The following is a 55,913-nucleotide window of genomic DNA, read 5'->3' on the forward strand; positions in this document are numbered from 1 at the left end:
ATCCTGGCGGGGTTCATGAGGTTGCCGGCCAGCGGCCGGCACTACCCAACCCCGTCGGTCAGCGCTCCTTGTCGCCGTCGCTTTCCGCGTCCGAGCCGCGCGTGCCGGGCGTCTCTTCGATGGCCAGGTTCCTGCGCGACAACGGCTGAAGGTCGCACTCCATAGGGTGGGTGCCGACCGTTGGTCGGCAGGATGCCTTCAGTAGATCCACGCCATGCGTGGATGATCGCCGCGCACGGAAACAAAAACATCCACGCATGGCGTGGATCTACTTGTCGTCGCTTTCCGCGTCCGCTTCGAACAGGTGCATCAGGTCGTTGCGGGCATCGCGCGAGGTCTGGATCACGGCGGCCTCGTCGTCGTAGACCAGGTACTGGTCGCGCAGCAGCTTCTCGTCGTGCTCGCGGAACTGCTGCACGTGGCGCTCGGCCACGTTTGGTGCCACGCCCAGCGCGGTCAGCACGCGCCCGCTCATTTCCAGGCTGGTACCGAATACTTCGCGGAACGGTTCGGCCGACATGTCCATCAACCGCCAGGCATGCTGGCGGTTGCGCGCACGCGCCAGCACCGTCGCGTCCGGGTACAGGCGGCGCACCATGCGCACCGCCCGCAGGTTGGTTTCCGGGTCGTCCACGGTGATCACGAACACGTCGATGTGCTCGCCACCGGCGGCGCGCAGCATCTCCGGCCGGGTCGGATCGCCGTAGTACAGCTGGTTGCCGAAGCGGCGCAGGTCGGCCACCGTGTCCGGGTTCGCCTCCAGTGCCACGAACGGCACCTTCTGCGCGGTGAGCAGGCGCGCGATCACCTGGCCGAAGCGGCCCATGCCGGCAATCAGCACCTTCGGGCGATTGTCCGGCGCCACCTTGTCGGCCTCCGCCGCCTGGCGGGGCGCGACCTTCTCCTCGCCGAGCAGGCGTATCAGGGCGATCATCAGCAACGGGGTGATCGCCATCGACAGGCCGACGATCGCCACCAGCCGGTCATGGTTGGCATTGCCCAGCAGATGCGCACGCTGTGCTTCGTTGAACACCACGAAGGCGAATTCGCCGCCCAGCCACAACACGCTGCCCAGCAGCAACGACTGCCGCGAGCTGAGTCTGGCGATACGGCCGATGGCGTACAGCAGGCTGAACTTCACCACCAGCAGGATCGCCACGCCCGCAGCGATCATCCACGGTTCGGCGGCGATGCGGTCCAGGTCGATGCCCATGCCCACGGCAATGAAGAACAGGCCCAGCAGCAGGCCCTTGAACGGCTCGATCTGCGATTCCAGCTCGTGCCGGAATTCCGAATCGGACAGCAGCACGCCGGCCAGGAACGCCCCCAGGCTGGGGCTCAGGCCGGCTTCCTGCATGAACCAGGCGGTGCCCAGCACCACCAGCAGCGCGGTGGCGGTGAATACTTCCGGGCTGCGGGTGCGGGCGATGATGCCGAACACCCGGCGCAGCACCGGCCGCCCGCACAGGATCACCACCGCCAGCGCGCCCAGCGCGACGGCCGCATCTTCCCAGCGCAGCGTCTCGTTCTTGACCCCGCCCAGCAGCGGAATCGCGGCCAGCAGCGGAATGGCGATCAGGTCCTGGAACAGCAGGATGGCAAACCCCAGCCGGCCATGGTCGCTGTTGATCGCCTTGTGCTCGGACAGCAGCTGCAGGCCGACCGCGGTCGACGACAGCGCCAGCGCCACGCCCACCACCAGCGCGCTCTTCCACTGGAAGTGATCGAGCAGCAGCAGGCCGCCCAGCACCAGCCCGGACAGCGCCACCTGCGCCGCGCCCGCACCGAACACCGAGCGCCGCATCACCTTCAGCCGGGCCGGGGACAGCTCCAGCCCGATCACGAACAGCAGCATGACCACGCCGATCTCGGCCGCGCCGAGGATGCGGTCGGCGTCCTGTACGAAGCCCAGACCGTCCGGCCCCAGCACCACGCCGGCCGCCAGGTAGCCCAGCACCGCGCCGAAGCCGAACTTCTTGAACACCGGCACCGCGATCACCGCGGCCAGCAGCAGCACCAGTGCCAGTTCCAGACCACCGCTATGCATGGGAATACCTGGTCATCGGAAGGCCGGCTGTGCGTCCGTTCGGCGGGGAGGGGAAGCGCGGCGGGTGCCACCTGGGCATTATGCGCGCGCCGCTGTGTACGCACGAGAACGGCAGCGGGCCCATTGTCCGGTCAGCGTGGCGGGTTGACCTGCACCGACCGCAGGTCCAGACTGCCCGCCGCTGCCGGCGTGTCCGGCAGTACACCCCTCCGGAGTCCCCAACCCATGTCCAGCGACAGTAGAAGTCGACCTCGGTCGACGCCAGCGATGGCCACCGCCTGACACCGGGACGGTTTGCCTGCGTTGGCGTTGCGCGAGGTCGCACCCCATGAAGGCGAATCACCATGAACCAGAAGCAATTGCTGCGTCCGGTGGCCGATGCCGCAGCATTGTCGGCACCGCTGGCGAACTACAACACCGCCGACGCGGTCGAATTCCTCAACACGCTCGAACTGCAGCGCGCTGCCGAGACGCTGGCCGCGCTGTCGCTGCCGCGTGCAGTGAAAATGCTCGAGGCGCCGGAGCTGCACCGCAGTGGCGAGCTGGTTGCCGCACTGCCGCCGGCACGCGCCGCCGCGCTGCTGGGATTGATGGCCGACGACCGTGCCACCGATATCGTCCACGAGCTGGATGAAGAAGAACGCGCGCGGCTGATTCCGCTGTTGGGCAACGAAGCCCGGCAGACCATCCAGAAGCTGCTGAGCTACCCGCCGAACACCGCCGGTGCGCTGATGACCACCGAGTTCGTCGCCGTGCCCGCCACCTGGACCGTGGCCCAGACCCTGCAGCACATCCGCCAGGTCGAACGCACGCGCGAGACCGTGTATGCGATCTACGTGCTCGACCCGGCCAACCAGCAGCTGCAGCAGGTGGTGACCATGCGCCGGCTGATCACCGGGCTGCCGGAGGAATCGATCCTGGACGTGGCCCAGGTCAATCCGCCGGTGATGGTGGATGCGCAGATGGACCAGGAAGACGTGGCGCGGCTGATCCGCCGCCACGATCTGCTGGCCATTCCAGTGGTGGACGCGCAGCAGCACATGCTCGGCATCGTCACCGTCGATGACATCCTCGATGCGCTGATCGAAGAGTCCACCGAAGACGCGCACAAGTTCGGCGGCATGGAGGCGCTGGACAAGCCGTACATGCAGATCGGCTTCTTGGAGATGCTGCGCAAGCGCGCCGGCTGGCTGAGCGTGCTGTTCGTCGGCGAGATGCTGACCGCCAGCGCGATGCAGCACTACGAGGACGAACTGGCGCGCGCGGTGGTGCTGACCCTGTTCATTCCGTTGATCATGAGCTCGGGTGGCAACTCCGGTTCGCAGGCGACCTCGCTGCTGATCCGCAGCCTGGCGCTGCGCGAACTGCGCCTGCGCGACTGGTGGAAGGTGGCCCTGCGCGAAGTGCCCACCGGCATGGTGCTCGGCGCCATCCTCGGTTGCCTGGCCATCGTACGCATCGTGATCTGGCAGCTCGGTGGCTTCCATGACTACGGCGAGCACTGGATCCTGCTGGCGATCACCATCGGCGCCGCGCTGGTGGGTATCGTCACGTTCGGCTCGCTGTCCGGGTCGATGCTGCCCTTCATCCTCAAGCGGCTGGGCTTCGACCCGGCCAGCGCCTCGGCCCCGTTCGTGGCCACCCTGGTGGATGTGACCGGCCTGGTCATCTACTTCAGCATCGCCGCGATGATCCTGCACGGGACGCTGCTGTAACGGGGGCGTCATCCACGCATGGCGTGGATCTACTGGTTCTGGCCGGCGTAGTAGATCCACGCCCTGCGTGGATGCGATGCCAGGTTCCTGCGCACGATCATGCCGCCGCAGCGCCGGTCCGTGTAACGTAGGCACATGAGTACCTACCACCTGCAGTCCGTGTTCCGTCCGCAGTCGGTCGCGGTGATCGGCGGCAGCCCGCGTGAGCGCTCGGCGGGCCGCGCAGTGATGCGCAACCTGCGCGGCACCGGCTTCCCCGGCAAAGTGGCATGGATCAACCCGCGCCATGCGGAGATCGATGGCATCCGCACGGTGAAGCGGCTGAAGGACCTGGACTGGGTGCCGGAACTGGTGGTGATCACCGCACCGGCCGCCATCGTGCCGCAGGTGGTACGCACCGCTGCCGAACGTGGCGTGCAGGCAGCGATCATCCTCACCGCGCATCTGGGTGAGGGCCCAGGCTCGCCGTGGGCACAGGTGGAGGCCGCCGCGCGTGCGCATGGCCTGCGCATCCTCGGCCCGCACTGCCTGGGCGTGATCGCACCGCATGCACGGCTCAATGCCAGCATCGCCGCGCATTTCCCGCAGGCCGGCGACCTCGCGTTGATCTCCGAATCCTCGGCGATCGCCGCCGCCCTGGTGGAGTGGGGCGTGGCGCGCTCGGTGGGGTTCTCCGCCGTGGTTTCGCTGGGCGACACCATGGACGTGGACTTCGGCGACCTGCTGGACTATTTCGCCACCGACTACCGCACGCGCGCCATCCTGCTCTACGTCGAGCAGATCAAGGACGCCCGCAAGTTCATGTCGGCCGCACGTGCCGCGGCGCGTGCCAAACCGGTGGTGGTGGTGAAGTCCGGGCGCGCCGAACGGGTGCAGCCGGGCAGCGCCGATACCCACGTGCAGGCCCTGGCGCGCGCCGATGATGTGTACGGCGCGGCATTCAACCGTGCCGGCCTGCTGCGGGTGAGCGCGCTGGACGAACTGTTCACCGCAGCCGAGTCGCTGGGCCGGCTTGGCACCTTCCCCGGTCGTCGCTTGGCCATCCTCAGCAACGGCGGTGGCGTCGGCCACCTTGCGGTGGACCAGCTGATCGCGCTGCAGGGCACGCTGGCGCAACTGTCCGACAGCACCGTGCAGAAGCTGGATGCGGTACTGCCGCAGGGCTGGTCGCGCAGCAACCCGGTCGACATCGTGGTCGATGCCGATGGTGATCGCTATGCCACCGCCATCGAAGCGTTGCTGGCCGACAGCGAGAACGATGCAGTGCTGGTGGTCAACGTGCCTACCGCGTTCACCTCGTCGGCCGATGCGGCGCAGGCGCTGACCCGCACGCTCGGCCTGCGCCCGCGCCATCACCGCGACAAGCCGGTATTCGCGGTGTGGCTGGGCAATGACGACCAGGCCACCGCCACCCTCAATGCGGCACGCGTGCCGACCTATCCCACCGAAGCGGAGGCCGTGCGCGGCTTCCAGCATCTGGTGCGTTACCGGGAGGCACAGAGTGCGTTGATGGAAACGCCGCCGAGCCTGCCGCAGGATTTCAGCGTGGATACCGCGCGTGCGCGCGCGCTGGTCGAAGGCGCGCTAGCCAATGGCCAGGGCTGGCTGGATCCGCTGGCCACCCATGAGCTGCTGAAGGCCTACGGCATTCCCTCTGCGCCGGTGTTGCATGCGCGCGATGCGCACGAGGCGATGGACCTGGCGCAACCGCTGCTGGAGCGTGGCGCGACCGTCGCGCTGAAGATCCTGTCGCCGGATATTCCGCACAAATCCGAAGTGGATGGCGTGCGCCTGAACCTGGCGACGTTGCCGGCGGTGCAGAGCGCGGCCAAGGCGATCCTTGCCCGTGCGCGACAGCTGCGACCGGACGCGCGCATCGACGGCTTGCTGGTGCAGCCGACCATCGTCCGCCCGAAGGCGCGCGAGCTCATCGTCGGCATCGCCGACGACGCCACGTTCGGCCCGGTGATCGTGGTCGGGCGTGGTGGCACGGCGGTGGAAGTGATCAACGACAAGGCGCTGGCGCTGCCTCCGCTGGACCTGCGCCTGGCCCACGAGCTGATCGGCCAGACCCGGGCTTCGCGCATTCTCAAAGCCTATGGCGACGTGCCCGCCGCCGACGAGCGCGCACTGGCACTGGCGCTGGTCAAACTGGCGCAGCTGGCGGCGGACATTCCCGAAGTGCGCACGCTGGACATCAATCCCCTGCTGGTGGACAGCAAGGGCATCCTCGCGCTGGACGCGCGCGTGGCGGTCGCGCCGTCGCGCATCCTGCACAAGGGCCGTGGCCATCCACGCTTCGCGGTGTTCCCGTATCCGAAGGAGTGGGAGCGCACCATCGAGCTGTCCGACGGCGGTCGCGCGTTCGTGCGCCCGGTGCGGCCGGAAGATGACGCATTGTTCCGCGCGTTCTTCGCGCGTGTCAGCGACGAAGATCTGCGGTTGCGCTTCTTCCAGTCGGTGAAGCATTTCAGCCACGAGTTCATCGCCCGCCTGACCCAGCTGGACTACGCGCGCTCGATCGCATTGGTGGCGCTCGAACCGCGCAGCGGCGAGATGCTCGGCGCGGTGCGACTGCATGCCGATGCGGATTACCACCGTGGCGAGTACGGCATCCTGATCCGTTCGGATCTGAAGGGCCACGGCATCGGCTGGCGCCTGATGGCGATCATGATCGAGTACGCCAAGTGGTTGGGCCTGGACGTGGTGGAAGGCCAGGTGCTGCGCGAGAACAGCACCATGCTGGCGATGTGCCAGAGCCTGGGCTTCAAGACCAAACTGGACCCGGACGACCCGACGGTGATGATGGTGACGTTGCCGGTGCAGCAGGTGGAAGTGCCCGACGTTCCCGTGTGATCGGCACCTCGTTCATTTCACCTTGGCGCTTCTACTGGAACCAGAACTCCTCGATAACCTTGCTGCACGACTGATCCAGCTCCAGATGGAACGATCTGCGTTCCTGCATGGACAGCGGATCTGCAAGATCTTCCTGATGCAGCACGGCAAAACCGCGGCCGCCGGATACGGGGGGCGATGTGGCTACGAGATACGTTGTCGTATTCCAAGCCCTGGTACGCCGGACGTAGGCCTCCACGACACGTACGCATTCGGGCTGCTTCTGCGCAGCCAGTATGTTGGCTCTTACCGCCGCAGGCAGCGTGGCCAGACCATCCCTGGCGGAGGCATCACCTGAGGAGGGAGGGCAAGCCAAGCAAAGGAACAGCACAATCGTCGGCACTCTGGACATCACTGGCCTCGCAGGGACGGTAGATCCTCACATCCATCATGGCAGGGTTTCGCAGGTTACCGCAGCGGCTCGACCACCACCGCCGTGCCATAGCACAGCACTTCGGTCAGGCCGGTCATCACATCGGTGGCGTCATAGCGCATGCCGATGACCGCGTTGGCACCCAGCTGCCTCGCATGCTTGACCATGTCGCGATAGGTTTCCTCGCGCGCCTGCTCGCACAGCTCGGTGTAGATGGTGATGTTGCCGCCGAAGATCGTCTGGATGCCGCCAAGGAAGTTGCCCACGATCGAGCGCGAGCGCACGGTGATGCCGCGTACCACGCCCAGGTTGCGCGAGATGCGGTAGCCGGGCAGCTCGAAGGCGGTGGTCACCATCGAATCATCGAAGCGCGCTGCGGAGGTGGTGGGAGTGCCACTGTTGTAGGGGTCGGCCATGGGTGTCTGGTCTGCTGTAGAAGAGGAGAAGGAACTGCCCGGTTGGATGGAGCGCTGCAAGAAGATTGAGCAAGTGCTATTCCTGATATACGACCTGCACCCTGCCGCCCTCGGCAAGCCGCATCACATCGGCAAGTTGCTCCACCTCAAATACAGAATAGGTCACTTCGATTCCAGATCCAGGAAGCGTCAGAGGCGCAGCGTCATCCTGCGCGACCTCAATCAGCTTGCGGATGCCGGCGAAGCAATAATCGGCGCGCACGCCGCTGATCTCCAGCCGACTGTCATCGCCTCGCTGCTCATACTCACGGGCGAGCGACGCAGACTTCTGCATCGCCGTGGCTGGGTCAGGTGCATTGATCAGATACAGATTCTCGTGGACCGGGAATGATGCTTGACCCTCGTACAGGTAATAGAAGATGGCGTGCGCGCAGTACAGCATTGTTGTCCTCCCGGCGGAGCAAGTACTTGGTCGCGCAACACACAGGGTCAGCTCGTGGCTGGCCGCGGTCACCGCGCAGCGCCACAATACCGCCATGACCGACCGCATTCCTCTGCTGCTCCTCCCCGGCCTGCTCAACGACGCCGAACTCTGGCGCGCGCAGCTGGCCGACCTGGCCGATATCGCCGACTGCACCGTGGGAGACCAGACCCGAGGCGAGACCCTGCAGGCGGTGGCCGAGGACGTGCTTGCGCAGGCGCCCTCGCGTTTCGCGCTGGCTGGGTTCTCACTGGGAGGCTTCGTCGCCCAGCAGATCCTGCGCATCGCGCCGGAGCGTGTGATGCAGCTGGCCCTGATCGATACCTCTATCCATGCCGATTCCCCGGAACGCGCCGAACAGCGCCGCAGCCAGCGTGCCAGCGTGCGCCTGCCCGGTAAATTCCACGGCTTTGGTGACGCGCTGATGCGCAGCTATATCGACGCCTCACGGCTGGACGACTACGTGCTGGTGCAGCGCGTGCGTGACATGACCGCCCGGTTGGGTGCGGAGGTATTCCTGCGGCAGAGCGCGCTGGAGCGCCGTGATGGTCACGACGTACTGGCCGGCTACCGCGATCCGCTGCTGATCGTCTGTGGTGCGAACGATCGCATCACGCCGTTGGCGGTGAGCGAGGAAATGCACGCGCTGGTGCCGCACTCTCAGCTGGTGGTGGTGCCCGATTGCGGGCATCTGGCGCCGATGGAAAAGCCGGAAGAGGTGAGTGCGGCGATGCGTGGGTGGCTGTTGCAGGAAGAGGATTGAACCCACGCTTCTGGCAGGTGCCGGCCTTGGTCGGCATGGTGTTTCATCGATCGACCAGAGGTAAGCGCCGACCAAGGTCGGCACCTACCGGTAGCGCCGGGCCATGTCCGGCGGCTTTTGCTCAATCCCAGGCCGGCGCAATGCCTTCCGGATTGGCCAGGCGATGGCCACGGTCCAGCTTGGCGATCTGCGCCATGTCGTCCTCGGTCAGGCGGATCGCTGCGGCTTCCAGGTTGCTGGCCAGGTTCTCGCGCTTGGTCGACGAAGGGATGACCGCGTAATCCTGCTGCAGCGCCCATGCCAGTGCGATCTGCGCCGGGCTGGCCTGATGGCGGCCGGCGATGGCCTGGATCACCGGGTCCTTGATCACCTCGCCATAAGCCAGGCTCATGTACGCGGTGACGCGGATGCCGTTGTCCTGCAGGAACTTCACCAGCAGGCGGTTCTGCAGGTACGGATGGATCTCGACCTGGTTGGTGGCGATCGCATCGGCACCGAGGATCTCAATCGCCTTGCGGGTCTGGGCGATGGTGAAGTTGGAGATGCCAATCTCCTTCGTCAGTTCCTGTGCCTTGGCTTCAGCAAGCGCGGCCAGGTACTCCTCCATCGGCGTGTCGACCTTGTCGTTCGGCGACGGCCAGTGGATCAACGCCAGGTCGACATGGTCGGTGCGCAGCTTTTCCAGGCTGGAGCGCAGGCTTGCCAGCAGTGCATCGCGCTTGAACTCGGTGATCCACACCTTGGTGGTCAGGTAGATCTCGTCACGCGGCACGCCGGACTCGGCGATGGCCTGGCCGACCTCGGCTTCGTTGCCGTAGATCTGCGCGGTGTCGATGGCGCGGTAGCCGACGTCCAGTGCGTTGCGCACCGAGTCGATCACGGTCTGGTCTTTCAGGCGGAAGGTGCCAAGGCCGAAAGCGGGGACAGTCATGGGGAACTCCAAAGCGGGGGAAGGAGGTGATCACAAAGGGTAGGGCAGGGGCTGTGTGCATGCGGGCAACGGTGTATTGCGCTCATCAATGTGCCGCCACCGTGATGCCGTCGGCGCGATCATCGATGCCGTCGCGACGGTCCAGACGGCCGCTCAGCACAGTCAGGCCATACGCGCCGACCACCACCAGTGCACCCAGCCACGGTGTGTGCATCAGGCCGATGTGTTCGACCACGAGGCCGCCCAGCGATGCACCCAGCGCGATGCCGATGTTGAAGGCGGCGATGTTCAGGCCCGAGGCCACATCGGTGGCCTGCGGTGCGTAGCGCTGAGCCTGCTTGACCACATACACCTGCAGGCCGGGCACGTTGCCGAATGCCACTGCGCCCAGTGCCAGTACGGTCAGCAGCATCAACCAGGTGTTGTGGGCGGTGAAGGTCATGACCAGCAGGACCACGGCCAGCAGCGCGAAGATGCGCTTCAGTGCGGGCACCGGACCCATGCGGTCGGCCATGCGGCCGCCCCACAGGTTGCCGATCGCCACCGACACGCCATACACCAGCAGCACCAGGCTGACCGCGTTGGCCGAGAAGCCGGTGACGTCCTGCAGGATCGGCGTCAGGTAAGTGAAGGACAGGAAGGTGCCGCCGTAGCCGAGTGCGGTGATGGCGTAGACCATCAGCAGGTGCGGCTGCGCAAGCACGTCCAGCTGCTGGCGGAAGGTGGCCGGCGCGCTCTGCGCCAGGCCGCGCGGCACGAACAGCAACGCGCCCAGCAGCGCGATCACGCCCAGCCCGGCGACGGCCAGGAACGTGGCGCGCCAACCCAGGTGCTGGCCGATGAAGGTGCCCAGCGGCACGCCGGTCACCAGTGCCACGGTCAGGCCGGTGAACATGATGGCGATGGCACTGGCAGCCTTCTCTTTCGGCACCACCGCGGTGGCGATGATCGAGCCGATGGAGAAGAACACGCCGTGGGCCAGGCCGGTGAGGATGCGGGCGACGATCAGCGAGGTGTAGCCCGGTGCCATCCACGCGATGACGTTGCCGAGGGTGAACAGCACCATCAGCGCGACCAGCAGGGTCTTGCGCGGCACACGGCCGGTGAGTGCGGTGAGCACGGGTGCGCCGACGGCCACGCCGAGCGCATACAAGGACACCAGCAGGCCGGCCGACGGCAGGCTGACCTGCAGGTCGGCGGCGATGGTCGGGATCAGGCCGACGATGACGAACTCGGTGGTGCCGATGGCGAAGGCGCCGAGGGTCAGCGCCAGCAGGGCGAGCGGAATGCCACGGATCATGACAGTGTCCAGACGGAAGGAAGGGGGGCAGTGTGCGCGGCCGACCTTTGCCGAAAAACCGGTCTTCACGCCAATCACTCTTGCCTGGTGGTCAATAATGGCGTCATGAAAACCACCCTCGACGAGATGCAGGCCTTCCTGGCGGTGATCGACAGCGGTTCGATCAGCGCGGCTGCCGAGCAGCTGGGGCAGACGCCTTCAGGCGTGAGCCGCGCGCTGGGTCGGCTGGAGGACAAGCTGGGCACGACCCTGCTGACCCGTACCACCCGCCGCCTGCACCTGACCGCCGAGGGCGAGGCCTACCTGCGTCATGCGCGGGCGATCATCGATGCAGTGGAATCGGCCGAAGAACAGATGGCTGCGCGCCGCGAGCGCCCGGCTGGCCGGCTGCGGGTGGATGCGGCGATGCCGTTCGTGCTGCACGTGATCGCGCCATTGGTGGCCGGCTACCGCGCACGCTACCCGGAAGTGCAGCTGGAGTTGAACAGTTCCGAGCGCTACATCGACCTGCTGGAACGGCGTACCGACCTGGCGATCCGCATCGGGCCACTGGCCGATTCCACCCTGCATGCGCGGCCGCTGGGGCGCTGCCGGCTGCAGGTGCTGGCCAGCCCGGGCTATCTGGCCGCGCACGGGGAACCGGCCAGCGTGGCGGCGCTGGGCCAGCACACGCTGCTCAGCTTCAACGAACCGGAATCGCTGAACCGCTGGCCGCTGCCGGGCGATGCCGACGGGCAGTTGCTGGTGCGCCCGGATATCGCGGTATCCAGCGGCGAGACGCTGCGCGCGCTGGCGGTGGAAGGCGTGGGCATCACCTGCCTGTCCGACTTCGTGACCGAACGCGATCGTGCGGCCGGCACGCTGGTGCCGGTGCTGGCCGCACAGACGCTGGATGTGTACCAGCCGATCCACGCGGTGTACTACCGCAACACGGCCGTATCGGCGCGGATCAGCTCGTTCCTGGATTACCTGGGTGAAGCGATGGCCGCATCGGATTACCTGCGCTGATGGAGTGTCCGGGTTGCCGGCCAGCGGCCGGCACTACCGGGAATCGCACGCATGGGTAGTGCCGGCCGCTGGCCGGCAACCCCCACACTGCCCGGCGGTTCCGTCACGCCGCGCGCGCCAAGGCACCCGTTGCTGTCGCCGTGGTGGACAGATCAAACACATCCACCGCTTCGATCAGGCGATCCGCCTGCTGTTCCAGGCTGCGTGCCGCCGCGCTCGCTTCTTCCACCAGCGCAGCATTCTGCTGGGTGGTGCCGTCCATCTGGATGATGGTCTGGCTGACCTGCTCGATGCCGGCCGACTGCTCCTGCGAGGCAGCGGAGATCTCGGCCATGATGTCGGTCACGCGCTGCACCGAAGCGACGATCTCGGCCATGGTGTCGCCGGCCTGGCGCACACGCTGCGCACCGTGGCCAACCTGTTCCACCGACGCCTCGATCAGCGATTTGATTTCCTTGGCCGCTGCCGCCGACCGCTGCGCCAGCGTACGCACTTCACTGGCGACCACCGCAAAGCCGCGGCCCTGCTCGCCGGCACGCGCCGCTTCCACCGCGGCATTCAGCGCCAGGATGTTGGTCTGGAACGCGATGCCGTCGATGACGCTGATGATGTCGGCGATCTGCCGCGACGAGCCTTCGATCGCATCCATCGTCGCCACGACCTGGCCGACCACTTCACCGCCGTGCGAGGCCACGCTGCGCGCACCGATCGCCAGCTGGTTAGCCTGCCGCGCGTGCTCGGCGTTCTGACGCACGGTGGAGGTCAGTTCCTCCATCGACGCGGCGGTTTCTTCCAAGTTCGCCGCCTGCTGTTCGGTGCGGCGCGACAGGTCGTTGTTGCCGGCGGAAATTTCCGCAGCGGCGGTGTGGATGCTGCCGGAGGCGTGCTTGATGTCGCTGACGATCGTCGCCAGCTGTGCAGCGGTGGCGTTGGCATCCCCCGCAATGCGGGCGAACACGCCCTGGAAGTCGCCGTCCATACGCGCGCCCAGGCGACCCTCGGCAATGGCACGCAGCATGGCCGAGACCTCCCCCAGGTTCTGTTCGGTGGTCTGCATCAAGCGGTTCAGGCCATCGACCATCGCGCGGAAATCATGCTCGAAGCGCGCACTGTCGCCGCGCTGGCTGAAGTCGCCCGCCGCCGCAGCTTCGGCCAGGCGGCGGATCTCGCCGTTGATCGCGCCCAGGTTGGATTTCACCGCATCCAGCGCCTCGGTGATCACGGCCTTCTCGCCGGGCAGGCGCTCCATGTCCAGGCTGAGATCGCCCACTGCATAGCGGCCCATGATCGTGATCGCGCGCATCTTCACCTGGATGTGCGCATCGACCAGGGTGTTGGTGTCGGCCACCATCGTGCCGTAGGCGCCGGGGAAGGCGCTGCTGTCCATGCGGTGGCTGATCGTGCCGGCGTCGTGTGCCCTTGCCATCGCGGTCTGCGCATCAAGCACGCCACGCAGGGTGCTCTGCACGGCCTGCATCGCCTGTGCCAGGCGACCGATCTCGTCGCGGCTGCGCACCTGCACCACGTGGTCGAGGTCACCGGCGGCAACCGCACGCGCGGCAGCTTCCACCGCCAGCACCGGCTGCACCACGGCGCGCCGCAGCCACCAGCCAAGGGCGATCAGCAGCAGCACGGCGGCGCCGATGGTCAGCGCGGCGCACACCACCAGCACCTGTCGGGAATCCTGCGAACGCGCGGTCACTGCAGCCTCGGCTACCTCGGTGGCACGCACGCTCAGGGCATCCAGCGCACTGGCCACCGGACGGTCCTTGCCGCGCACCAGGGAATCGCCAACCGCCGGGTCGTAGCTGGCGTCAGCGAAGGCCTGCAGTGCGGCGTGGTAGTCCTGCTGCAACTGTGCGTGCAGGCCGGAAAACGCCTGCGCCAGTTCGCGCGTGCGCGCATCGGGGCTGGCGGCCAGGCCCGTGGCCAGTTCGGCAACGACGCGGCCTTCGTTGTCGAAGGCCTGCAGGTGATGCTGGCGCAGCGCGTCATCGTGGCCGCGCAGCAGCACGTTCTTCCACTCCTGTACCTGCCCGCGGAATTCGCGTTGCAGGCGCTCGGCGTCGCGGCTGTGGGCAACCTCCGGGGGGACTTCGGTGGACAGCTTCAACCAGGCCGACGCCAAGCCCGCCAGGGCGCATACCAGGACAACAGCCAGACCAACAGAAACGGCACCGAGCAGCTTCGACTGCAGCCGCGGCGCATGGGAAGAGGCTTTCATGGGACGAGATCTCGGAAGGGGTGCGATGCGGTATCGACCGTCCTTTAGCGCTCTGAAGTGCGATGCGTGTCACATTGCCGTTCTGTTTAGTGATGTGAAGAATGTGTTTCATTGGACAAATGTGTCCATATGGAACGAAAGAAGACCCTCGACAGGTGGTTTAAATGTAACTATTGTTGTTGCATGAAATCCGCGAATCCGCTTTCCGACGCCCTGCACGTGATGGCCCATCTGGTCGGCCAGCACGGGCCGCGAACCTCCGAACAGCTGGCGACCTGCCTGCCGACCCATCCGGTGGTGATCCGCCGCCTGCTGGCGCAGATGCACAAGGCCGGCCTGGTACGCAGCACGCGCGGCCACGGTGGCGGCAGCCAGCTCGCCCGCGATGCGGCGACGATCACCCTGCACGACGTCTACCAGGCCATCGGCGCGCCGCCGATGGTCCAGGTCGGTACCCGTGAAGGCAGGGGCGGCTGCCCGATCCAGCAGCTGGTCAACCAGGCCCTGCTGGAGAGTGCCCGCGAAGCGCAGCGCCTGCTCGAGCAGCGGCTGCAGGCAACCACCCTCGACCAGCTTGGCGCCGACTTCGCCCGCCATCTTGCCCATCACCGTTCCCTGGAAGGTCACCATGAATCCTGATGTCCTCATCGTCGGCGGCAGCTACGCCGGCATCGCCGCCGCACTGATCCTGGCGCGTGCGCGCCGGCCGGTCACGATCATCGATGCGGGTTCGCCGCGAAACCGTTTCGCCAGCCATTCGCACGGCGTGCTGGGCCTGGACGGCGTCAGTGGCGCCGAGTTGTTGAAGAACGCGCGCCAGCAACTGCTGGACTACCCGACCGTGCGTTGGCTGAATGCCGAAGCGGTGCAGGCCACGCTCCGCACCGAAGGTGTGGAGGTGCGTACGGCAGACGGCCAGGTACTGACCGCACGCAAGCTGCTGCTGGCCACCGGTATCGCCGACCAGCTGCCCGATCTGCCCGGCCTGGCCGAGCGCTGGGGCAGCACCGTGCTGCACTGCCCGTACTGCCATGGTTATGAAGTGGGTGGCGGTTCGATCGGCCTGCTCGGCGGCCATCCGATGTCGGCCGGCAAGGCGCCGCTGTTCGCCGACTGGGGCAACGTCACCTTCTTCAGCCAGGGCTTGCCGATCAGCGACGAGGAGCTGGCCGCCATGCAGCAACGCGGCGTGCAGGTGGAAACCACGCCGGTGGTAGGTGTGCACGGCGAGCAGCCGACGTGGCTGGAAGTGGAACTTGCCGACGGTCGCCGTGTTGCCCAGCGTGCGCTGTTCGTGCCGGCCATGCAGCAGATGGCCACGCCGCTGGTGCAGCAGCTGGGTTGCGCGCTGGTGGAGAGTCCGCTGGGCGTGCTGGCCGAGGTGGACATGATGAAACAGACCTCGGTGCCGAACGTGTACGCCGCCGGTGATGCGACCACGGTCGGCAACATCACCCTGGCCATGGCAGAAGGCGTGCGCGCGGGCATCGGCATGCACCATGCGCTGGTGGCCGAGGACAGCCTGCCGCGCTGAGGCAAAGCATCCACGCATGGCGCGGATCCGTTGAAGGGTGCCGACGTTGGCCGGCACCCTCCGCCTTCAACCTTCCACGCTGGCCGCGTCCAGCTGCGCCACATCCTGCACGCTCAACGCCACGTTCGCCGCCGCCAGCAGGTCGTGCAGCTGCTCCACGCTGGTGGCACTGACGATCGGTGCGGTGATCGACGGCCGTGCGATCTGCCATGCCAGTGCGATCTGCGCGGCAGTAGCGTTGTGCTTGCTGGCCACGTCATCCAGTGCTTGCAGAATGCGCAGGCCGCGCGGGTTCAGGTAACGCTTGACCACGGTGGCGCCGCGCGCGGAACTCTTGCCGGCATCGTCCGGCGTGCGGTACTTGCCACTGAGGAAGCCGCTGGCCAGTGCGTAGTAGTTGATCACGCCGATCTGCTCGCGCTGCACCAGCGGTTCCAGTTCCTTCTCGTAGCCGGCGCGGTCGTACAGGTTGTACTCCGGCTGCAGGGTTTCATAGCGCGGCAGCCCGTAGTCGGTGGAGACCTTCAAGGCATCGGCCAGACGCGTGGCGCTGTAGTTGGACGCGCCGATCGCGCGCACCTTGCCCGCCTCGATCAGGCGACCGAACGCGGCCAGGGTCGCTTCCAGCGGCGTGGATTCATCGTCCTCGTGAGCCTGGTACAGATCGATCACCTCGGTCTGCAGGCGACGCAGCGAATCCTCCACCGCCGCATTAATGTTGTCCGGGGTGAGGCCGGGGCGCTCGGCCCATTTGGCCACCTTGGTCGCCAGCACCACCTTGTCGCGCTTGCCGCTGCGCGCGAACCACTTGCCCAGCAGCGTCTCCGACTCGCCACCCTGGTTGCCCGGCACCCACGCCGAGTACACGTCGGCGGTGTCGACCAGGTTGAAGCCGGCATCGACGAAGGCATCCAGCAGGGCGAAGCTGGCCTTCTCATCAGCGCTCCAGCCGAACACGTTGCCACCGAAGGCGAGCGGAGCTACATGCAGGCCTGAACGGCCCAGTTCGCGGTTTGCCGTCATGGGCACGGACTCCTTGGGGGAAGTCCTTCAGGATAGAACGCGATGTGTGACCGCGCTGCGGCGCTGACCACAAAACTGTGTTCCGCACCGCGCACGCGGCTAACGTTTTGTGAACACCTGCGGCGCGGCGGCTGCTAGTCTCGCCGCATCTTCCGCTGGAGTCGCCCCGATGATTGCTGCCTCATCCCTGCGTGGTTGCCGCCTGCTGCTTGCTTCGGCGCTGCTGGTTGCCGTTCCCGCATTCGCCGCGCCGGCCACGGTCGCACCGGCAAAGATCCAGGTGTCGCCCGCGATCGATGCCGCGGTGAAGGCCTCGACCCGCGACCCCGCCAACGTCAAGCGCGACGGTTTCCGTCATCCTGCGCAGACCTTGGGCTTCTTTGGCGTCGCGCCGGAAAAGACCGTCATCGAGATCACCCCGGGCAATGGCTGGTACTCGGAGATCCTGGCGCCGCTGCTGCGCGACAAGGGTCATTACATCGCTGCGGTGGTCGATCCGCAGGCCGTGGCTGAAGGTCGCGGCCGCGACTACCAGCAGCGCAGCCGCGACAGCCTGGAAAAGAAGTACGCCGCCGCACCGGCACAGTTCGACAAAACCGCAGTGGTTGCCTACGACCCGGCCAAGCCGGTGTTCGGTGCAGCCAACTCGGCCGATGTGGTGCTGACCTTCCGCAACGTGCACAACTGGCGCAAGGCCGGCCAGGCGCAGGGCATGTTCCAGGGCTTCTTCAACGTGCTCAAGCCGGGTGGCGTGCTCGGCGTGGTCGAGCACCGCGCCAAGGCCGACGTGGCCGACGCTGACGACACCGGTTATGTGGGCCAGCAGCAGGTGATCGCGATGGCCGAGGCCGCCGGTTTCAAGCTCGACGCGCGCACCGAGGTCAATGCCAACCCGCGCGATACCAAGGATCATCCGAATGGCGTGTGGACCCTGCCGCCGACCAACCAGCATGACAAGGCGGATGACGCCAAGTACCAGGCCATCGGTGAAAGTGACCGCATGACCCTGCGTTTCGTGAAGCCGTAACGCATCGCAGCGGTGGCGTCGGCGGATGCCCGGCGCCACCCGACCGCACTTCCATGGAGCGGAATCGTGAAAAAGCTGTTGCTGGTCATTGTCGCGGTGCTGGTGGCGATCCGCCTGATCGACTACATCTTCTACGGCGGCAATGCCTATGACCTGGCGGGTGCTGCAGGTTTCGGACTGCTGGCGCTGGGCATCGTGCTGGAGCAGCGCGCCGCCAGGCAGGCCCTGCCCGCGCAGGCCGCTGGACGGCGCCGGGCGAACATCGTCAGTGCCTGCGGCATCGCCCTGGTGCTGGTGTCCTTCCTGTTGAAATGGCAGGTGTTCGGCTGACACGCCGAATGGGACAATGCGTCACCACTGCCTGTCGTCCCCGCGATGCTGATTGCCTTCAACAAGCCGTTCAACGTGCTTTGCCAGTTCACCGACCGCAGCGTGCCGCCGCGGCCGACATTGGCCGGCTTCGGTTTGCCGCCGCGCGTCTACGCTGCCGGCCGCCTCGACCATGACAGCGAAGGCCTGCTGCTGCTGACCGACAACGGTACGCTGGCGCACAAATTGACCGACCCGAAACACAAGGCGGATAAGCTCTACTGGGTGCAGGTGGAAGGCACGCCCAGCGACGGGCAGCTGCAGCAGCTGCGCGATGGCGTGGTGCTCAATGACGGGCCGACGCTGCCGGCGAAAATCGAGCGCCTCGATCCTGCGCCTGAACTGTGGCCGCGCGATCCGCCGGTGCGCTTCCGCAAGACGGTGCCCGACAGCTGGCTGGCGATCACGATCCGCGAAGGGCGCAACCGCCAGGTGCGGCGGATGACCGCTGCGGTGAACCTGCCGACGCTGCGGCTGGTACGCGCTGCAATGGGGCCGTACCGGCTGGATGACCTGCAGCCCGGGCAGTGGCGGCAGATCGGCTGAAAAAAAGGCCGGAGGCCTTGCGGCGTCCGACCCTCGTGCAGCGACATGGGGTCAGAGCCCTTCCTGCGGAAGGGATCCGACCCCGGTCAATCAGGCGTCGCTGCCGATATCGCTGTGCTCGTCGACCACGGTGTCGTTGCGGCGATCGCGCGCGTTGATGCGCTGGGCCTGGCCGTTGACCACATGGCCATTGGCCGCCTTCTTCTTCTGCTGCTTGCGGTACAGCGCATAGCCCAGCAGGCCTACACCCACGGCAGCTGCCGCGATGGTCACCGCCGGATTGCGGCGGGCGAACTTGGTGGCGACCTTGCCGCCGGTCTTCACCGCGCCAAGGGCGGCGCCGGTCTTGATCCAGTCGCTGGGCTGCGGGCCGAGGTGACGCAGGCTGCCGCCCGCGCTCTTCAGGCCATCGCCTGCGGTATGGGCCAGGTCGAGGGCGCGCTCCAGGGCGCGGTCGGTGATTACGGTCAGCTTGCTCATGCGGGGGTGTCCTTGCCTCGGGTCGAAGTCCAGTGTCGCCTGTTGCCCGTAAACGGTATGTCAGTCAGGCGGGCGCGTGGTGTGACTCTACCGCAGCCATTCAGGAACGGGCGGGGTGTCGGCGCGCATTACGTCCCGCGCGGCTTGGCCCGGTGCGTTGCCGTAGCCGTCCATGGGTCGTCCGGCCACGGGTGGCGCGGGTAACGGCCCTTCATCTCCTTCTTCACCTCGGCGTAGGTGTTCTCCCAGAAATTGCGCAGATCCTGGGTCACCTGCAATGGCCGGCCGCCCGGTGACAGCAGGTGCAGGGTCAGCGGCACCCGGCCATCGGCGATACGCGGCGTGTCGGCCAGCCCGAACAACTCCTGCAGCTTCACCGCCAGCACCGGCGGCAGCGGCTCGCCGCTTTCGCCATCCAGCGCATAGGTGATCGGCCGTTCCAGCCCTGACGGTACGGTGATCCGGGTGGGCGCGTGGCGCTCGACCAGCTGCCGCTGCGACCACTCCAGTGGCGACTTCAGCGCTTCGCCGAAACTGGTCTCGTCCAGCGCATCCAGACGTGTCCTGCCAGCGAATGCCGGCTGCAGCCATTGCGCACGGTTGGCCAGCAATGCGGCGTCACTGCAGTCGGGCAGGCCCAGCTCGGGCATCCAGCGCCGCAGCGATTCAACCCGCGCCTGCCACTGGCGCAGACCCTCGGTCCATGGCAACACCTGCAGGCCGAGCTCGGCAACGGCGTCGGTCAGCGCCTGCGCCGCCAGCTGCGGATCAACCCGGCCAGCCGAACGGCTGTCCATCACGATGCGGTCGAAGCGTGTTTCGCGCAGCGCGACCAGGGCGCGGCGTGTGTCATCCCAGCGCACCGCGTCTTCGGTCACGAAGCGGTCGGGCCAGTTCCTGCGCAGATAGGTTTCATCCACCGGTGCGGCGCGTAGCAGCAGCGCGTCGCGCGCTTCGAAGCGCAGCTCGCTGGCCACCAGCCACGGTTCGCCCCGCAGGTCGCTCAGTTCATGCAGGCGGGCGCTGCGGCCGTTGGCCAGCAGGTAACGCAGCGGGTCGTTCGGATGCTGGAAGGCAATGCGGTCGGGGAAGGCATGGGCCAGCAGGTCGCCCAGTTCGTGGGCCTCGATGCTGGCGGGCGGTGTAGCGTCACAACGCAGGCGACGGCGCCACTGTTTGGCAGCGGCATCGATTGCGGCCAGGCCACTGCGATTGGCATCGGCCGGCGCACGGCCGTTGCGGAAGGCCGCCAGTGCGCGCCAGCGTGCGGCCAGTGCATCACCGCCCTGGCGCAATGGGTCACGAGCTTCCAGCAATGCCGCCAGATCGGCGGCCAACGCCTGCGCGCGGGCATCAGCTGCGGCCAGCAGCATCGCGGCCATCCGCGGATGGGTGCCCAGCGCCAGTACGCGGCGGCCGAGTGCAGTGATCGCGCCGCTGCTGGACAACGCGCCCAGGCGCTGCAGCAGTTCGCGTGCGGCGGCCATCGGCCCAGTCGGTGGCGGGTCAAGGAAACGCAGGTCACTGCTGCCCCAGGCGGCCAGTTCCAGCGCAAGGCCGGCCAGTTCAACCTGGTCGATCTCGGCGCGACGCTGCGGTTCCAGCCGCTGCGACTGCGGCCACAGCCGCCAGGCCACGCCCTCGGCCACGCGCCCGGCACGGCCGGCACGCTGGTCGGCCGAGGCCTGCGCAATGGCGACCACGTCCAAGCGGGTGAATCCACTGTTGGGGTCGTAGCGGGGCTCGCGCGCCTGGCCGCTGTCGATCACCACGCGCACGCCGGGCAGGGTCACCGAGGATTCGGCGACGTTGGTGGCCAGCACCACACGGCGGCGGCCGTCGCTGGCGGCCTGCAGCACGCGCGCCTGCTGTTCCACCGGCAGTTCACCGTGCAGGGCCAGTACGTCCACCGCAGCGCCAGCAAGGCTGTCCTGCAGGCCTGCCTGCACGCGTGCGATCTCACGTTGGCCGGGCAGGAACACCAGCAGGTCACCGGGGTGCTCGGCCAGCGCCTGCTGTACCGCGCGCCGCACCTGCAGTTCCAGCGCCTCGTCACGCCGGGCAGGGAAGTGGCTGATCGCCACCGGATAGCTGCGGCCTTCGCTGCTCACTCGTGGTGCATCGAGGAAGCGTGCCAGGCGTTCACCATCGAGCGTCGCCGACATCACCAGCAACCGCAGGTCATCGCGCAGCTGCGACTGCACGTCCAGCGCCAGCGCCAGGCCCAGGTCGCCACTGAGGTGGCGCTCGTGGAATTCATCGAACAGGATCGCGCCAACGGTTTCCAGCATTGGATCGTCCTGCAGCATCCGGGTCAGGATGCCCTCGGTGACGACCTCGATGCGCGTGCGCGCCGATACCTTGTTCTCGAAGCGGATGCGGTAGCCGACGATGCCGCCGACCTCCTCACCGAGCTGGCGCGCCATGAACATCGCGGCACTGCGCGCGGCCACCCGGCGGGGTTCCAGCAGGATGATCCTGCGGCCCTGCAGCCACGGCGCATCGAGCAGCGCCAACGGCACCTGGGTGGTCTTGCCGGCGCCGGGCGGGGCTTCCAGCACCAGCCGCGGGTGCACGGCCAGGTGCTGCTGGATCTGCGGCAGCAGCGAAGAGATGGGGAATTGCGGGGCGTTCATCTGCAAAGGATAAGGTGCCATGGCGGGCACGGGTACAATGCGCGGGTTTTCCTGCCTCTGCTGCCCCCATGCATCTGATCGATATCGGCGCCAACCTGACCCACGACTCCTTCGACCGCGACCGCGACGCCGTACTGGACCGCGCACGCCAGGCCGGTGTGGTGCAGATGATCATCACCGGTGCCAGCCGCGAGCATTCGCCACTGGCCCTGCAGCTGGCGCAGCAGCACCCGGGCTTCCTGTACGCCACCGCCGGCGTGCACCCGCACCATGCGGTGGAGTACACCGACGAGTGCGATGCGGAGATGCGCGCGCTGCACGCCCATGCCGAAGTGGTGGCGGTGGGTGAGTGCGGGCTGGACTACTTCCGTGATTTCTCGCCGCGCCCGGCGCAGCATCGCGCGTTCGAGCGCCAGCTGCAGCTGGCTGCAGACAATGGCAAGCCGTTGTTCCTGCACCAGCGCGACGCGCATGCCGATTTCATGGCACAGATGAAGAACTTCGAAGGCCGCATCGGTCCGGCCGTGGTGCACTGCTTCACCGGCGAGCGCCAGGAGCTGTTCGATTATCTCGACCAGGACTGGTACATCGGCATCACCGGCTGGCTGTGCGACGAGCGCCGTGGCGGTCACCTGCGCGAGCTGGTGAAGAACATTCCGGCCAACCGGTTGATGATCGAGACCGACGCACCGTACCTGCTGCCGCGCACCTTGAAGCCGATGCCGAAGGACCGCCGCAACGAACCGGTGTTCCTGTCGCACATCGTGGAAGAGCTGGCGCGGGACCGTGGCGAGGATGTGCAGACCACGGCGGCAAACGCCACGGCTGCCACGCGTGCGTTCTTCCGGTTGCCGGACGCCGCCTGATCGGCAAACGGTAGTGCCGGCCGCTGGCCGGCAACCTCACGATCTTCGCAGGGATGCCGCAGTTGCCGGCCAGCGGCCGGCACTACCCGTCAGCCGGGAGCGCCGGGCCATGCCCGGCGAGCGAAGCGGCAAGATCCGTCAGCCCTTCCCGATACGTTGGAAACTGCGGCGTCCAGCCCAGCGCGTCGCGCGTGCTGCGGCTGTCGATGCGCTTTCTGCTCTGGTAGAAACGCCGCAATGTCGCGCTGACTGATGGATCGTCCCAGGCCACCGCGGGCGGCAGGGTAAATCCCCCCAGCTGCGCAGCGAAGGCCAGTACATCCTGCGGTGGCGCCGGTTCGTCATCGCTCGGCAGATACAGTGCGTTGGCCATGGGGCGTTGCATCGCCGCGATCACCACCGCAGCCAGGTCGTCCACGTGCAGGCGATTGAACACCAGCCCTGGCCGCACCACGTGCCGCGCGCGGCCCTGCGCCAGCTGCAGCAGCGCGTTGCGCCCGGGTCCGTAGAGGCCCGGCAGGCGGAACATCGCCGAGGCGATACCGCGCGCATCCGCCAGCGCACGCCATTGCGTTTCGGCGAGGCGACGCTGCCTGCCTGCCGGCTCGGTGGCATCGGCCACGCTGTGCTCATTGATCCAGCCACCGTCGCGGTCGCCGTAGACCGAGGTCGACGACAGGTAACCGAGCCAACGCAGTGAACTGCTGTCGCGCAACGCGGCATACAGCAGGCGCAGCGCCGGGTCGCCCTCGGCATCGGGAGGGACGCTGCAAAGCACCGCGTCGGCATGGGCAATCGCAGCGAGCAGGCTCGGGGCAAGCGCGGCGTCGGCACGCAGCTGATGACGCAGCAGGCCATCGTCAGGTGCCGACGCCGGATCGCGCACCGTGCCTTCCACGTGTATGCCCTGGGCCTGAAGGCGCGCGGCCAACACGCGGCCACTCCAGCCCATGCCGAGGATCAGTACGCGCTTCGGCAACGGGCCGGGCATGTTCATCGGATCACACCGAGCGCTGGGCCTGGTAGGCCTGCAGGCTGCTGTAGGCGACCTGCAGCAGCAACGCTTCCTGGCCCGCGGCGCGCGCACGCGCCAGCATGTCGCCGACGATCTGGGCCGCTTCCACCTGCTGGCCTGCTTCCAGGTCGCGCAGCATCGACGCCTTCAACGCCGAGCCGGCCTGGGTCAGGGTGCCACGCGCGGTGTCCTGCGCCGCCTGCGGCACCGGCTCACCCGCTGCTTCGGCCACCGCCAGGCATTCGTCATAGAGCCCACGCACGATGGCGTCGCCGTCGTCGGTGGCCACGATCGTGCCGATGTCCGCACGCAGCAGGCAGGTGGCCGCCGCCAGCGCGGTGAGGAAGGTGTACTTGATCCACTGTTCCTGGCCGATGTGTTCACTGGCCAGATGATCCAGATTAGCCTGCGCACACGCTGCTGCGAACGCCTGCACGCGCGCGGAGATCGCACCGCCATCGCGTTCGCCGAAAGTCAGCTTGGCCGGCTTGCCCAGGTGCAGCACGGCGCCATCAGGCGCCTTGGTCGCACTGATGAAGCACAGACCGCCGAGCACGGCGTCACGGCCGAAGCGTGCGTCGAGCGCGTTGTAGTGATGCAGGCCGTTGAGGATCGGCAGCACGGTGGTGCCCGCGCCCACCGCCGGGGCGATGGCATCGATCGAGCTGTCCAGGTCGTAGGCCTTGCAGCTGAGGATCACCAGATCGAACGGCTTGTCCGCAGCCAGCGCAGGCAGGGCATCTGCGGTGACATGCTGCACCGGGAACGTGGCATCGCCCACCGGGCTGCGCAGCACCAGGCCATCACGATCCAGCTGTGCGGCGCGCGTGGGGCGCACGAGGAAGGTCACGTCCACGCCAGCCTGGGCCAGGCGACCACCGAAGTAACCGCCGGTACCGCCGGCGCCGAGGATCAGGATACGCATTGCACGCTCACTGCAGTTGGGGGATTCACTGCAGCGATTGTGCCGGAGTTTGCGGCCAACGGCTGAGCCCCTCGTGGTGGTTCGCGCAAAGCGCGGTCCATGAGGATGGCCGGGTGGGTAGGTTGCGCAGGGGACGCCGTAAATACGTCCTTGTAGGCTCGGTCGCCGCATCCATGCGGCTCACGCCCCTGCGCAACCTACCCACCCGGCCACGGACGCGTTCCGTGTGCGTCCACCACGGAAAACAAAGAAGAAAATCAAAAGCAACAGCGGGTCGCTTCGCTCATTCCCCGCGATCATCTTTCCGATGGATCTATATCCATCAGCTCACAAACGAAAAGAGCCGAGCAGATGCTCGGCTCCATCGCGAATGCTTCATCCACGCATGGCGTGGACCTACTGTGTCGACCAGGGTCGACACCCACCAACAGCAGCACAGACGCCGTTCCGACAGCAGCGGAAAACTGTCGAAGGCGGGGTGGGTCCGGTTTCGGGGGTGTCCGCGGCATGGATGCCGCGGCCAAGCCCCCAGGGATGGGTTTACGGCGTCCCCCGCAACCGGACCCACCCCGCCATCCCACGGATAGCCCGCGTTTGACGTTGCTGTTGCTGTTGCTGTTGCCGGCCAGCGGCCGGCACTACCTACCACCGCGGGTGCAGGGCCGCAGGCCCTGCAGAACATCCTCAGCTGCGCATGCCCACGCCACGCTTCAGCAACCACAGCGCCAGCGCCGTCAGCACCACCACGAAACCGATCATCAGCGCATACGCCACCACCACCGGCACATCGCTGCTGCCCAGCAGGCCATAGCGGAACGCATTGACCATGTAGAAGATCGGATTTGCGTGCGTGGCCGCCTCTGCCCATGGCGGCAGCAGCTTCACCGAGTAGAACACGCCACCCAGGTAGGTCAGCGGGGTCAGGATGAAGGTCGGCACGATCGCAACGTCATCGAACTTCTTCGCATACACCGCATTGATGAAGCCAGCCAGCGAGAAGATCGTCGCGCCCAGGATCACCGTGGTCAGCGTCACCAGCGGATGCGGAATGCGCACCGGGGTGAAGAACATCGCGATGATCAGCACGATCACGCCCACCATCAGGCCGCGCAGCACCGCACCGGCCACGTAGCCCCACAGGATCACCCAGTTCGGCATCGGGCTGACCAGCAGCTCTTCCACGTGGCGGCCGAACTTGGCGCCGAAGAACGAGGAGCTGATGTTGCCGTAGCTGTTCTGGATCACGCTCATCATCACCAGGCCCGGCACGATGAACTGCATGTAGGTGTAGCCGCCCATGTCGCCCACGCGCGAACCGATCAGGCCGCCGAAGATCAGGAAGTACAGGGTCATGGTGATCGCCGGCGGTACCAGGGTCTGGCCCCAGATGCGCATGATGCGGGCGACTTCGCGGCGCACGATGGTCATCAGTGCGATGCGGTTGCGCTGGCCGTCGGTCAGGACCGGGGTCGGGGTGCTGCTCATGCGGACGTCTCCTGGTTGCCGGTGAGGCGCACGAACAGTTCCTCCAGGCGGTTGCTCTTGGTACGCATCGAACGCACGCGGATGCCCGCCGCGTTCAGTGCCTCGAACACGCGGTTCAGATCCATCGCACGTGGCATGTCGATGTCCAGCGTATGGCCGTCGGTGGCGATCAGGGTTGCCCCCTCGATCACCGGCAACTGGGCGGGCAGGGTGCCGTCGATGTCCAGCAGGAAGCCTTCCACGTCAAGCTTGGCCAGCAGTTCGCGCATCGGGCCCTGGGTGACGATCTGGCCGTGGTCGATGATGGCCAGGTTGCGGCACAGGTGCTCGGCCTCTTCCAGGTAGTGGGTGGTGAGGATGATCGTGGTGCCGGCGGCGTTGATCTCCTTCAGCACCCGCCACATGTCGCGGCGGATCTCGATGTCCACGCCAGCGGTCGGTTCGTCCAGGATCAGCAGGCGCGGCCGGGTCATCATCGCGCGTGCGATCATCAGCCGGCGCTTCATGCCACCGGACAGGGTGCGGCTCATCACCTGCGCCTTCTCCCACAGGTGGGCGCGCTTGAGCTCAACTTCGGCCATCTGCTCGGCTTCGGCGCGCGGGACGCCGTAGAAGCCGGCGTAGTTCACCAGGATGTCGAAGGGCTTTTCAAACAGGTTGAAGTTGATCTCCTGCGGCACCAGCCCGATCAGGCGCATGGTAGCGCTGCGGTTGCGCACCAGGTCGCTGCCGAACACTTCCACTTGGCCCTCGCTGAGGTTGACCAGGGAACTGATGATGCCGATCAGGGTGGATTTGCCGGCACCGTTCGGGCCCAGCAGGGCGAAGAAGTCGCCCGGGGCCACTTCCAGCGAGACCCCTTTCAGGGCCTGGGTGCCGTTGTCATAGGTTTTACGCAGGTCGCGCACGCGCAGGGCGGGCGCCGTATCGTTCAGGGAAGCCAAGCTCGAAGCCTTCGCGCCCATGGGCTGGCGCTGGAGAGGGGCGGGGAAGGTCTATTATAGAAGACCCCGAGGGCTTGCCCCGGCTACACACTGTCCCGAAAAGTCGTGCCTGTCCAATTCCCCATCAAACTGGTCGACCGCCGCATGCTGGCGCCCTCCATCGGCCATTACCAGTTCGTGCGTGACGACGGCCAGCCGCTGGATTTCCAGCCCGGCCAGTTCATCCAGGTCCATTTCAGCTATGCCGATGGCACTGAAACCAAGCGCAGCTATTCGCTGGCGACCATCCACGACCACGCGCTGGGCCCGGGCGAGGCGGTGGATATCGCGGTCAGCTTCGTCCCCGGTGGCGCCGCCACGGCGCTGTTCGAGGCGCTGGACATCGGCGGCCAGGTCAGCGCGTCCGGCCCCTACGGCCGGTTCTGCCTGAACCCCGGCGACCACAACGGCCGCTACCTGCTGATCGCCACCGGTACCGGCGTCACCCCGTACCGCTCGATGTTGCCGTTGCTGGCGACGGCGATGGCCGAGCGGGGTGTGCAGGTGGTTCTCCTGCAGGGTGCGCGCAGCCCGGGTGAGCTGCTGTACAGCGATGATTTCTACAGCTTCGCCGAAAAGCAGCCGAACTTCCGTTATGTGCCGTGCCTGTCGCGGGAACTGCCGTCCGAGCCGCACCCGGACGTCCACCATGGCTACGTGCAGCAGGCACTGGCGGAGTTCACGCCGGACCCGGCCACCGACATCGCCTACCTGTGCGGCAACCCGGACATGGTCGACGCCTGCGCCGAAGCGCTGAAGGCGGCGGGCCTGGGCAATCCGCAGATCCGCCGCGAGAAGTACGTCAGCAGCAAGTAGTGCCGGCCGCTGGCCGGCAATCCCACGAACCCGGGTAGTGCCGGCCGCTGGCCGGCAATCCCACGAACCCGGGTAGTGCCGGCCGCTGGCCGGCAATCCCGCACACCGGAGGCGGCATCACACCGCCCCGGCGCCCCGCTTCAGTACGGCACCCAGGCATCGCGCCAGGCCGAACCCACGCCCGGCCGGTACGCCTCTGCATTGATGTTGCACCAGGCGCCTTCCGGGAACGGGCGGCAGGCGTACAGCTTGCCGTCGGTGCCCTTGACCACGGTCTCGCCCGGCTTGTAGCTGCCGATACCGGCCGGATACACGAAGTCGTAGTCGTCACCCGGCGGCGGATCGACCGGACCCGGCAAGCGGGTATCGAGCTGGAACAGGTTGCCCGGCCTCAGATAGACACGGTTCTCGGTGGCCGAGACGACGGGCGTGATCACGCCATCCTTCATCACGCCCACGCGTGCCTGTTGGGCGCTGCCATTGACCTTGCGGGCCAGCGCCAGCGGCCACTGGTTCGCAGCGGTCTGTCCGGCTGCCAGGGTGATCTCCGGGCGTTCCAGGTCGTTGCCCTGGGCATTGAACACGCGCAGGGTCACGGTGGTGCCAACGTCCAGCGCACCGCGGGCGGTCACCGGACCAGCATCCTGCCACTGCGGCGGCGGGGTCACGCCACCGCCCCCCTCGAAGCGCACGTCCGCGCAGGTGTAGAACGCCTCGCCCGAATCCGAGCGCTGCCAGGTGTTGTAGATGATGTGCTGGCCGCTGCGCTCGGGCAGCGGGCAGTCCAGCTTGTAGACGTCGCCGGAAAGCGGCACGTTGCCCAGCGTGCAGAACTCCTGCAGGTCCGCCCAGCGCAGCGGGCTGCCCGGTTGCCAACCGTCGCGGGTGACGTAGAACTTCCACTCGCGTGTGGCATGCGGCGCCGGTGCCTTGAACTCGAAGGTGTAACGCCCGCGCGAATCGGCGCGGATCGGCGAGGTCGGCCAGTCACTGCGGTTCAGATCGAGGCCGCGGTACTTGCTGTTGCCGCCGCTGCACAGCTCACCATCTGGAACAACCGCTTGATGGTTGCCGTTGGCGTTGGCCTGGTTGATGCCGGCCCAGTCATAGAACGGCTGTGCGCCACCGATGGCCTTGGCGGCGGCACAGGCCGGGTTGGTCGGGTTCTCGGGGTTGCCCTGGTAACAGGAATAGACGCGGCTGGATGGCTTGGACAGAGTGCCGTGTGCGAAAGCGCCGCCAGATACGGCTACACCCGCGACAACGGATAGCGCGAGGACGGCCCGCTGGGACAAATGCATGGAGAATCTCCTGTGGGTGATGGAACCCGCGGAGTTTCGACACGCGTTCCCCTGGTCGCTATAGGAATAGTTTGAAAGGGGAAGGTGCGCTTACTTTGCTGAGATGAAGCTCACATTGTTCGGGGAACGGCGTTCTTCCGCCGTTCCCCGAATGACATCTCAGTAGGGCACCCACGCATCGCGCCAGGCGGCACCCGCACCAGGCCGATATGCCTCAGCATTGACGTTGCACCATGCACCTTCCGGGAACGGGCGGCAGGCATACAGCTTGCCATCGCTGCCCTTCACCACGGTCTGGCCCGGCACGTAACTGCCGATGCCGGCGGGGTATACGTGGTCGAAATCACCACCCGGTGACGGCGTACCCGGGTCCGGCACCTTGGTGTCGAGCTGGAAGCGGTTGCCGTTCTTCAGGTACACGCGGTTGTCGGTGGCCGAAGCGGAGGGCGTGATCGCGCCGTTGCTGAGCACGCCGACGCGCGCATGCTGGGCACTGGCATTGACCTTGCGGGCCAGCGCCAACGGCCACTGCGCCGGCGTGGTCTGGCCTGCGGCCAGCGTTGCTTCCACACGTTCCACGTCGTTGCCGTTGGCATTGAACACCCGCAATGCCAACGTGGTGCCCACGGGCAGCTCGGTACGCGCGGTGACCGGCCCGGCATCCTGCCACTGCGGCACCGGCGTGGTACCGCCGCCGCCTTCAAAGCGCACGTCCATGCAGGTGTAGAACGCTTCGGTCGAATCCGAGCGCTGCCAGGTGTTGTAGATCACATGCTGGCCGCTGCGCTGCGGCAGCGTGCACTGCAGCTTGTAGGTGCCATCGGCCGACAGCGGCGTATTGCCCAGCGAACAGAATTCCTGCAGGTCGGCCCAGCGCAGTGGGCTGCCCGGCTGCCAACCGGCGCGGGTGACGAAGAACTTCCAGTCACGCGTGGCATGCGGGGCGGTGGCCTTGAACACGAAGGTGAACTTGCCGTTCGCATCGGGCTGGATCGGCGTGGTCTGCCAGTCGCTGCGCTCCAGGTCCAGGCCGCGGAAGGTCGGGTTGTTGCCGCTGCACAGCTTGCCGTCGGGCACCACGGCCTGGTGGTTGCCGTTGGCGTTGGCCTGGTTGATGCCGTTCCAGTCGTAGAACGCCTGCGAGCCGGCCACTGCCTTGGCTGCCGCACACGCCGGGTTGGTGGGGTTCTCCGGGTTGCTCTGGAAGCAGGCATAGACGCGGCTGACCGGGGTGATCATCGTGCCGTGTGCGGCCGCGTTGCCGGCAACGCCAACACCGGCGCCAACGAAGACGGTAGCCAACAGCAATAACGAAGACGGTAGCCAACAGCAATGGGGTGTATCGCAGAGACATGGGGCATCCTTGTGGTCGTCGAAGGGAGCGGTGACCGCAGCACCCGCGCTGAGCCGCGCGACGGACGATGAGCGGTACCGCCGCGAGTATCGAGCTGCCGTGCACAGTGGGAAACCACGTCAACGCCGATCCGTGACTACGTGTGTGAAGCCCTTCCCGCAGGCTTCACGCCACGCTGAACGGATACGCTGGCGGTCACGCCTGCAGCACGGCGGCGATCACGTTCGCGCGCACCGTCATGACTGTTGATTGCCTGCCCGATCCACCTGGCACGAAAAGCATCCATGCCCTGCGTTGTGCAGTTGTACGAAGGCCACCGTCGCATCGGCGAACAACCGGTCCAGGTGCGCGGCAACCTCGGTGCCCTGGCAGACCAGGCCGCTCAGCATGAAGTCCGCGCTGTCATAGGCGCGCACCGAGATCAGCCGACGGTGCACGTAGGCGGGTACCACGCCTGCCGGCAGCACGCAGCGGGTCGCACCGCGCTGCACGAAGATCGGACCCGAGGCGCGGTAAGGCGAATGCGTGGCCAGGTGTCTGTAAGGCAGCAGAAGCAGTTCCGCACCCGCGGGCGCGTCAGTCAGGCTGACCCTGCAGGGGAAGCCGCCGCTGTCGCCGGCGCGCCGCCGCACGATTCCCTGTGCGGCCAAGGCGTCGTCGCTGGTTTCGAAAAGCGCTTCGAACGGCTGGTGGTCGATGCCACTGAGTTGCCACGCATGCATGGAGTGTCTCCCGGTTCTGCGCACATTCTGCCGGCGCTACGGGCCGCCTGCTCGCCATTTTCCGCCACCTGATCGCGCTGGCCGATACCGCCCTGTACCGGGCAAAGGCCGAGGGTCGCAACCGTCTGGTGGCCGTGCCGACGCCGGCCCAGGACATCCGCCTGTCGCCGCCAGCGTCCGGCGCGTGTAAGTTGGGTCACATTCGATTGGTCACATCTGCCGCGGCACACCGTCGTGGTGGACAGGAACATCCCCAGGGGAATCACGCACGATGCAAAGACACCATTTCGCGCGGGCCGGGTTGCTGGCCAGCATGCTGATTGCCGGCTGCAGTGCACCGCCGCAGGCAGGGTCCGACGGCGCGGGCGATACACCCAGCCGCCGCTACGGCCAGATCGATTTCCGCCCCTGCACGCTGGCCACCGAAGGCGCCAATGCCAACGTCGAGGCGCAGTGCGCGACGTTCCAGGTGCTCGAAGACCGGAGCAGGCCGGATGGCCGCAGGATCGATCTGCGCGTGGCCTGGCTGGAGTCGGGCAACAGCGGTTCGGGCCTGCCGGACCCGGTGTTCTTCCTGGCCGGCGGACCTGGCCAGGCGGCCAGCGAGGTGGCCGTCATCGTCGATACGGCACTGCGCCAGGTGCGCAAGCAGCGCGACATTTTCCTGATCGACCAGCGCGGCACCGGCGGCTCCAATCCGCTCAGCTGCCTGGGCGCGGACGGCAAGGAGCTGCCGATGGATGAAGACGCTGCGCCCAGCGAGGCGCTGCTGCGCGAGTACGCGGAGCGCTGCGCCGCGTCGCTGAAGGGCCGTGCCGACCCGCGCTTCTATACCACCGCCGAAGCCATCGCCGATCTGGACGCGGTACGCCAGGCGCTGGGCGCCAACACGCTGAACCTGGTCGGTGGCTCGTACGGCACCCGCGTTGCCCAGCGCTACGCGGCCGCGTACCCGCAGCACACCCGCAGCATCGTGATCGATGGCGTGGTACCGAACGAGCTGGTGGTCGGCGGCGATTTCGCCACGACCTTCGACAACGCGATCACCCTGCAGTCCGAGCAGTGCCGCAAGGACGCTGTCTGCAGCAAGCGCTTTCCGGTCGACACCCGTGCGCAGTTGCGCAGCGTGGTGGAAACCCTGCGCCGCGCGCCGGTCACGGTCGACTACCGCGACCCCGGCACCAATGCACCGCGGCAGGATGTGCTGACCCCGGACAGCGTGGTCGGCCTGGCGTTCGCCTTCTCCTACGTACCGCAGTACTCCTCGCTGTTGCCGCTGGTGCTGGATGAAGCGGCACAGGGTCGTTATGCACCACTGGCGTCGCTGGCGCGCGGTGCGACCCGCAGCATGGATTTCCAGATCAACCGTGGCATGCAGTGGTCGGTGATCTGCAGCGAAGATGCTCCGCGCTACCAGGCGCCGGTCGAAAGCAGCGACAGCCTGGTCGGCCCGGAAGTGGCGCGCGCGTTCTTCGCCGCCTGTCCGGTGTGGCCGCACCAACCGGCTGCGGCGGCTGCGGCAGTGCCGCTGCACAGCGACCTGCCAGTGCTGCTGCTGTCCGGCGAACTGGACCCGGTGACGCCGCCGCGTTACGCCGAGCAGGTGCTCAAGGGCCTGCCGAAGGGACGCGCGCTGGTTGCCCGCGGCCAAGGCCACGGCACCCTCACCGCCGGCTGCATGCCACGCCTGCTCGGCCAGTTCATCGACACCACCGATGCCAAGGCGCTGGATGCCAGCTGCCTGGACACGCTGAGCTACGTGCCGGCGTTCACCTCGTTCAACGGATGGGCCCCATGATCGTCGCCGACAACCTGCACAAGGCCTTCAATACCCGCACCGGTCGCATCCAGGCGGTGGCCGATGTCGGCTTCCGCGCCGAGGATGGCCGCATCACCGGCCTGCTTGGACCGAACGGCGCTGGCAAGACCACCACCATGCGCATGCTGTACACGCTGATGACGCCCGATGAAGGCAGCATCACCGTCGATGGCATCGACGCAGCCCGCGATCCGGTGGAAGTGCGTCGCCACCTCGGCGTGCTGCCGGATGCACGTGGCGTCTACAAGCGGCTGACCGCACGCGAGAACATCGCCTACTTCGGCGAGCTGCATGGCCTGTCCGCGTCGCGCATCCGCGAACGTATCGAAGTGCTGTCGCATGCGCTGGACATGGCCGACATCCTCGATCGGCAGACCGATGGCTTCTCGCAGGGCCAGCGCACCAAGACCGCCATTGCCCGCGCGCTGGTGCACGACCCGCGCAACGTGATCCTTGATGAACCCACCAACGGCCTGGACGTGATGACCACCCGCGCGCTGCGCCGCTTCCTGCTGGGCCTGCGCGAGGAAGGGCGCTGCGTGATCCTGTCCAGCCACATCATGCAGGAGGTCGGTGCGCTGTGTGACCACATCGTGATCATCGCCAAGGGTACGGTGATGGCCGCCGGCAGTGCCGATGAACTGCGCGCGCAGTCCGGCGAGCCCAACCTGGAAGATGCGTTCGTGAAACTGATCGGCAGCGAAGAGGGCCTGCACGCATGAGCATGATGTCGACCCTGATGACGGTGATGCGCAAGGAACTGCGCGACCTCTCGCGTGACCGCCGCACACTGCTGCTGACCCTGCTGTTCGGCCCCGTGCTGTACCCGCTGCTGATCCTGGGCATGGGCAAGCTGGCGGAAAGCCGCGTGCGGATCCAGATCGAACAGCCGCTGCAGATTCCGASCATCGGTGCGGAGAATGCGCCGAACCTGGTGCGCTTCCTGGCGGCGCAGGGATTGAACGCCGCGCCGGCACCGAAGGATCTGGCCGAAGCGATCCGCTCGCAGGAGATCGACGTGGCCCTGCGCATCAGCCCTGAGTTCGGCAAGGACTGGGCCGATGGCAAGCCTGCGCTGGTGGAAGTGATCCGTGACAGCACCCGTCGTGCCGCCGAAGTGCCCAGTGCGCGGCTGCAGGCGGCCCTGGCAACCTACAACGGCCAGGTTGGTGCGCTGCGGCTGATGGCGCGTGGCGTCGACGCACAGGTTGCACGACCGCTGGATGTGGCCACCCAGGACATGGCCAGTGCCGAGGCCAAGCGCGGCATGATGCTGTCGATGCTGCTGCCGGTGCTGCTGACGCTGACCTCGTTCATCGGCGGCGCCTACCTGGTGATGGATGCCACCGCCGGTGAGCGCGAGCGGCAATCGCTGGAGCCGTTGCTGGCGACCCCGGGGTCGCGCAGCGCCATCGTCAGCGGCAAGATCGCCGCCGCCTGCGTGGTCGGCTTCGCCTCGTTGCTGCTGACCTTGATCGCATTCAAGGCCAGCGCGCAGATCGCGCCCGGCAACGTCGGCCGGCAGCTCAACATGAACATCGGCTCGATGCTGCAGATGCTGCTGGTGATGGTGCCGATGCTGCTGATCGGCACCTCGTTGCTGACCTTCCTCTCGGCCGCCGCCAAGAGCATGAAGGAAGCGCAGAGCCACATGACCTGGCTGGTGCTGCTGCCGATGCTGCCCGGCTACGCGTTGATGGCTTACCCGGTGAAGAGCGAGCTGTGGCAGTACGCGGTGCCGTTCCTGTCGCAGAACCAGATGCTGCTGAAGGTGATCCGCCACGAGGACATCAGCCCGACCATCTGGGCGGTCTACCTCGGTGCCAGCCTGGCGCTGGCCGCCGTGCTGTGGTTCGCCGCCGTGCGCCGCTACCACAACGAGCGGCTGGCGATTTCCGGCTGAGTGGAACCGGTAGCGCCGGGCGATGCCCGGCGGATGTGGCACGAGGCCCGGTCATGCCGGGCCTCGTGCATTTCAGCGCTGTGAAGCGTTTCCGTCTGCATACCGCGCCGGCGTCACTCCCATCTCGCGCTTGAATACCGCGATGAAGGCGCTGGGCGTGTCGTAGCCCAATGACAGCGCCACCGTGGTGACGGATTCACCGGCCAGCAATCGCGGCAGCGCCAGCAGCACGCGCAGGCGCTGCCGCCAGCGGGTCAGGGTCATGTTCGTTTCGGCCTGCCAGCGGCGGGCGAGGCTGCGACTGGACAGGCCGCTGGCGGCTGCCCAGTCTTCGACGGTACGGGTGTCATGTGGCGCTCGTGCCAGGGCGGCGGCGATGCGGCGCAGGCGGCGGTCACCGGGTTGCTGCAGCGCAAGTGGCAACGGCGTGCCTGCAGCGATCTCATCGGCGATCACCCCGGCCAAGCGCTGTTGCCCCGCATCCAACGCCTGCCCGGACCAGTGCAGCGCCCGCGGCACTGCCACCTGCAGCAGGTCGCTGGGCTGGAAGATGCGCGGTGCGGTGGGCAGGCCCGCGCAGGCCTCCTTGCTGAAGTACAGGCTCCAGCCATCGAAGCTGCCGATGCTGGAAAGCGCATGCGGGTGCTGCGGCGGAAGCCACGCCACGTGCCCGGCCGGAAGCAGCCAGTGAGTGTCGCCCACCTCGATCCGCAACAGGCCGGTGTGGGCGCCCAGCAGTTGCCCGCGCGCGTGCTGGTGGCGGGCGGTGCGCCGTGAACCCGGCATCGCCAGCTGCGTGCCGAGCAGGGCCGGCCCGCCGTTGGCCTCAGCCAACGCAGGGTCGATCATTGGTGTCTGGAATGTCTGTTCTGCCATATCCTTTGGCAGTTATACGGCAGAACGGTCGATGGCGAGCGTCGACACTGGGCGCCCACCTCCCAGGAGCACGCCATGCAACCGCAGGACATCCTTCCCGATCACCAGAACGACGTGCAGGTGAACGGTCTCACCGTCCGCAAGGGCAGTGTCGGTGCCTTCCTCGCCAGCGTCCGCGACTGGCAGGCCCCAGCCAGTGACGATGCCACCCGTGCCACCGCCGAAGCCGATCTGCGCAGCCTGCTGCCCGGGCTGCACGCGCTGGGCCTGTTCCAGGTGCTGAGCGCACGTGATCCAGCACTGCAACGGCTGATCGACAGCGCAGCCTGAAACGCACAAGGCCCGGACATGCCGGGCCTTGTGCGTCATTACAGGCAGAAGCGACTTAATCCCCTCCGTCCCTTTTCTGCGATCAGCCGCCCGGTGCGAACACCAGCGTGCGGCGGGTGGTGACAGGCGCCGTGACCGGCTCGAAGCGCCAGCGCTTGACCGCGTTGAGGGCTTCGCGATCGAAGACACGCGATGGCGTGGCGCGCAGTACGCGCGCATTGGTCACCGAGCCGTCGGTGCCGACGGTGATCTCCACCAGGACTTCGCCGGAGGTACCCGAACGCAGTGCTTCGGCCGGGTAACGCGGGGCTGGCGTGCTCACCGGGCGCAGGCTTGGTGCAGCGGCGGTCGCGGCCTGGCGGGCGGCATTGGCCTGCTGCGCAGCGGCCTGCTGCTGCTTCTGCTCGGCATCACGGCGCGCAGCAGCCTGGCGTTCGGCTTCCTGGCGCTCGCTGTCACGGCGGGCAACGTCCTGCTGTGCGGCAATCTGCTTGGCCGCCTCGGCTTCCTTGGCACGCTGTTCGGTCAGGCGCTGCTGCTCGGCCAGCTGCTTGGTGCGGTCTTCAGCGTCCTTCTTGACCTTCTCGGTCTCGTCTTCGGTGCGCTTGGCGGCAACCTGCACGCCCTTGGTCAGGCCTTCCTTCAGGCGCGGCAGAGCCGGGGCCGAGGCATCAACCTTTTCGATCAGGGCGACCAGCCGCTGCGCTTCAGTGAAATCCTCGCGGCCCAGATGCTGCTCGGCGGCGATCAGGGTGTACGGCAGAAGATCGGTCAGCGCGCTCTTCACCGAGGCATCGTCCGGCGTCTTGTCGCGCAGTGCCAGGTAGTACTCGATGGCGTTGTCGCCAGCCGGGGCGTACATGCGGTTCTCGCGCAGTGCCTGGCTGGCCGATTCGCGCAGCTGCTCGGTACCCATCGACTGCACCTTGGCGGCCACTGCCGGTGCGGCTGGTGCTGCAGCGGTGGGGGCAGCGGCGCCCGGCGCGGCCGGAGCCGGTGTTTCTTCCTTGCCCGAGCATGCAGCCAGGGCCAAAGCCAGAGCGACCGGCAACCACCGGCGCGCGGCAGCGATCATTGCGACGTGCGACATCCTGCTCCCCTCTAAGAAGACGACGTTACGACAAACGTAGGCAAGCCTGCCGGGACTGGAGGTCCGGGCGCGGTCGATGACGTTTCCCGACGCCATCGCCGACGACGGCGAGGGTGCAATCTAGCATCCCGGCCTCACCTGCGCACAAGGGCAGGTGTAGCGGGCCGGTGGCGGCACTGGTACCGCCACCGGGATTGGGGTCAATGTGCGGCGGACTTGCCGTGGCCTTCCGGCTTGTCATGGCTGCCGGACATCAGTTTGTCGGTCCATGCGATGCCGATCGCCGACAGGATGAACACGCAGTGGATGATCGTCTGCCAGAGGACGCCGTCAGCCGTCAGCATCGAGCAGCGGGCCACGCCGATATTGGCGGCAGCCACGCTCATCTGCTCCGGGGTGCACAGCGGGATACCGCCCAGCGCGCCGGTGGCAATGAACGTCTTCAACAGGTGGATCGAGGAGATGCCGATGATCGCCATCGCCAGCTTCACCTTCAGCACGCTGGCGTTGACGTGGCTCAGCCATTCCGGCTGGTCCGGGTGGCCCTCCAGGCGCAGGCGCGAGACGAAGGTTTCATAGCCGCCGACGATCACCATCACCAGCAGGTTGGAGATCATCACCACGTCGATCAGGCCCAGCACGATCAGCATGATCTGCTGCTCGCCCATCGACACCGAGTGCGAGATCAGGTGCCACAGTTCCTTGCCGAACAGGAACACGTAAACGCACTGGGCAACGATCAAACCCAGGTACAGCGGCAGCTGCAGCCAGCGGGTAGCGAAGATCAGGCTGGACAGCGGGGACAGTAGCGGACGGTTTGCACTCATGCGGAGGATGCTGCGTTTCGGGGGAGAGGCGAGGTTACCGGCCCGCCATGACGGTGCCAAGCCAACGCACGCACTAGACTTCAGGTTCCTTTCCGTACCCCAGAGCCGCCGCCATGATCGACCTGTATTACTGGCCTACCCCGAACGGCCACAAAGTGACCCTGCTGCTGGAAGAAGCCGGCCTGGAGTACCGCATCCACCCGGTCAACATCGGCTCGGGAGACCAGTTCAAGCCGGAATTCCTGGCCATTTCCCCCAACAACAAGATGCCGGCCATCGTCGACCACGCCCCGGCCGACGGCGGCGCCCCGCAGAGCGTGTTCGAGTCCGGCGCGATCCTGCTGTACCTGGCCGAGAAGACCGGCCGCTTCCTGCCGACCGACCCGCGTGGCCGCGTCACGACCCTGGAATGGCTGTTCTGGCAGATGGCCGGGCTGGGCCCGATGAGCGGGCAGATGGGCCATTTCAATGTGTACGCGCCGGAGAAGATCCCGTACGCGATCGAGCGCTACGACAATGAAGTGCGCCGCCTGCACGGGGTGATGGACAAGCGACTGGCCGAACACGCCTTCCTGGCCGGCGAGGACTACACCATCGCCGATATGGCCAGCTACCCGTGGGTTGGCGCCTACGACAAGCTGCCGGTGGATTTCGACGCCTTCCCCCACCTCAAGCGCTGGCACCAGGCCATTGCCGACCGTCCGGCCACCCAGCGCGCTTACGCGCTGCGCACGCAGGTGAACCCGGACGCCGGCAAGCCGCTCAGCGACGAAGAGCGCAAGCACCTGTTCGGCAAGCGCTGACCCGGCACGGTGGGTGCCGACCGTTGGTCGGCACTCATCATGGGAAGACCTCATGGGCAGAAGGTCATGCTGTCTTCCCGCACCGGCTTGGTTAGGATGGAGGCTGACCGTCCCGCGCCTGCCGCGGTGACGGACCTGCCGTTTGCCGGGATCCTCCATGCGCCATCTGTTCGCCTCGCTCGCCCTCATGCTCGCCACCAGTACCGTCGCCCACGCTGAAAAACTCACCCTGGAAGCCATCACCGGCCCGCTGCCGCTGTCCGGCCCGACCCTGATGAAGCCGAAGGTGGCGCCGGACGGCTCGCGCGTGACCTTCCTGCGCGGCAAGGACAGCGACCGCAACCAGCTGGACCTGTGGAGCTATGACATCGGCAGCGGCCAGACCCGCCTGCTGGTGGACTCGAAGGTGGTGCTGCCGGGTACCGAAACCCTCAGTGACGAAGAAAAGGCCCGCCGCGAGCGCCAGCGCATCGCCGCGATGACCGGCATCGTCGACTACCAGTGGTCGCCGGACGCACAGCGCCTGCTGTTCCCGCTGGGCGGCGAGCTGTACCTGTACGACCTCAAGCAGGAAGGCAAGGCGGCAGTGCGCCAGTTGACTCACGGCGAAGGCTTTGCGACCGACGCCAAGCTGTCGCCCAAGGGCGGCTTCGTCAGCTTCATCCGCGGCCGCAACCTGTGGGTGATCGAGCTGGCCAGCGGCAGGCAGATGCAGCTGACCGCTGATGGCAGCACGACCATCGGCAACGGTATCGCCGAATTCGTCGCCGACGAGGAGATGGACCGCCATACCGGTTACTGGTGGGCGCCGGACGACTCGGCCATCGCCTACGCGCGCATCGACGAAAGCCCGGTGCCGGTGCAGAAGCGCTACGAAGTCTATGCCGACCGCACCGATGTGGTCGAACAGCGTTACCCGGCCGCGGGCGATGCCAACGTGCAGGTGAAGCTGGGCGTGATCTCGCCGGCGGAACATGCGCAGACGCAGTGGATCGACCTCGGCAAGGAGCAGGACATCTACCTGGCCCGCGTCGACTGGCGCGATCCGCAGCACGTGAGTTTCCAGCGCCAGTCGCGCGACCAGAAGAAGCTCGACCTGGTGGAAGTCACCCTGGCCTCGAACCAGCAGCGTGTGCTGGCCCACGAAACCAGCCCGACCTGGGTGCCGCTGCACAACAGCCTGCGTTTCCTCGACGACGGCAGCGTGCTGTGGTCGTCCGAGCGCACCGGCTTTCAGCATCTGTATCGCATCGACAGCAAGGGCAAGGCCACCGCGCTGACCCACGGCAACTGGTCGGTCGATGAACTGCTGGCGGTCGATGAAAAGGCCGGCGTGGCGTACTTTCGCGCCGGCATCGAATCGGCGCGCGAAAGCCAGATCTACGCCGTGCCGCTGCAGGGCGGCCAGCCGCAGCGCCTGTCGAAGGCGCCGGGCATGCACAGCGCCAGCTTCGCGCGCAACGCCAGCGTATACGTGGACAGCTGGTCCAACAGCAGCACCCCGCCGCAGATTGAACTGTTCCGCGCCAATGGCGAGAAGATCGCCACCCTGGTCGAGAACGATCTGGCCGACCCCAAGCATCCGTATGCGCGCTACCGCGAGGCGCAGCGTCCGGTCGAATTCGGCACGCTGACTGCCGCCGACGGCAAGACGCCGCTGAACTACAGCGTGATCAAGCCGGCCGGCTTCGATCCGGCCAAGCGCTACCCAGTGGCGGTGTACGTGTATGGCGGCCCGGCCAGCCAGACCGTCACCGACAGCTGGCCTGGGCGTGGCGACCATCTGTTCAACCAGTACCTGGCCCAGCAGGGCTATGTGGTGTTTTCGCTGGACAACCGCGGTACCCCGCGCCGCGGCCGTGACTTCGGCGGCGCGCTGTATGGCAAGCAGGGCACGGTGGAAGTGGCCGACCAGCTGCGCGGCGTGGCGTGGCTGAAGCAGCAGCCGTGGGTGGACCCGGCGCGTATCGGCGTGCAGGGCTGGTCCAACGGCGGCTACATGACCCTGATGCTGCTGGCCAAGGCGTCGGACAGCTACGCCTGTGGCGTGGCCGGCGCACCGGTCACCGATTGGGGCCTGTACGACAGCCACTACACCGAGCGCTACATGGACCTGCCGTCGCGCAACGACGCCGGTTACCGCGAAGCACGCGTGCTGACCCACATCGAGGGCCTGCGCTCGCCGCTGCTGCTGATCCACGGCATGGCCGACGACAACGTGCTGTTCACCAATTCGACCAGCCTGATGAGCGCGCTGCAGAAGCGCGGCCAGCCGTTTGAACTGATGACCTACCCCGGTGCCAAGCACGGCCTCTCCGGTGCCGACGCACTGCATCGCTACCGCGTTGCCGAAGCTTTCCTGGGGCGTTGCCTGAAACCTTGATCATCGTCCGGGAAGGAGCCCGCCCATGACCCTGCCGCCGCCGATTCCTGCTCCCTCCACCCTGGCTTCCGGCTGGTGGTGCCGGCATTGGCGCTGGGCGATGCCGTTGGCGGTGCTGCTGTTCCTGGCCGCACTGGGCGGCGCCATCGCCTGGAGCGTGCTGCGCTGGACCGAGGCCGCGCACGACAGTGCGCCGATGCGCGAGGCCATGCGCCGCGCCGGCTGCAGCGTCGAACTGGTGCAGGTATTCGGGGAACCGCTGCAGGCCGGCACGCTGCCGCTGGGCAGCATGCAGACCGCCATCAACGGCGAGCGCGACGTTGGCCTGACCGTGGCGCTGGAAGGGCCGCATGCGCACGGCCGCCTGTTCGTGAAGGGCACCCGCAGCGACGACGTGTGGGATTACCCGGTGATGTACGTGCTGGCCGAAGACAAGCAGACCTTCGACCTGAGCGCGCTGGATGATGCCGAGGCGGCGGGCGAATGCGAACTGCAGAAATGCCGTGACCGCGGTGAATGCCCGCTTACGCTCGCGCTGTGACTGTACGACGGCCGCGGACTCAGAGACTGTCGCGATCCGCCACAGTTGAATTTACTCTTCCCGATCAAGCCTCGGCTCGGCTCAGTACGTCTCATGGGAGACCGCTCAATTCCGACACCGCACGACGCTGGTGAGCCGGTTCTCTATTGGCGCAGCCTTCAATCTTCACTGCTTCGATAGCGTGGATTGATAGTGCGAACGACGTCCCGGAATGCTGGCGCAGGCTCACTCCAATGATTGATCCGTTGCAGCGTAGATCTGGCTGCAACGCTTCACTTCATCCTGGAAGGAGCGTGCAATGCGAACGTATGCAATCAGGAGCGTGGTAGGGCTGACAGTCTTTGCGCTGCTTTTGGTCACACCCGGCATGGCTGCTGAACCATTCGTGGAGGTGCTCTCGGACGCGCCATTGGCTGTGGCAGAGCAGCAACTGCGCAGAGCAGGAGATGATGTGGACTGGGTGCGCCGGGTTCGCGTGAATGAGGCCGCCTTGGCTGCTGATGAGATCACCGTGGATCTCCACGACAGGGTTCTTCACCTTGTCCGCGATCCTTCCGAACCCCTGTTCGACAGCGTCCAGAGTGTGATCTACCGGCCTGCGGGTGACGAAGGTGCCCAACGAGAGGTACGCTCGATCTCAGGCCTGCAGTGGGTGGGCAGGGTGAAGTCCGTAGCGCCGGATGTTGAAAGGAAGCTTGGGCAGCCCACGTACGTGAGAATCTGGTCGGACGCTTCAGGAACACATGCGAGATTCAGCCATGGGTTCTGGCATTACACGCTGGACGGTGATCGACTGGTAAAGCGCGATGTGCGCCGCGCTCTACGGGACGAGCGTGACGATGTGAGGGACCGGCGGCCAGATCGGCCTGCTCCAGACCTTCCTCCAGGAATCGCCGGCGGAGGGAGCGGCGAAGGGCGCGATGTGATTCGGGTTGCGTACGGCTTTGCGGCAGGCGCGCTGGTGGACGGGCTTGATCCGGCAATCGAGCAGGTCAGGGCTGCGGTGATCGAGGCCAATGCAGGATTTGCAGCGAGCGGTATTGAACTGGAGTTGCAGACGGCGGCCAACGCGCTTCCGGGATACCGCGAAACCACGCTTGATCAGACTCTCGATGACATCGCAAAGGGTAGGCACGGACCACTCTGGCTACTGCACGTGGCGCGGGAGGGTGAGCGAGCCGACGTGATGGTGATGATCATCGATACACATTCGGGCGCTCCCGCATGCGGATTGGCCCAGCAGGTATTGGCGACCCGCGAAACAGCCTTTCTCGCTGTTGAGCGCAGATGCCTGGACCAGCACACCCTTGCGCATGAGATCGGCCATTTGCTGGGAGCAGATCATGATCCCGAGAACGCGGCACTTGATCCGCCCAGATTCGCATACGGGCACGGCCATCGTTTCAACGAGCAGGCGTTGCCTGGCTGGCGTACCGTCATGGCCTTGGAGTGCACTGACCGGGCCTGCCCGCGGGTGAATCTATGGTCATCCCCGGTGATCCAACATGAGGGCCTGCCAACCGGATCGGCTGATCTTCATGACAACGCAAGAGTCCTGCGCGAGACGAAAGGCGTCGTTGCCGACTTCTACCCGGATCCGCTATCGCAGAACCCCGATGCCTCATACCGCGCCCCGTGACCTCCGGCCGATTGTCGCCACCGCCATGAGCGCGTAGGGTGCGGGCAACCCTGTCCTGGAGTTCTCCATGAAGCCGATCGCGCTTGCCATCGCCCTGGCCCTGACCGCCGCCCCGCTGCTGTCGGTCCCACCGGCCCTGGCCGCACCGGCCGCCAAGGCCTCCACGCCGGCCAGCCCGGCCTGGGTCGCGCGCAGCAATGCACTGGCGCAGATCCTGCTTGATGCGCAGGGGCCATTCCAGCCCGAGGAGACCGGCTTCTTCGGCGTGCCCGGCTACGACGACAAGGTCGCCGACCTCGGCCCGGACAACGACCAGCGCTACCGCGCCGCGATGGCCAAGGCCCGCGACGAACTGAAGGCCAAGCTGGCCAGCGAGAAGGATCCCAACGTCCGCCAGGACCTGGAGATCATGATCGCCGCCGCCAACCAGAGCATCGAGGGCAGCGAGCTCAACCAGAAGTACCTGCTGCCGTGGCGTGATGCGCCGCAGAGCGTGTTCAGCGGCCTCAACCTGCTGCTGTCCGACCAGGTGCCGGCCGAGCGCCGGGCCAAGGCGGTGGATCGCCTCAAGGCGTATGCGGGCCTGCAGCCGGGCGGCACCGCGTTCACCACACTGGCCCGCCAGCGTTACGAAGAGCGGTTGAAGGACAGCACGCTGCTGCAGCCGACGAAGATCGAAGTGCAGCAGTCGCTGGACAACGTCGAGACCTACATCACCGGTATCGAGTCGTTGCTGAAGAAGTACCAGGTCGCTGGTGCCGACGAGGCGATGAAGGCGCTTGCCGCACAGATGAAGGACTACGCCGCATGGACCCGCAAGGAGGTGCTGCCGAAGGCACGTGCCGATGCGCGCCTGCCGGCTCCGCTGTACGCCTACCAGCTCAAGCAGGTCGGCATTGATATCGACCCGAAGCTGCTGATGCAGCGCGCGCAGCTGGAGTTCATGGAAACCCGCTCGGCGATGCGCCAGCTGGCGCCGCTGGTGGTGAAAGAGAAGGGTTTGAAGGTCAGTGATCCGAGCGACCCGGTGGCGGTGATCCGCGCGCTGAAGGGCGAGAAGATTGCCGATGACCAGCTTGAAGGCCACTACCGCAAGGTGATCGATGCCATCGATCCGTTGATCCGCGAACACCGCATCGTCGACGTGCCGCAGCGCGCGATGCAGATGCGCCTGGGCTCGGCCGCCGAAAGCGCTGCCAGCCCGGCACCGCACTTCCTGCCTGCGCCGCTGGTCAACAACACCGGGCAGCAGGGCACATTCGTGCTGCCGCTGGGCAACCCGGCTGCCGGTGCGGGTGCGCAGTACGACGACTTCAACTTCGGTTCGGCGGCCTGGACGCTGAGCGCGCATGAAGGCCGCCCGGGCCACGAGCTGCAGTTCACCGCGATGGTCGAGCGTGGCGTGTCGCTGGCGCGCACCATGTTCGCGTTCAATTCGGTGAACGTGGAAGGCTGGGCGCTGTATGCCGAGGCGGAGATGGTGCCGTACGAGCCGCTGGACGGGCAGATGATCGCGCTGCAGTTCCGCCTGTTGCGTGCCGCCCGCGCGATGCTGGACCCGATGCTCAACCTCGGCCTGACCGACCGTGCCAACGGCGAGCGCGTGCTGATCGAGCAGGTGGGTCTGTCCAAGGCGATGGCCACCCAGGAGCTGGACCGTTACATGGTGCGCATGCCGGGCCAGGCGGGCAGCTACTTCTACGGCTACACCCGCATCCTCGAACTGCGCATGCAGACCGAGCTGGCACTGGGCGCGAAGTTCGACCGTCTGGCCTTCAACAACTTCCTGCTCGACCAGGGCCTGTTGCCGCCGGACCAGCTGGCCGAAGCGGTGCAGCAGCAGTTCGTCCCGAAATACAGGAAGAACTGACCGGTAGTGCCGGCCGCTGGCCGGCATTGCCTTTGCCCTGCGGTTGCCGGCCAGCGGCCGGCACTACCGCCGCTCAGCGCTGCGGGGTGATCGTCTGCGTCGGCAGGCGTGCCGGCGGCGCCGGATTCGGTACCCAGATCGCCACGCCGGCGGCGCGCTTCTGCGTCGTTGGTATGCCGATGCCCACGCCGCCGCCCACGTGCGAACCGTAACTGCCGGCACCCACCGACATGCCGACCGGTGAGCCGCTGCTGCCCACGCCCATCAGGATCACGCCGTTGGCACCCAGTGCAGCCGCTTCGCGCTTCAGGCGAGCCACGGCGGCATCGGTCTGGCCCTGCGTGCCGAAGCCCACCGCCGAAGACGATTCCAGCTGGGCGATTTCCTGCGAACCGGCGGGCGGCGTCGAATAGATCTGCACCTGGGACGGATCGATCGGCGCGCGGGCGCGGCCCAGCATGACCTTGGAGGTACTGGCGCAACCGGCAACGGTCAGCAGCACGGCCGCCAAGGCGACCCAACGGATGTTCATGGCGTATACCCCTGTAGGACTGGTTCGGATCATCAGCCGGGCACTCTGAATCGGCGCCAACATCGGGGCTCGACCCATGGCCGCACGCTAGCACGGGGCCGGTGAGGCTGACGGCAACGGCGGTAGGCGGCGCTGCCGGGAACGGCTATGGTTGGCGCATGAACAACCACCGGAGGGCGCTATGGGTGTGATCAGTCTGTTGTGGGGCGTGCTGGCGCTGCTGTGGATGATCCTGGCGTTGATACCGCTGCTGGGCTGGGGCAACTGGTTCCTGATCCCGTTCGCCGCGGTCGGCGCGATCATCGCCGCGCTCGGCATCCTGTTCACCCACCCCAGCAAGCGCGGCCGGGCGTGGACCGGGCTGATCCTGAACGGCATCGTGGTGGTGGTCGGCATCCTGCGCCTGGGGCTGGGCGGCGGCGTGATCTGAGCCGGTCGGGCCGGTGCGACCGGGCGTCGCAGGGACACGGCCGCCGGCCGGGCAGGGAGTAGAATGGGCGGCTGCGCGAGCCCCCCGCGTGCCTGTCGAACCGCGCCCTGCGCGGCTGCTCCCATGATCATTCGTTCCCGTCCCCACGGCTGGCAACTGCTGTACATCCTGCGTGGCTCCATCGTTCCGGCGATCGCGCCGAAGGTGCTGGCCATCCTCATCCTGTCCATCGCGGTCGCCGCGGTGGTGGAACTGGCGCCGCCGATCGGCATCGAGCGTGTCTCGGTCACCCCGTTCACCCTGCTCGGCCTGGTCCTGTCGATTTTCCTCAGCTTCCGCAACAGCGCCTGCTACGACCGCTGGTGGGAGGGCCGCAAGCTGTGGGGCCAGCTGGTGTTCGAATCGCGCTCGCTGGCGCGGCAGGTACAGGTGCTGCTGGCCGACGACGCACCGCGCCGCCAGCGCCTCGGCTACCTGACCACCGCCTTCGCCTATGCACTGGCCGCGCGCCTGCGCGCCCGCGACGTCGCGCTGGCGGCGGTGCCATGGCTGGACGAGGAACAGCGCGGGCAGCTCGCCCAGCGCGAGAACGTGCCCGATGCGTTGCTGGCGATGATCGCCGCCGAACTGGCCCAGGCCCGTCGCGCCGGCACGCTCGATTCCATTCTTTACGTCCAGCTGGAAGAGCGCCTGCACGCGATGTCCTCGATCCAGGCTGGCTGCGAACGCATCCTGACTACCCCGCTGCCGTTCGCCTACACCCTGCTGCTGCACCGCTGCGCGTGGATGTTCTGCGTGCTGCTGCCGTTCGGCCTGGCCAGCTCGCTGGGCTGGGCCACACCGGTGCTGTCGGCGGTGCTGGCCTACGCCTTCTTCGGCCTGGACCAGCTGGGTGAAGAAATGGAAGACCCGTTCGGCCTGGAGCCGAACGACCTGCCGCTGGACGCGCTGGTGCGCACCATCGAGATCGACCAGCTCGACGCCCTCGGCGAACGCCCGTTGCCCGCACCCCTGCTGCCGCAGGGCTACCTGTTGCAATAGCCACTCCCCGGAGCCTGCCATGCCTCATCCCCATTACCGCCCGCGGCGCATGCGCCATGACGAATTCTCGCGCCGCCTGATGCGCGAGAACACGCTGACCACCGACGACCTGATCTATCCGGTGTTCGTGCACGAACCGGCCGGTCGCGTTGCGGTGCCGTCGATGCCTGGCGTGGAGCGGCTGTCGATCGAAGAGCTGCTGAAGGTGGCCGAGGAAGCGCTGGAACTGGGCATCCCGGTGATCGACCTGTTCCCGGTGCTGGATGCCTCGCAGAAGTCGCTGGACGCCTCGGCGGCGTGGGCCGAGGACGGCCTGGCGCAGCGTGCGATCCGCGCGCTGAAGTCGCGCTTCCCGGAGCTGGGGGTGATGACCGACGTGGCCCTGGATCCGTACACCACGCACGGCCAGGACGGCATCATCGATGACAAGGGCTACGTGCTTAACGACATCACCGTCGAAGCGCTGGTCAAGCAGTCGCTGTCGCATGCCGAGGCAGGCGCGGACATCATTTCGCCGTCGGACATGATGGATGGCCGCATCGGTGCGATCCGTCGTGCGCTGGACGCCGACCACCACCTCAACGTGCGCATCATGGCCTACTCGGCCAAGTACGCGTCGGCGTTCTACGGTCCGTTCCGCGATGCGGTGGGCAGCGCGGCCAGCCTCGGCAAGGCCGACAAGAAGACCTACCAGATGGACCCGGCCAACGGTGACGAGGCGATGCGCGAGATCGCGCTGGACCTGGAGGAGGGCGCGGACATGGTGATGGTCAAGCCGGGCATGCCGTACCTGGACCTGGTGCGGCGGGTGAAGGAAACCTTCGGGGTTCCGACCTTCGCTTACCAGGTCAGTGGCGAGTACGCGATGATGAAGGCGGCGTTCGCCAACGGCTGGCTGGACGAGCGCGCCTGCGTGCTGGAATCGCTGCTGGGCTTCAAGCGTGCCGGCGCCGATGGCGTGCTGACCTATTTCGCGCCGCAGGTGGCGCGTTGGCTGCGCGAGCGCTGACAATAGCGCCCACGACGGACGGAGGAACACGCGATGGGACCTGAAATGGGTTGGATGCAATGGTTGATCTGGGGCACCGGTACGCTGGTGTTCGGGGCCATCATCGTCGGCGTGTTCGTTGCTGCCTGGCGCGCCGCGCGGCGCCCGCCCGAGCAGCTCTCCGCTGCCGCCCGGGTCGCCCGCGAGCAGGCCGTGCCGGAAAGCGTGCAGGCCGAACTGGCTGCACTGAACCGGCGCAAGGACAACGGCCAGCTCAGCGAAGCGGAGTACGAGCAGCAGCGCGCGAAGGTGCTGTCGCGCTGAGCGCCGTGGCCCGGGACCCGGGCCATCCACGCATGGCGTGGATCTACTGGTAGCCGCCAACCCTGGTTGGCGGTTTTGTTTCTGTGCCGATCAAGGTCGGCACCTACCGGAGGGGGGCGGTCGGCATCCACCAAACGCTCATCCACGCATGGCGTGGATCTACCGCACGCACCCAGGCACTGCCGCCACCTTCGGCACGGCCAGCCGGTATACATCCACGCCACCGGCGCGGGGCGACTTCGCCGCGTTGCTGGCCACCATCATTTCGCCCGGCTTGGCGTTGTCGACCACCGGCGCGCCGGTCCAGCCGCTGGCCTGGTTGAACGACAGTCCGATCGGCTGCAGCGCAGCGCCCGTCCATGCGCAACCGCTGGTCCAGACCTGCGCGGTGTCACCGCTGCCACGGCTGAAGGCCACCGCGCCAGCGCTGCCCAGCCAGTCGCCATCGGTTTCATCGGCGGGGCTGTTCAATGCCTGCAATGCCGTCGCCGGGCCTCGCACGCCCTGCGCGTCCAGCGTGGCCACGAACAGGTCCCAGCCGGCACCACGGCCCTGCTGGCGGGCAAACAGCAGCTGTCGCCCGTCCGCGCTCAATGCCGGCCCGCGCTCTTCATGGCGGCCACCATCGCCTGCCAGCGCTTGCGGCGCCCCCACGCTGCCATTGGCGGCGATCGCTGCCCGGTACAGCCCCGACCGGCCCTCGCGGCCTGCTGCGAACAGCAGCCAGTGGCCGTCGCGGCTGAAATACGGATCGCGCACCTCGCCGGACACCGCCAGCGGCAACGCCTGCGCCTGCTGCCAGCGGCCGTCGACCACGCGCGCCTGCCACAGCCCCCAGCCGGCCTCGCCACGGCGGGCGAAGACGATGCGCTGGCCATCGGCGCTGATCGTGGCCCGGCCTTCATCGGCACGGCTGGAGACCACGCCCATGCCTTCGATGCCGTACTCGTTCAACGCCATCGCCACCGGGGCAGAGAGTAGACTGGCGGCGAGCACCAGCAGGGTCGGGGCGATACGCATCATCCAGGTCCATGCACGAAAGAGCACCAGTCTAGCCAGCTTGAGGATTCCATGACCGATCGTTACGCCGTCTTCGGACACCCCGTCGCCCACTCGAAGTCGCCGCAGATCCATGCTGCGTTCGGTCGCCAGGAAGGCATCTCCCTCGACTACCGCAGCATCGATCTCGCCCCGGATGCATTCCTGGCCGGGCTGGAGGCGTTCGCCTCCGAAGGCGGTGTCGGTGCCAACGTCACCTCACCGCACAAGGAAGCGGCGTTCTCGGTGTGCACTACGCTGACCGCACGCGCGCGCCGCGCCGGCTCGGTCAATACCCTGCTGCGCAAGGGCGACCGCTGGCACGGTGACACCACCGATGGCATCGGCCTGGTGCGCGACCTCACCGACCGCCACAGCCTGGACCTGCGCGGCCGCCGCGTGCTGCTGCTGGGCGCCGGTGGTTCGGCGCGCAGCGTCGCTCCGGCGCTGCTGGATGCCGGCATCACCGAACTGGTGGTGGTCAACCGCACGCCGGAACGTGCCGATGAACTGATCGATGCCATGGGCGAGCCGGGCCGCGCGCTCAGCCGCTACTGGGATGATCTGCGCGACCTCGGTGATTTCGAGCTGATCCTCAACGCCACCTCGGCCGGCCGTGATCGCGACGCCGAGTTCAAGCTGCCGCTGTCGCTGGTCAATTCGATGACCACGGCCGTCGACCTGAACTACGGCGAGGCCGCCATCGCCTTCCTGGCCTGGGCGCGCGCCGCGCAGTGCCGCAACACGGTCGATGGCCTGGGCATGCTGGTGGAGCAGGCGGCGGAGAGCTTCCTGCAGTGGCATGCCGTACGCCCGCAGACCGACGAGGTCTACCAGCAGCTGCGCGCCGGTGCCGGCGCCTTCGCCGGGCAGGACTGATCGATGGATACCCAGGCTCTGATGGTCTCCCTGCTGACCATGGTCGGCGTGCGCCTGCCGGTGCTGATTGCCCTGTGCGTCGGCCTGGTCTGGGTGATGGGCGCGCCGCGCGATCCGGCACGCACCGGCGCGCTGACCGGCCTGCTGCTGTTGCTGGCGTCCAGCATGGGCAGCCTGCTGGCCAACCTGGTGCCGATGTGGATGGTCAGCAAGGGTGACTTCAGTGCGATCTCGCAGCTGAGTACCGTGCTGGGTGTGGTCCACTTCGGCCTGGCGATGCTCGATGCCGTTGGCACGGTACTGCTGGTCTGGGCATTGGTACGGCTGCTGCGGCTGCGCGCTGCGGCGCCCTGACCCCGATGGCGGCCTTGGCCGCGTCGGTGGTGTTGCGGGGCGCGCATCCAGCCATCGCGCGACGCGGCTGACCCTGTTCAGCGCCCACGCCTCGGAGGCCGTGGCCGGCCATGCGACAATGGCCGGCCTGACCCCGCTACGGTAGTTCTGGCGTGACCGAAACCGTCGCCGCTCCACGCAAGCTCGATGACACCTTGAAGGACGCGATCCGCAAGGCGTACACGACGCTGCAGGCCAATACCCCCGGCTTCTCCACCCGCCGCTCGCAGAGCCAGATGATCGGCGTGGTGTCGCGTGCGCTGTCCACCAGCGGTGGCGTGGGCGTGGTCGAGGCGCCGACCGGCGTTGGCAAGAGCCTGGGCTACCTGACCGCCGGGGTGCCGATTGCCCTGGCCAGCAAGAAGAAGCTGGTGATCAGCACCGGTACCGTGGCGCTGCAGTCGCAGCTGGTCGAGCGCGATATTCCGAACTTCCTCAAGGCCACCGGCCTGGAGGCGACCGTTGCCCTGGCCAAGGGCCGCACCCGCTACCTGTGCACGCGCAACGCCGCCGAGGCGCACGGCGAGGGCGCGCAGAACGGCATGTTCGAGGACGAGCAGCCGCTGTTCGACCGCCCGCTGGCGCCGATCGAGATGGACATCGCCAAGCGCCTCACCGTGGCCTTCACCAGCGGCAGCTGGGACGGCGACATCGACAACGCACCGGAAACCATCAGTCCTGGCCTGCGTAGCCGTATCACCACCCCGGCCTCAGGCTGCGCGGGGCGACGCTGCGCGTACTCGGCGCAATGCGCGGTGCTGCGCTCGCGCAACACCGTGCGCGATGCGCAGATCGTGGTCACCAACCACGCGCTGCTGCTGTCGGCGCTGTCCATTGGTGACAGCGACAACGGCCAGCCGATGATCGCCGCGCCGTCGGACATGCTGCTGGTACTCGACGAAGGCCACCACGTGGGCAACGTGGCCATCGACCAAGGCGCGGCCAGCCTGGCATTGGATGAAATGGCCAAGCGCACCGGCCGCCTGCAGATCCTGATCGCCGGTGCCTACCGCGCGGTCGACAAGGACCGCCTCGGCAACCTGCTGCCGAACGAAGCCATCGACGCGGCCAGCAACGTGGCCAAGGGCCTGCGTGCGTTCCGCGACCACGTCGAGGCGGTATGGATGCCGGCGCCGGCCGACGAGGAGCCGATGTGGCGCGCGGCCAACGGACGCCTGCCCGAGACCTGGCGCGAGCCGATCGAGGCGCTGGCCGACGATACCCGCAGCCTCTACAACTGGGCGCACGCGGCCACCGCGCAGGTCGCCAAGGGCAAGCCGGACGATCCGGCGCGCGAGCGCCTGCAGCGCAACCTGGGCATGGCGCTGGAGATGATCGAGCAGCAGTACAACCTGTGGCAGGTCTGGCGCCGCGAAGACAAGGAAGGCGCGCCACCGATGGCACGCTGGGTGACCGCCACCCGCGATGGCGACCTGGTGCTGCATGGCTCGCCGGTGTCGGCCGCGCACGTGCTGCGCAAGCTGTTGTGGGATGAAGTGGATTCGGTGGTGATGACCTCGGCGACGCTGACCGGTGGCGGCGACTTCCAGGCGCTGGCGATCGACAACGGCATCCCCGAAACCGCTGAGATGGTCTCGCTGTCCTCGCCGTTCGACCTGCCCAACCAGGCCGAGCTGATCGTGCCGCCGTTCCCGGTCACGCCCGATGACCGCGAAGGCCATCCGCGCGAAGTGGCGCGCTACATCGGCAAGGAACTGGACTGGACGAAGGGCTCGATGGTGCTGTTCACCTCGCGCTGGAAGATGGAGAAGGTGGCGGGCCTGATGCCGGCCGCCAAGCGCAAGCAGGTGCTGGTGCAGGGCGAGATGTCGAAGACGCGCATGATCGACGAACACCTGCGCCGTGTCGCCGCCGGCGAAGGTTCGGTGCTGTTCGGGCTGAACTCGTTCGGCGAAGGCCTGGATCTTCCCGGTGAGGCCTGCACCACGGTGGTGATCACCCAGGTGCCGTTCGCGGTGCCGACCGATCCGCAGACCGCCACCCTGAGCGAATGGGTGGAAGCGCGTGGGCTCAATGCGTTCAACCTGATCGCGATCCCGCATGCGCTGCGCACGCTGACCCAGTTCGCCGGCCGCCTGATCCGCACCTCCACCGACACCGGGCGGGTGATCATCCTCGACTCGCGCCTGCTGACCCGCCGTTACGGCAAGCGCATCATCGACGCGCTGCCGCCGTTCAAGCGCACCATCGGCTGAGCAGCGGGGTCAGATCCCTTCCGCAGGAAGGGCTCTGACCCGGCCGTGCGAGCAGGGTCGTTTCGCCCTTCAGTCCTGCGACTGCGGGCACGACTCGGATGCCAGTGCGTAGGGCTGGTACATGCAGCGGATCAGGTCATCCACGGTCTGCAGCCGCGGCGGCCATGCGACGCGCTGCGGGCCTTGCCTGGTCTGCATTCCGGCCATGCCGTCGCTGAGCGTGGCGCCCGGCGGCAGCGGCAGCGCCGCCAACCGCGCGCGGGCACGTCGCAGTGCCGGCAGGTCGTCGTCGAGAAAGGCGATGGTCGCATCCACATAAAGGTTCCATCCTTCCGGATCGGCGCCCGCCGGCTTGTACGTCAAGCGCATCAGCGCGCTGGCCGGATCGCGTTGCCCCGCGTAGGCGCGCAGTTGCGCCTCGTGCCAGGCCAACGCTGGGTGGCCGCTTGCCTTGGCCTGGCGCCGGTATGCGGCGAACAGGTCAGCCAGTTCCAACTGGCAGCCGGCGCGCCGGACCAGCGCGTCCCAACCCTCGCCGGGGCCGTGGTCGAATGCTGCCGGAGACATCGCCAGCAGTTGGGCACGATTGTCGAAGCGGCATTCGTCGGCGAACGCCGGCGTGGACGCAGTGGCCAGTGCCAGCGATATCAGGCTGAGGAAATGGCGCATCAGGACGTCCATGTGTGGGGGTCGCACATGATGCACCCCCGGGGTGGACGGCACGACAGGCAACGTGCGCTGCAGCTGCCGGCCAGCGGCCGGCACTACCCGTCTTCAGTCGCCAAGCAGGGCGGTGTTGCGTACGGCGCCCTTGTCGGCGCTGGTGGCCAGCAGGGCATAGGCCTTCAGCGCGCTGGTGACCTTGCGTGGGCGCGGTGCGCGCGGCTTCCAGCCCCGTGCATCGGCGTCGGCGCGGCGCTGGGCCAGCGTCGCCTCCTCCACCAGCAGGTCGATGCGGCGGGCCGGGATGTCGATGCGGATGCGGTCGCCATCCTCCACCAGTCCGATCACACCGCCGCTGGCCGCTTCCGGCGAAACGTGGCCGATCGACAGGCCCGAGGTGCCACCGGAGAATCGGCCGTCGGTCAGCAGTGCGCACTGCTTGCCCAGGCCTTTCGACTTCAGGTAGCTGGTCGGGTACAGCATCTCCTGCATGCCCGGGCCGCCCTTCGGGCCTTCGTAGCGGATCACCACCACGTCGCCTGGCTTCACTTCATCGGCAAGAATGCCGGCCACGGCGGCGTCCTGGCTTTCGAACACGCGCGCATTGCCTTCGAACACGTGGATCGATTCGTCCACGCCCGCTGTCTTCACCACGCAGCCGTCGATGGCCAGGTTGCCGCGTAGCACGGCCAGCCCGCCTTCCTGCGAATAGGCATGTTCCAGCGCACGGATGCAGCCTTCGGCGCGATCCTGGTCCAGCGACGGCCAGCGCGTGGCCTGGCTGAAGGCTTCCTGGGTGGGAATGCCGGCGGGACCCGCCTTGAAGAAGGTGTGCAGGGTGTCGTTGTCGCTGCGCATCACGTCCCAGCGATCCAGTGCTTCACCGAGCGTGGCGCTGTGCACGGTCGGCACCGAGGTATCCAGCAGGCCGGCGCGATCCAGTTCACCGAGGATGCCGAACACGCCACCGGCGCGGTGCACATCTTCGACGTGGTACTTGGGCGAGTTCGGCGCCACCTTGCACAGCTGTGGCACGCGCCGCGACAGTGCGTCGATGTGGGACAGGTCGAAGTCGACCTCTGCTTCCTGCGCAGCGGCCAGCAGGTGCAGGATGGTATTGGTCGAGCCGCCCATGGCGATGTCCAGGGTCATGGCGTTGGCGAACGCGGCCTGGGTGGCGATGCCGCGCGGCAGCGCACGCGGGTCTTCGCCGCCATACCAGCGGTGGCAGAGTTCGACGATCAGGCGGCCGGCGCGACGGAACAGCGCTTCACGGTCGGCATGCGTGGCCAGGGTGGTGCCGTTGCCCGGCAGCGACAGGCCCAGTGCTTCGGTCAGGCAGTTCATCGAGTTGGCGGTGAACATGCCCGAGCACGAGCCACAGGTGGGGCAGGCGCTGCGCTCGTACTCGGCTACTTTCTCGTCGCTGGCGCTTTCATCGGCGGCGATCACCATCGCATCAACCAGATCCAGCTTGTGCTCGGACAGCTTGGTCTTGCCGGCTTCCATCGGTCCGCCGGAGACGAACACCACCGGGATGTCCAGGCGCAGCGCCGCCATCAGCATGCCGGGGGTGATCTTGTCGCAGTTGCTGATGCACACCAGCGCATCGGCGCAGTGGGCGTTGACCATGTATTCGACGGCGTCGGCGATGATCTCGCGGCTGGGCAGCGAGTACAGCATGCCGTCGTGGCCCATGGCGATGCCGTCGTCCACGGCGATGGTGTTGAATTCCTTGGCGACGCCGCCGACCTGTTCGATTTCGCGCGCGACCAGCTGGCCAAGGTCCTTCAGGTGCACGTGGCCGGGCACGAACTGGGTGAAGGAGTTGGCGATGGCGATGATCGGCTTGTGGAAGTCGCCATCCTTCATGCCGGTGGCACGCCACAAGGCGCGGGCACCGGCCATGTTGCGGCCGGCGGTGGAGGTGCGGGAGCGGTATTCGGGCATGGCTGGCGGAACGGGCGGGCCGTACGACGTGGGGGTCGGTTGATCATGGCGGAGTTTTTCGGTTGCTGCTGCAACCACCAGAGGTGGTCCGGCAGGGCTGCGCCCTGCACCTGCCGAATCAACGGCAACGGCAACGGCAACGG

General features: G+C 67.1%; 50 protein-coding genes. 27 read left to right on the forward strand and 23 right to left on the reverse strand.

Translation table 11 applies throughout. From position 1 onward, the window contains the following. Positions 1-268: 268 nt before the first annotated feature. Complete coding sequence (locus AB4Y98_RS08200) at positions 269-2,047, reverse strand: monovalent cation:proton antiporter-2 (CPA2) family protein (protein ID WP_442244129.1); 1,779 nt, start codon at positions 2,045-2,047, stop codon at positions 269-271. Between the two features lie 344 nt (positions 2,048-2,391). Here AB4Y98_RS08200 and mgtE point away from each other — a divergent pair, with 344 nt between their 5' ends. Then, a complete protein-coding gene (mgtE, locus tag AB4Y98_RS08205) occupies positions 2,392-3,762 on the forward strand; it encodes a magnesium transporter (RefSeq protein WP_312110754.1) in 1,371 nt (456 codons plus the stop codon). A gap of 135 nt (positions 3,763-3,897) precedes the next feature. After that, a complete protein-coding gene (locus AB4Y98_RS08210; RefSeq protein WP_442244130.1) occupies positions 3,898-6,618 on the forward strand; it encodes a bifunctional acetate--CoA ligase family protein/GNAT family N-acetyltransferase in 2,721 nt (906 codons plus the stop codon). Between the two features lie 447 nt (positions 6,619-7,065). On the opposite strand, the gene AB4Y98_RS08215 is transcribed toward AB4Y98_RS08210, so the two are convergent. Then, positions 7,066-7,446 (reverse strand): YbjQ family protein, encoded by a 381-nt coding sequence (locus AB4Y98_RS08215; protein ID WP_442244131.1) that lies wholly within the window; start codon positions 7,444-7,446, stop codon positions 7,066-7,068. A 76-nt stretch (positions 7,447-7,522) separates the two neighbouring features. Next, positions 7,523-7,984: a DUF4288 domain-containing protein gene (locus AB4Y98_RS08220; protein ID WP_442244132.1), complete on the reverse strand. Its 462-nt coding sequence runs from the start codon at positions 7,982-7,984 to the stop codon at positions 7,523-7,525. Here AB4Y98_RS08220 and AB4Y98_RS08225 point away from each other — a divergent pair. Further along, complete coding sequence (locus AB4Y98_RS08225; protein ID WP_442244133.1) at positions 7,983-8,690, forward strand: alpha/beta fold hydrolase; 708 nt, start codon at positions 7,983-7,985, stop codon at positions 8,688-8,690. The genes AB4Y98_RS08220 and AB4Y98_RS08225 overlap by 2 nt on opposite strands. 121 nt (positions 8,691-8,811) lie before the next feature. Here the strand turns inward: AB4Y98_RS08225 and dkgB are convergent, their stop codons facing one another. Beyond that, a complete protein-coding gene (gene dkgB, locus AB4Y98_RS08230; protein ID WP_442244134.1) occupies positions 8,812-9,621 on the reverse strand; it encodes a 2,5-didehydrogluconate reductase DkgB in 810 nt (269 codons plus the stop codon). Positions 9,622-9,706: 85 nt separating this feature from the next. Further along, the gene (locus AB4Y98_RS08235; RefSeq protein ID WP_442244135.1) at positions 9,707-10,921 is read right to left on the reverse strand and encodes an MFS transporter; all 1,215 of its coding nucleotides are present in this window, start codon (positions 10,919-10,921) and stop codon (positions 9,707-9,709) included. A 105-nt stretch (positions 10,922-11,026) separates the two neighbouring features. On the opposite strand from AB4Y98_RS08235, the gene AB4Y98_RS08240 reads away from it, so the two are divergent. Continuing rightward, positions 11,027-11,929 carry a LysR substrate-binding domain-containing protein gene (locus tag AB4Y98_RS08240; protein ID WP_442244136.1) on the forward strand — a complete coding sequence of 301 codons (903 nt, stop codon included), beginning with the start codon at positions 11,027-11,029 and terminating at the stop codon, positions 11,927-11,929. A gap of 103 nt (positions 11,930-12,032) precedes the next feature. Here the strand turns inward: AB4Y98_RS08240 and AB4Y98_RS08245 are convergent, their stop codons facing one another. After that, positions 12,033-14,153 (reverse strand): methyl-accepting chemotaxis protein, encoded by a 2,121-nt coding sequence (locus tag AB4Y98_RS08245; protein ID WP_442244137.1) that lies wholly within the window; start codon positions 14,151-14,153, stop codon positions 12,033-12,035. 183 nt (positions 14,154-14,336) lie between these two features. Between AB4Y98_RS08245 and AB4Y98_RS08250 the strand changes: the two genes are divergently transcribed. Both AB4Y98_RS08250 and AB4Y98_RS08255 read left to right on the forward strand, forming a co-directional pair. Continuing rightward, positions 14,337-14,792: an Rrf2 family transcriptional regulator gene (locus AB4Y98_RS08250; protein ID WP_025877596.1), complete on the forward strand. Its 456-nt coding sequence runs from the start codon at positions 14,337-14,339 to the stop codon at positions 14,790-14,792. After that, a complete protein-coding gene (locus tag AB4Y98_RS08255) occupies positions 14,782-15,687 on the forward strand; it encodes an NAD(P)/FAD-dependent oxidoreductase (RefSeq protein ID WP_105164850.1) in 906 nt (301 codons plus the stop codon). The genes AB4Y98_RS08250 and AB4Y98_RS08255 overlap by 11 nt, the downstream gene beginning before the upstream one ends. Positions 15,688-15,753: 66 nt before the next feature. Here AB4Y98_RS08255 and AB4Y98_RS08260 read toward each other — a convergent pair whose 3' ends face one another. Next, entirely contained in the window at positions 15,754-16,710 is a 957-nt protein-coding gene (locus AB4Y98_RS08260; protein WP_032976826.1) for an aldo/keto reductase, read from the reverse strand. Positions 16,711-16,879: 169 nt separating this feature from the next. Here AB4Y98_RS08260 and AB4Y98_RS08265 point away from each other — a divergent pair, with 169 nt between their 5' ends. The 3 genes from AB4Y98_RS08265 to AB4Y98_RS08275 all read left to right on the forward strand — a co-directional run bounded on the left by AB4Y98_RS08265 (position 16,880) and on the right by AB4Y98_RS08275 (position 18,652). Beyond that, on the forward strand, positions 16,880-17,737 hold the full coding sequence (locus AB4Y98_RS08265) for a class I SAM-dependent methyltransferase (protein ID WP_088101858.1): 858 nt from the start codon (positions 16,880-16,882) through the stop codon (positions 17,735-17,737). A gap of 66 nt (positions 17,738-17,803) precedes the next feature. Next, on the forward strand, positions 17,804-18,067 hold the full coding sequence (locus AB4Y98_RS08270; protein ID WP_033832507.1) for a hypothetical protein: 264 nt from the start codon (positions 17,804-17,806) through the stop codon (positions 18,065-18,067). A gap of 45 nt (positions 18,068-18,112) precedes the next feature. Next, on the forward strand, positions 18,113-18,652 hold the full coding sequence (locus AB4Y98_RS08275) for a pseudouridine synthase (RefSeq protein WP_025877589.1): 540 nt from the start codon (positions 18,113-18,115) through the stop codon (positions 18,650-18,652). A gap of 90 nt (positions 18,653-18,742) precedes the next feature. Here AB4Y98_RS08275 and AB4Y98_RS08280 read toward each other — a convergent pair whose 3' ends face one another. Together AB4Y98_RS08280 and hrpB are read right to left on the reverse strand one after the other, a co-directional pair. Beyond that, positions 18,743-19,132 (reverse strand): hypothetical protein, encoded by a 390-nt coding sequence (locus AB4Y98_RS08280; protein WP_442244138.1) that lies wholly within the window; start codon positions 19,130-19,132, stop codon positions 18,743-18,745. Between the two features lie 128 nt (positions 19,133-19,260). After that, positions 19,261-21,768 (reverse strand): ATP-dependent helicase HrpB, encoded by a 2,508-nt coding sequence (gene hrpB / locus AB4Y98_RS08285; RefSeq protein ID WP_442244139.1) that lies wholly within the window; start codon positions 21,766-21,768, stop codon positions 19,261-19,263. Positions 21,769-21,836: 68 nt separating this feature from the next. Between hrpB and AB4Y98_RS08290 the strand changes: the two genes are divergently transcribed. Beyond that, a complete protein-coding gene (locus tag AB4Y98_RS08290) occupies positions 21,837-22,634 on the forward strand; it encodes a TatD family hydrolase (protein ID WP_025877584.1) in 798 nt (265 codons plus the stop codon). 82 nt (positions 22,635-22,716) lie between these two features. Here AB4Y98_RS08290 and AB4Y98_RS08295 read toward each other — a convergent pair whose 3' ends face one another. The 4 genes from AB4Y98_RS08295 to AB4Y98_RS08310 form a co-directional block, all read right to left on the reverse strand. After that, positions 22,717-23,625 (reverse strand): NAD-dependent epimerase/dehydratase family protein, encoded by a 909-nt coding sequence (locus AB4Y98_RS08295; protein WP_394198857.1) that lies wholly within the window; start codon positions 23,623-23,625, stop codon positions 22,717-22,719. Between the two features lie 10 nt (positions 23,626-23,635). After that, on the reverse strand, positions 23,636-24,574 hold the full coding sequence (gene panE, locus AB4Y98_RS08300) for a 2-dehydropantoate 2-reductase (protein ID WP_312786356.1): 939 nt from the start codon (positions 24,572-24,574) through the stop codon (positions 23,636-23,638). A 684-nt stretch (positions 24,575-25,258) separates the two neighbouring features. After that, on the reverse strand, positions 25,259-26,059 hold the full coding sequence (locus AB4Y98_RS08305; RefSeq protein ID WP_099819852.1) for an ABC transporter permease: 801 nt from the start codon (positions 26,057-26,059) through the stop codon (positions 25,259-25,261). Next, complete coding sequence (locus AB4Y98_RS08310) at positions 26,056-27,024, reverse strand: ABC transporter ATP-binding protein (protein ID WP_312108583.1); 969 nt, start codon at positions 27,022-27,024, stop codon at positions 26,056-26,058. The genes AB4Y98_RS08305 and AB4Y98_RS08310 overlap by 4 nt, the downstream gene beginning before the upstream one ends. 84 nt (positions 27,025-27,108) lie before the next feature. Here AB4Y98_RS08310 and AB4Y98_RS08315 point away from each other — a divergent pair, with 84 nt between their 5' ends. Then, positions 27,109-27,858, forward strand: a complete 750-nt coding sequence (locus tag AB4Y98_RS08315) for a ferredoxin--NADP reductase (RefSeq protein ID WP_363733793.1) — start codon at positions 27,109-27,111, stop codon at positions 27,856-27,858. Between the two features lie 140 nt (positions 27,859-27,998). Here the strand turns inward: AB4Y98_RS08315 and AB4Y98_RS08320 are convergent, their stop codons facing one another. The 3 genes from AB4Y98_RS08320 to AB4Y98_RS08330 all read right to left on the reverse strand — a co-directional run bounded on the left by AB4Y98_RS08320 (position 27,999) and on the right by AB4Y98_RS08330 (position 31,235). After that, on the reverse strand, positions 27,999-29,159 hold the full coding sequence (locus tag AB4Y98_RS08320) for a lytic polysaccharide monooxygenase (protein WP_312108580.1): 1,161 nt from the start codon (positions 29,157-29,159) through the stop codon (positions 27,999-28,001). Positions 29,160-29,318: 159 nt separating this feature from the next. Further along, complete coding sequence (locus tag AB4Y98_RS08325) at positions 29,319-30,398, reverse strand: lytic polysaccharide monooxygenase (protein ID WP_442244196.1); 1,080 nt, start codon at positions 30,396-30,398, stop codon at positions 29,319-29,321. 351 nt (positions 30,399-30,749) lie between these two features. After that, positions 30,750-31,235 (reverse strand): DUF1203 domain-containing protein, encoded by a 486-nt coding sequence (locus AB4Y98_RS08330; RefSeq protein WP_353101527.1) that lies wholly within the window; start codon positions 31,233-31,235, stop codon positions 30,750-30,752. A 271-nt stretch (positions 31,236-31,506) separates the two neighbouring features. On the opposite strand from AB4Y98_RS08330, the gene AB4Y98_RS08335 reads away from it, so the two are divergent. The 3 genes from AB4Y98_RS08335 to AB4Y98_RS08345 are packed head-to-tail and all read left to right on the forward strand — an operon-like array spanning position 31,507 to position 34,957. Next, positions 31,507-33,033: an alpha/beta hydrolase gene (locus AB4Y98_RS08335; RefSeq protein WP_442244140.1), complete on the forward strand. Its 1,527-nt coding sequence runs from the start codon at positions 31,507-31,509 to the stop codon at positions 33,031-33,033. Further along, positions 33,030-33,776, forward strand: coding sequence for an ABC transporter ATP-binding protein (locus AB4Y98_RS08340; RefSeq protein ID WP_025877565.1), 747 nt, complete (start codon positions 33,030-33,032; stop codon positions 33,774-33,776). The genes AB4Y98_RS08335 and AB4Y98_RS08340 overlap by 4 nt, the downstream gene beginning before the upstream one ends. After that, complete coding sequence (locus AB4Y98_RS08345) at positions 33,773-34,957, forward strand: ABC transporter permease (protein WP_442244141.1); 1,185 nt, start codon at positions 33,773-33,775, stop codon at positions 34,955-34,957. The genes AB4Y98_RS08340 and AB4Y98_RS08345 overlap by 4 nt, the downstream gene beginning before the upstream one ends. A 72-nt stretch (positions 34,958-35,029) precedes the next feature. Here the strand turns inward: AB4Y98_RS08345 and AB4Y98_RS08350 are convergent, their stop codons facing one another. Continuing rightward, the gene (locus tag AB4Y98_RS08350) at positions 35,030-35,833 is read right to left on the reverse strand and encodes an AraC family transcriptional regulator (protein WP_363733803.1); all 804 of its coding nucleotides are present in this window, start codon (positions 35,831-35,833) and stop codon (positions 35,030-35,032) included. A gap of 75 nt (positions 35,834-35,908) precedes the next feature. Between AB4Y98_RS08350 and AB4Y98_RS08355 the strand changes: the two genes are divergently transcribed. Beyond that, a complete protein-coding gene (locus AB4Y98_RS08355; protein ID WP_312109056.1) occupies positions 35,909-36,163 on the forward strand; it encodes a hypothetical protein in 255 nt (84 codons plus the stop codon). A gap of 82 nt (positions 36,164-36,245) precedes the next feature. Here AB4Y98_RS08355 and AB4Y98_RS08360 read toward each other — a convergent pair whose 3' ends face one another. After that, positions 36,246-37,253, reverse strand: a complete 1,008-nt coding sequence (locus AB4Y98_RS08360) for an energy transducer TonB (protein ID WP_312787308.1) — start codon at positions 37,251-37,253, stop codon at positions 36,246-36,248. 200 nt (positions 37,254-37,453) lie between these two features. Continuing rightward, positions 37,454-38,080 carry a TIGR00645 family protein gene (locus tag AB4Y98_RS08365; protein ID WP_230112884.1) on the reverse strand — a complete coding sequence of 209 codons (627 nt, stop codon included), beginning with the start codon at positions 38,078-38,080 and terminating at the stop codon, positions 37,454-37,456. Positions 38,081-38,193: 113 nt separating this feature from the next. Between AB4Y98_RS08365 and AB4Y98_RS08370 the strand changes: the two genes are divergently transcribed. The 5 genes from AB4Y98_RS08370 (at position 38,194) to AB4Y98_RS08390 (ending at position 45,316) form a co-directional block, all read left to right on the forward strand. Then, positions 38,194-38,883, forward strand: a complete 690-nt coding sequence (locus tag AB4Y98_RS08370; RefSeq protein WP_442244142.1) for a glutathione binding-like protein — start codon at positions 38,194-38,196, stop codon at positions 38,881-38,883. Between the two features lie 157 nt (positions 38,884-39,040). Then, complete coding sequence (locus AB4Y98_RS08375) at positions 39,041-41,266, forward strand: S9 family peptidase (RefSeq protein ID WP_442244143.1); 2,226 nt, start codon at positions 39,041-39,043, stop codon at positions 41,264-41,266. Positions 41,267-41,291: 25 nt separating this feature from the next. Then, positions 41,292-41,807, forward strand: a complete 516-nt coding sequence (locus tag AB4Y98_RS08380; protein WP_223497093.1) for a cytochrome c oxidase assembly factor Coa1 family protein — start codon at positions 41,292-41,294, stop codon at positions 41,805-41,807. Between the two features lie 298 nt (positions 41,808-42,105). Further along, the gene (locus AB4Y98_RS08385) at positions 42,106-43,446 is read left to right on the forward strand and encodes a M12 family metallo-peptidase (protein WP_442244144.1); all 1,341 of its coding nucleotides are present in this window, start codon (positions 42,106-42,108) and stop codon (positions 43,444-43,446) included. Between the two features lie 67 nt (positions 43,447-43,513). Next, positions 43,514-45,316, forward strand: a complete 1,803-nt coding sequence (locus AB4Y98_RS08390; RefSeq protein WP_442244145.1) for a DUF885 domain-containing protein — start codon at positions 43,514-43,516, stop codon at positions 45,314-45,316. A gap of 73 nt (positions 45,317-45,389) precedes the next feature. Here the strand turns inward: AB4Y98_RS08390 and AB4Y98_RS08395 are convergent, their stop codons facing one another. Further along, the gene (locus AB4Y98_RS08395) at positions 45,390-45,848 is read right to left on the reverse strand and encodes a hypothetical protein (RefSeq protein WP_363733819.1); all 459 of its coding nucleotides are present in this window, start codon (positions 45,846-45,848) and stop codon (positions 45,390-45,392) included. Positions 45,849-46,029: 181 nt separating this feature from the next. Between AB4Y98_RS08395 and AB4Y98_RS08400 the strand changes: the two genes are divergently transcribed. The 4 genes from AB4Y98_RS08400 to AB4Y98_RS08415 all read left to right on the forward strand — a co-directional run bounded on the left by AB4Y98_RS08400 (position 46,030) and on the right by AB4Y98_RS08415 (position 48,631). Beyond that, positions 46,030-46,278 carry a hypothetical protein gene (locus AB4Y98_RS08400; RefSeq protein ID WP_032952021.1) on the forward strand — a complete coding sequence of 83 codons (249 nt, stop codon included), beginning with the start codon at positions 46,030-46,032 and terminating at the stop codon, positions 46,276-46,278. A 123-nt stretch (positions 46,279-46,401) separates the two neighbouring features. Further along, on the forward strand, positions 46,402-47,319 hold the full coding sequence (locus tag AB4Y98_RS08405) for a bestrophin family protein (RefSeq protein WP_218788169.1): 918 nt from the start codon (positions 46,402-46,404) through the stop codon (positions 47,317-47,319). 19 nt (positions 47,320-47,338) lie between these two features. Beyond that, the gene (gene hemB / locus AB4Y98_RS08410; RefSeq protein ID WP_025877543.1) at positions 47,339-48,328 is read left to right on the forward strand and encodes a porphobilinogen synthase; all 990 of its coding nucleotides are present in this window, start codon (positions 47,339-47,341) and stop codon (positions 48,326-48,328) included. 33 nt (positions 48,329-48,361) lie between these two features. Continuing rightward, positions 48,362-48,631: a gas vesicle protein GvpG gene (locus AB4Y98_RS08415; protein ID WP_025877541.1), complete on the forward strand. Its 270-nt coding sequence runs from the start codon at positions 48,362-48,364 to the stop codon at positions 48,629-48,631. Positions 48,632-48,790: 159 nt separating this feature from the next. Here the strand turns inward: AB4Y98_RS08415 and AB4Y98_RS08420 are convergent, their stop codons facing one another. Then, positions 48,791-49,654, reverse strand: a complete 864-nt coding sequence (locus AB4Y98_RS08420; RefSeq protein WP_442244146.1) for a hypothetical protein — start codon at positions 49,652-49,654, stop codon at positions 48,791-48,793. Between the two features lie 48 nt (positions 49,655-49,702). Between AB4Y98_RS08420 and aroE the strand changes: the two genes are divergently transcribed. The 3 genes from aroE (at position 49,703) to dinG (ending at position 53,157) form a co-directional block, all read left to right on the forward strand. Beyond that, positions 49,703-50,548 carry a shikimate dehydrogenase gene (gene aroE / locus AB4Y98_RS08425; RefSeq protein ID WP_033832490.1) on the forward strand — a complete coding sequence of 282 codons (846 nt, stop codon included), beginning with the start codon at positions 49,703-49,705 and terminating at the stop codon, positions 50,546-50,548. 3 nt (positions 50,549-50,551) lie between these two features. Beyond that, positions 50,552-50,902 carry a hypothetical protein gene (locus tag AB4Y98_RS08430; protein WP_313251319.1) on the forward strand — a complete coding sequence of 117 codons (351 nt, stop codon included), beginning with the start codon at positions 50,552-50,554 and terminating at the stop codon, positions 50,900-50,902. 152 nt (positions 50,903-51,054) lie between these two features. Then, positions 51,055-53,157 carry an ATP-dependent DNA helicase DinG gene (gene dinG / locus AB4Y98_RS08435; RefSeq protein WP_442244147.1) on the forward strand — a complete coding sequence of 701 codons (2,103 nt, stop codon included), beginning with the start codon at positions 51,055-51,057 and terminating at the stop codon, positions 53,155-53,157. 69 nt (positions 53,158-53,226) lie between these two features. Here dinG and AB4Y98_RS08440 read toward each other — a convergent pair whose 3' ends face one another. Together AB4Y98_RS08440 and ilvD are read right to left on the reverse strand one after the other, a co-directional pair. Next, a complete protein-coding gene (locus AB4Y98_RS08440) occupies positions 53,227-53,826 on the reverse strand; it encodes a hypothetical protein (RefSeq protein ID WP_223497080.1) in 600 nt (199 codons plus the stop codon). A 105-nt stretch (positions 53,827-53,931) separates the two neighbouring features. Continuing rightward, positions 53,932-55,770, reverse strand: coding sequence for a dihydroxy-acid dehydratase (ilvD, locus tag AB4Y98_RS08445; RefSeq protein ID WP_394196700.1), 1,839 nt, complete (start codon positions 55,768-55,770; stop codon positions 53,932-53,934). Positions 55,771-55,913 lie beyond the last annotated feature (143 nt).

The organism is Stenotrophomonas sp. 2YAF26 (assembly GCF_052114625.1).
Lineage (GTDB): Bacteria > Pseudomonadota > Gammaproteobacteria > Xanthomonadales > Xanthomonadaceae > Stenotrophomonas > Stenotrophomonas indicatrix.

What these genes read in the sequence shown, in the direction of transcription:
- AB4Y98_RS08200 (WP_442244129.1), bottom strand. Translation starts at nt 2,047, where the DNA reads ATGCATAGCGGTGGTCTGGAACTGGCACTGGTGCTGCTGCTGGCCGCG.
- mgtE (WP_312110754.1), top strand. Translation starts at nt 2,392, where the DNA reads ATGAACCAGAAGCAATTGCTGCGTCCGGTGGCCGATGCCGCAGCATTG.
- AB4Y98_RS08210 (WP_442244130.1), top strand. Translation starts at nt 3,898, where the DNA reads ATGAGTACCTACCACCTGCAGTCCGTGTTCCGTCCGCAGTCGGTCGCG.
- AB4Y98_RS08215 (WP_442244131.1), bottom strand. Translation starts at nt 7,446, where the DNA reads ATGGCCGACCCCTACAACAGTGGCACTCCCACCACCTCCGCAGCGCGC.
- AB4Y98_RS08225 (WP_442244133.1), top strand. Translation starts at nt 7,983, where the DNA reads ATGACCGACCGCATTCCTCTGCTGCTCCTCCCCGGCCTGCTCAACGAC.
- AB4Y98_RS08220 (WP_442244132.1), bottom strand. Translation starts at nt 7,984, where the DNA reads ATGGCGGTATTGTGGCGCTGCGCGGTGACCGCGGCCAGCCACGAGCTG.
- dkgB (WP_442244134.1), bottom strand. Translation starts at nt 9,621, where the DNA reads ATGACTGTCCCCGCTTTCGGCCTTGGCACCTTCCGCCTGAAAGACCAG.
- AB4Y98_RS08235 (WP_442244135.1), bottom strand. Translation starts at nt 10,921, where the DNA reads ATGATCCGTGGCATTCCGCTCGCCCTGCTGGCGCTGACCCTCGGCGCC.
- AB4Y98_RS08240 (WP_442244136.1), top strand. Translation starts at nt 11,027, where the DNA reads ATGAAAACCACCCTCGACGAGATGCAGGCCTTCCTGGCGGTGATCGAC.
- AB4Y98_RS08245 (WP_442244137.1), bottom strand. Translation starts at nt 14,153, where the DNA reads ATGAAAGCCTCTTCCCATGCGCCGCGGCTGCAGTCGAAGCTGCTCGGT.
- AB4Y98_RS08250 (WP_025877596.1), top strand. Translation starts at nt 14,337, where the DNA reads ATGAAATCCGCGAATCCGCTTTCCGACGCCCTGCACGTGATGGCCCAT.
- AB4Y98_RS08255 (WP_105164850.1), top strand. Translation starts at nt 14,782, where the DNA reads ATGAATCCTGATGTCCTCATCGTCGGCGGCAGCTACGCCGGCATCGCC.
- AB4Y98_RS08260 (WP_032976826.1), bottom strand. Translation starts at nt 16,710, where the DNA reads ATGACGGCAAACCGCGAACTGGGCCGTTCAGGCCTGCATGTAGCTCCG.
- AB4Y98_RS08265 (WP_088101858.1), top strand. Translation starts at nt 16,880, where the DNA reads ATGATTGCTGCCTCATCCCTGCGTGGTTGCCGCCTGCTGCTTGCTTCG.
- AB4Y98_RS08275 (WP_025877589.1), top strand. Translation starts at nt 18,113, where the DNA reads ATGCTGATTGCCTTCAACAAGCCGTTCAACGTGCTTTGCCAGTTCACC.
- AB4Y98_RS08280 (WP_442244138.1), bottom strand. Translation starts at nt 19,132, where the DNA reads ATGAGCAAGCTGACCGTAATCACCGACCGCGCCCTGGAGCGCGCCCTC.
- hrpB (WP_442244139.1), bottom strand. Translation starts at nt 21,768, where the DNA reads ATGAACGCCCCGCAATTCCCCATCTCTTCGCTGCTGCCGCAGATCCAG.
- AB4Y98_RS08290 (WP_025877584.1), top strand. Translation starts at nt 21,837, where the DNA reads ATGCATCTGATCGATATCGGCGCCAACCTGACCCACGACTCCTTCGAC.
- AB4Y98_RS08295 (WP_394198857.1), bottom strand. Translation starts at nt 23,625, where the DNA reads ATGCCCGGCCCGTTGCCGAAGCGCGTACTGATCCTCGGCATGGGCTGG.
- panE (WP_312786356.1), bottom strand. Translation starts at nt 24,574, where the DNA reads ATGCGTATCCTGATCCTCGGCGCCGGCGGTACCGGCGGTTACTTCGGT.
- AB4Y98_RS08305 (WP_099819852.1), bottom strand. Translation starts at nt 26,059, where the DNA reads ATGAGCAGCACCCCGACCCCGGTCCTGACCGACGGCCAGCGCAACCGC.
- AB4Y98_RS08310 (WP_312108583.1), bottom strand. Translation starts at nt 27,024, where the DNA reads ATGGGCGCGAAGGCTTCGAGCTTGGCTTCCCTGAACGATACGGCGCCC.
- AB4Y98_RS08320 (WP_312108580.1), bottom strand. Translation starts at nt 29,159, where the DNA reads ATGCATTTGTCCCAGCGGGCCGTCCTCGCGCTATCCGTTGTCGCGGGT.
- AB4Y98_RS08325 (WP_442244196.1), bottom strand. Translation starts at nt 30,398, where the DNA reads ATGATCACCCCGGTCAGCCGCGTCTATGCCTGCTTCCAGAGCAACCCG.
- AB4Y98_RS08330 (WP_353101527.1), bottom strand. Translation starts at nt 31,235, where the DNA reads ATGCATGCGTGGCAACTCAGTGGCATCGACCACCAGCCGTTCGAAGCG.
- AB4Y98_RS08335 (WP_442244140.1), top strand. Translation starts at nt 31,507, where the DNA reads ATGCAAAGACACCATTTCGCGCGGGCCGGGTTGCTGGCCAGCATGCTG.
- AB4Y98_RS08340 (WP_025877565.1), top strand. Translation starts at nt 33,030, where the DNA reads ATGATCGTCGCCGACAACCTGCACAAGGCCTTCAATACCCGCACCGGT.
- AB4Y98_RS08350 (WP_363733803.1), bottom strand. Translation starts at nt 35,833, where the DNA reads ATGGCAGAACAGACATTCCAGACACCAATGATCGACCCTGCGTTGGCT.
- AB4Y98_RS08355 (WP_312109056.1), top strand. Translation starts at nt 35,909, where the DNA reads ATGCAACCGCAGGACATCCTTCCCGATCACCAGAACGACGTGCAGGTG.
- AB4Y98_RS08360 (WP_312787308.1), bottom strand. Translation starts at nt 37,253, where the DNA reads ATGTCGCACGTCGCAATGATCGCTGCCGCGCGCCGGTGGTTGCCGGTC.
- AB4Y98_RS08365 (WP_230112884.1), bottom strand. Translation starts at nt 38,080, where the DNA reads ATGAGTGCAAACCGTCCGCTACTGTCCCCGCTGTCCAGCCTGATCTTC.
- AB4Y98_RS08370 (WP_442244142.1), top strand. Translation starts at nt 38,194, where the DNA reads ATGATCGACCTGTATTACTGGCCTACCCCGAACGGCCACAAAGTGACC.
- AB4Y98_RS08375 (WP_442244143.1), top strand. Translation starts at nt 39,041, where the DNA reads ATGCGCCATCTGTTCGCCTCGCTCGCCCTCATGCTCGCCACCAGTACC.
- AB4Y98_RS08380 (WP_223497093.1), top strand. Translation starts at nt 41,292, where the DNA reads ATGACCCTGCCGCCGCCGATTCCTGCTCCCTCCACCCTGGCTTCCGGC.
- AB4Y98_RS08385 (WP_442244144.1), top strand. Translation starts at nt 42,106, where the DNA reads ATGCGAACGTATGCAATCAGGAGCGTGGTAGGGCTGACAGTCTTTGCG.
- AB4Y98_RS08390 (WP_442244145.1), top strand. Translation starts at nt 43,514, where the DNA reads ATGAAGCCGATCGCGCTTGCCATCGCCCTGGCCCTGACCGCCGCCCCG.
- AB4Y98_RS08395 (WP_363733819.1), bottom strand. Translation starts at nt 45,848, where the DNA reads ATGAACATCCGTTGGGTCGCCTTGGCGGCCGTGCTGCTGACCGTTGCC.
- AB4Y98_RS08400 (WP_032952021.1), top strand. Translation starts at nt 46,030, where the DNA reads ATGGGTGTGATCAGTCTGTTGTGGGGCGTGCTGGCGCTGCTGTGGATG.
- AB4Y98_RS08405 (WP_218788169.1), top strand. Translation starts at nt 46,402, where the DNA reads ATGATCATTCGTTCCCGTCCCCACGGCTGGCAACTGCTGTACATCCTG.
- hemB (WP_025877543.1), top strand. Translation starts at nt 47,339, where the DNA reads ATGCCTCATCCCCATTACCGCCCGCGGCGCATGCGCCATGACGAATTC.
- AB4Y98_RS08415 (WP_025877541.1), top strand. Translation starts at nt 48,362, where the DNA reads ATGGGACCTGAAATGGGTTGGATGCAATGGTTGATCTGGGGCACCGGT.
- AB4Y98_RS08420 (WP_442244146.1), bottom strand. Translation starts at nt 49,654, where the DNA reads ATGATGCGTATCGCCCCGACCCTGCTGGTGCTCGCCGCCAGTCTACTC.
- aroE (WP_033832490.1), top strand. Translation starts at nt 49,703, where the DNA reads ATGACCGATCGTTACGCCGTCTTCGGACACCCCGTCGCCCACTCGAAG.
- AB4Y98_RS08430 (WP_313251319.1), top strand. Translation starts at nt 50,552, where the DNA reads ATGGATACCCAGGCTCTGATGGTCTCCCTGCTGACCATGGTCGGCGTG.
- AB4Y98_RS08440 (WP_223497080.1), bottom strand. Translation starts at nt 53,826, where the DNA reads ATGCGCCATTTCCTCAGCCTGATATCGCTGGCACTGGCCACTGCGTCC.
- ilvD (WP_394196700.1), bottom strand. Translation starts at nt 55,770, where the DNA reads ATGCCCGAATACCGCTCCCGCACCTCCACCGCCGGCCGCAACATGGCC.